We start from the raw sequence: 57,671 nt of genomic DNA, 5'->3' as shown, positions 1-57,671 counted from the left end.
TCCAGCGGATCCTCGAGGAGCCGGAGACCCGGGCCCTCTACATGTTCCCCACGAAGGCCCTCGCCCAGGACCAGATGCACGAAGTCCACGGCCTGATTACGGACCTCCGGGAGGACATCCGCACCTTCACCTATGACGGGGACACCCCCGACGACGCCCGGCAGGCCATCCGCCGACAGGGCCACGTGGTCGTGACGAATCCCGACATGCTCCATGCGGGCATCCTGCCGCACCACACGAAGTGGCAGAAACTCTTCATGAACCTCCGGTTCGTCGTGATCGACGAGCTTCACGTCTACCGGGGCATCTTCGGCTCCCACCTGGCCAACGTGATCCGCCGCCTCGTCCGCATCTGCCGGTTCTACGGCGCGGACCCGGTGTTCATCTTCTGCTCCGCCACGGTGGCCAACCCGCGGGAGCACGCCGAGGCGGTCCTGGAGCGGCCGGTGACGCTCCTCGATGAGAGCGGCGCCCCCGCCGCGGCCAAGACCTTCATCCTCTACAACCCGCCCATCGTGAACCGGGAGCTGGGCATCCGCCAGTCGGCCCTCACGCCGGCCCGGAACCTGGCGGGGAGCCTCGTGGAGGAGCGGATCCAGACGATCGTCTTCACCACCAGCCGCCTCAACGTGGAGGTCCTCACCCGCTACCTGAAGGACCGGTTCAAAAAGGGAAAACCCCTGCCGGACACCTTCGTCACGGGCTACCGGGGCGGCTACCTGCCGAACCTGCGGCGGCAGATCGAGGCGGGCCTCCGGAGCGGCGAGGTCATGGGGGTCGTCAGCACCAACGCCCTGGAACTGGGCATCGACATCGGGGACCTGGAGGCCTGCATCATGTCCGGCTACCCGGGCTCCGTCGCCAGCACCTGGCAGCAGGCGGGCCGCGCGGGCAGGCGGGCCGGCTGGAGCCTGGCGGTCCTGATCGCCCGAAGCGCCCCCATGGACCAGTTCATCGCCGAGAACCCGGACTACTTCTTTTCCCGCTCCCCGGAGCACTGCCGCATCAACCCGGACAACCTGCTGATTCTCCTCCACCACCTCAAGAGCGCCGCCTTCGAGCTGCCCTTCGAGCGGGGGGAGCACTTCGGCCGGGAGAACATCGAAGAGCTCCTGGACTACCTGACGGAGAAGGGGGTCCTCCACCAGGCGGGAGAGCGGTGGCACTGGTCCGCTGAGAGCTATCCAGCCGACGAGGTGAGCCTCCGGAGCATCAACCCGGAAAACGTGGTGGTGGTCGACGCCAGCGAGCAGGGAAACCCGCGGATCATCGCCGAAGTGGATTGGGACGGGGCCTTCACGGCCCTTCACGAGGGGGCCATCTACATGGTCGAGTCCCAGCCCTACCAGGTGGACCGCCTCGACCTGCCGGGCAAGAAGGCCTACGTGCGGAAGGTGGACGTGGACTATTTCACCGACGCCATGACCTACACGAACGTCCGGGTCATCGACCGGTTCGTGGAGAAGCGTGAGGGAAGCGCCATCGTCGAGCACGGGGAGGTCCAGGTGGTCCGGAAGGTCGTGGGCTACAAGAAGATCAAGTTCTACACCTCGGAAAACCTGGGATTCGGGGACGTCCACCTGCCCGAGCGGGACATGCACACCACGGGCTACTGGTTCACCATCCCCCGGGACCTCCTGGAGGCCCTGCCCTACTCGCGGGAGGAGATCATCGACGGCCTGACGGGGCTGGCCTACGGCCTCCACCACCTGGCGGCGATGCTCCTGATGGCGGACCTCCACGACATCGACCGCTGCATCGGCGACAAGAGCGGCGAGTGGTTCGTCCGGCACACCGGGGGCGGCCGCGTGATCACGTCGTCTCCCCCGGGGGCCGACGCGGTGGAGCCCGCCCGGGAGGACGCCTTCGACCCGACGGTCTTTCTCTTCGACGCCTATCCCGGCGGGATCGGCTTCTCGGACCTCCTCTACGCGGAGCACCGGCGGCTCCTGGGATCGGCGCAGGCCCTCCTTTCCTCCTGTCCCTGCCTCCACGGCTGCCCCTCCTGCGTGGGCCCCACCCTCGAGGTGGGCAATCGCGCCAAGGAGGTGGCCCTCACGGTCGTGAACCGGCTCCTGGAGATGGCATGAGCGTCCGCAACCGCCTCCAGCGCCTGACCGGCGAAACGCCCGCCCCTCCGCGGCCGGAGAAGCCCGAAATCTCGGAGCTGAGGCGCCGGATCGAGGAGATCATGGGCCGGCGCCGGGAACCGCAGCCGGTCCGAAAGGACCGGTTCCCGCCCCTCGGCGAGGTCGTCTCCGGTGAAGAGATCGAAACGCCCCACGGCACCTTCTTCGTGGTCCGCGAGGACGTCAGCGGCGGGGCCTGCCACGGCCACCGGCGCGTGGCGGACCTTTCGGGCCTCGACATGGCCCGGGCGGCTATCCTGGGCAACGTTCGGGATATGGCCGCCCTGGACATCGGAGACCTGCTGTTCCTCGACACGGAGACGACGGGACTCGCCGGGGGGACCGGCACGGTGGCCTTCCTGATCGGCCTGGGCTGGTTCGAGGGGTCACGCTTCGTCCTCCGGCAGATCTTCCTCCGGGACTACGCGGAGGAGCGGGCCGCCCTGGCCCACCTGGCGGATCTGGCGGCGTCGCGGAAGGCCCTGGTCACCTTCAACGGCAAGGCCTTCGACCTCAACCTCCTGGCGGCCCGGTTCGTCATGAACCGCCTCCCGAACCCCCTGGAAGGCTTTCCGCACCTGGACCTTCTCCACCCGAGCCGCCGTCTCGTGGGCCGGCGCCTGGAGAACTGCCGGCTCGGGACCCTGGAGGCGGCCCTGCTGGGACTCCTCCGGGAAGACGACCTCCCGGGCAGCGAGATCCCGGAGCGCTATTTCCGCTGGCTCCGGACGCGGGACGGCCGGCTCCTGGGCGACATCTTCCGGCACAACCGGCTGGATATCCTCTCCCTGGCGGCCCTGGCGGCCCACCTGTCGGAGCTGGTCCTGCCGGAGCCGCCCCCGGCGGCCGATCCGCGGGACCTCGTCTCGGCGGCACGACTCCTGATCGACCGGGGCGAGCTGGCGGGGGCGGAGGAGATCCTGTGCCGGCTGGCGGGCACCGGAACGGGCCTGCCCTCCCGGGAGGCCCGGATGGAGCTGTCGATCCTCTGCAAACGGGCCCGGCGACGAGTCGAGGCCACCAGCCTGTGGCGGGAGATGCTGCGGGACGACCCCGGCGACGCCTTCGCCGCGGAGGAGCTGGCCAAGGACCTTGAGCACAACGAAAAAGACGCCCCGGCGGCCCTCGCCGTGGTGGAGTGCTGGCTCGCCTGCGGCTCCGGCGCGGAGGGGGAGACGGCAGCCTTCCTCCACCGCCGGGCGCGCCTCCGGCGCCGCACCGGATTGCCCACCCCGTAATCTCCCGTTCCACCCAGGCAGACACAAGGCCAAGCCCTTCCCAATGGCCCTGTCTTCAAAAAACGAGTCAACCCAACCTCACGAATTTCATAACGATCATGTCATGATGCAAAAAAGGACGGCGTTTCTTCGGGGAACGGATGGGTGGCATTACAATTGCAAAATGAAGGAGTAGTCATGAAGTCCGCCGTTGCAACACAAAACACTTATGCTCGATATCGCTGGAGAAAATCATGACGCTGCTTTCTCCTGAACAACGAGGGAGTCATAATTTTGACGCCAATGAAGATTTCATAAGGGAGGCCGATGAACGATGGAAATAAAACCCACTGGCAATGTTGCAGAGAACCTCAATGGAATCAGGACGCAAGCGTCTGTACGGAAAGCGTCAAATTCTTTTTCGGCCGAGCTTACGACCGCCATGGCACAGGACTCGGCCAAAACCGCCCCGGCCGGAAACAAGCCGGTCGAATACATTGTCCAGAAGGGTGATAATCTTTGGAAGATCGGAAAGTTATACAAGATAAACCCTTACCAGATAGCCAGGGATAACCGTCTGTCCAATCCGGACATGATTCGGATCGGCCAGAAACTGATCGTCCATCCGCCTTCATCCCAGGCCGTCCAGGACATCCAAACTCTCAAGACTGCCCAGACCGCCCAGACCGCCCAGACCGCCCAGATTACCCAGGCTGCCCAGGCCGTCCGGACCGCCCAACCCGAAGCCGGCGGGGAAGTGACCGCCAGCTGGTATGGGGCGGAGCATCACAACAAGAAAACGGCTAGTGGACAGCGTTTCGACATGCATAAAAACACCCTGGCCCATAAAACACTGCCCATGGGAACGAAAGTGCGGCTGTCCAATCCTGACAACGGCAAGGTCGCCGAAGGAATGATCAACGACCGTGGACCCTACATCAAAGGCCGGGACGTCGATGTCTCCTATGCGATGGCCAAACAGCTCGGCTTCGTCCAGAAAGGCGTCACAAAACTCATCATGGAAAAGATATGATACAGGCAGAAAAAAATAGACTCTATTCTTGGTAGAGCGCGAAGAGATTTCATTCGATTCCTGTCTGCCGGTCCGGAAATGCAACAACCAGCACACCCGTTCTATTTATGACTGCCCACATCCACACTGGAATGCGACTGTTCATAGGCCGGCCTCCTTTTCGGACAACATCCGTCAAATCTGAATCCGGATACCGATTTCGATCACCCGTCCCGGCGGTATGCCGAAGTAGAGGGTTACCGGCAGGTCGTTTCGGGACATGAATGCGAACAAACGCTCTCGCCAATTGATCATGGTGGCCTATTCGTTGGCATGAGATTCTCCTTTCGGGATCATGGGCTTTCAGGTAATGGGAATCGCCATGGATCTGCTGCTTCAGTTTGTCGATTTGTTCCTGCACCTGGACAGGCATATCAGCTACGTCCTCCAGACGTTTGGTGTCTGGACGTATCTCATCGTGTTTCTGATTGTATTCTGCGAAACAGGCCTGGTCGTAACCCCCATCCTGCCGGGGGATTCGCTCCTGTTCGGCCTGGGCACTTTCGCCGCAAGGGGCGACCTGGACGTCACATGGCTTCTCTTGTCCCTGGCCGTGGCGGCCATAGGAGGCGATACGGTCAACTATGCGATTGGCCAGTATGTAGGGCCAAAAGTCTTCACCAGGAAAGACTCGCGTTTCTTCAAAAGGGAATATCTCGATCGAACGCACCGGTTCTATGAGAAATATGGAGGGGTAACGATTATCGCCGCGCGGTTCATGCCCATTATCCGCACCTTTGCCCCTTTCGTGGCCGGAATCGGCAGCATGTCCTACCTGCGTTTCCTCAGTTATAACGTCATCGGTGGAATTGCCTGGATCTTCATCTTCGTCATGGGGGGTTATTTTTTCGGCAATCTGGAGTTCGTGAAACGAAACTTCACGCTCGTAATCATAGCCATCATCATCATTTCGGTTATGCCTGGAATCGTTGAATATTTCCGCAACAGAAACGGGAAATAACCAGCCTGTTGTCCGAAACGATTCTAACCGGAACGGAATCCCGGCTTGTTGACAAACATGCATCGTTCATATAAAGGCGTCATCCATCAACAATAGACAGACTTGGATGACAATGGGCATGCGCCACTCTGAAATTCTTGATCCTTCCTGCTTAAGCCATTCCACCCGCCTCTATATCTATTGATGCCTGCAGCCGGTGCCGAGCCGGAACTGCAGGCTGATTCCCGAAAGACTTCCTCGGAACGTTTTCTTTTTCCTCATCATGAAGAGGTTTCCTATGTTGCATACGCGTGACACGATCGGAAATGCCATGACCCGGATCAACTACCTTGCCGGGGCGGCCGTGGTGGCAATGATGCTGTTGACCTGCGTCGATATCGTCATGAGGTTTTTCGGAAAGCCTCTTCCCGGAGTGTATGACCTCGTCGGATTTCTGGGCGTGGTCTCCGTTTCATTCGCCCTGGCCTACACGTCGGTCCAGAGAGGCCACGTGGCGGTCGACATCCTGATGGAAAGGCTGCCGCAAAGGGCTCAGTTCCGGTTGCTCTCCATAGGAAACATGGCAAGCGCCGCTTTCTTCCTTTTTCTAACCTGGCAATCCTTCCTCTACGCCATGGAACTCTTTGATTCAGGAGAGGTTTCGATGACGGTGGGGATGCCTATTCATCCCTTCGTGTTCGGCATGTCCGCCGGTTGCGGTCTCCTGAGCCTCGTGCTGATCGTGGATGCGGTTCTGTTCTTGAGAAGAGGGTTCGCAAAATGACACCGATCATGACGGGCATCCTTGCTTTCCTTGTTCTCATCGCCTTGCTGTTCATGCAGATCCCGGTCGGCTTCGTCATGGGCATTGTCGGCTTCGTCGGCTTTGCCTATCTTGTATCCTGGGATGCCTCGCTGAGCATCATCGCACGGGATTTCTTTGCAACGTTCAGTTCCTACAACCTGACGGTCATCCCTCTTTTTGTCCTGATGGGCCAAATTGCCTTTCACTCCGGCATGAGCACCCGGCTTTTCAATGCCGCGCACAAGTTCCTCGGGCACCTTCCAGGCGGCCTGGCCATCGCCACGATCGGGGCCTGTGCCGGATTCTCTGCGATCTGCGGATCCACCAGCGCCACGGCCGCGACGATGGCCTCCGTGGCCCTGCCGGAGATGAAAAAATACAAGTACGATCCAGCGCTCGCGACGGGTGTGGTCGCCGCCGGTGGAAGCCTGGGCATCCTGATTCCGCCGAGCACAATTTTCATCGTTTACGGGGTCATGACCGAGCAGTCCATCGGCAAGCTCTTTGCCGCAGGAGTTCTGCCGGGAGTCCTGTTGAGCCTCTTGTTCGTCGTCACCATCCTGATTTGGACACGCATCAATCCCGGCCTTTACGAAAAGGCTCCTCCATGCAGCATCCGGGAAAAACTGCGGTCCCTAGCCGGCGTCATCGAAACATTCATCCTGTTTGTCATGGTGATGGGCGGCCTCTTTGCGGGATTGTTCACGCCAACGGAGGCCGCGGCTGTCGGGGCGTTCGGAACCATCCTGATCGCCGTTGTCGGGAGAACCCTGTCGTGGAAAGGATTTCTGACGGCCTTGAACGAAACGACCCGAATCTCCTGCATGATTTTCGTGGTCGTCGCCGGTGCCACGGTGTTCGGCCACTTCCTGGCGGTGACCACCATCCCCTCAGAGGTGGGGGCCTGGGTATCCCAGCTTCCGATTCCGCCTTGGGCCGTAATCGGCTTGATCATCCTGACCTATCTGGTGCTTGGCTGCCTGATGGACAGCCTTGCCATGATCATGCTGACGATCCCTATCTTCTACCCGGTTGTCACCACTCTGGGGTTCGATCCGATCTGGTTCGGCGTGATTATCGTCCTCGTTACGGAAATGGGGGTCATCACACCTCCGGTCGGCATCAATGTCTACGTAGTAGGGGGGGTCGCCAGGGACGTGCCGCTCCATATCATCTTCCAAGGCGCACTCCGAATGCTGGCAGCCCAGATGATCACGGCACTCCTTCTCATCTTTATCCCCCAGATCGCTTTATTCTTGCCCTCCTGGATGCAATAAAGCTCCCGTCAATCCTTGTTTCTATTGCGATTCGACGGTTTTCGTGATTCCTCCGCGGCAGGCCGGGATCCATCTTTCTCCCGGTCTGAATCGCCGGTCTCTGTTTTGCTTTTTCTTCTCGAAGCGGGAACAATACAAATTGCAGCAATCACAAGACCAATGACAAGCAAAACGATCATCTCGGAAATTGTACCGCTCATGATATTCTTCCTCCGTGGAGTGTCTGCTTAATTTTTTTCGTACAATCCTTCCACGAAACACCCGGAAAGCCATCCAAGCGCATGGATCCTCTCCGGCCGTCACCGGGATTTGGACAAGAGACAACCGGCTCGGGTGAGCGTGGAACAGATCCATTCCATGAGAATCCCTGCCGGCACGAACTGCCCGCTCCCGGATGAGGCGCACACGGCAGAAACGGCCATGGAAGTCCCATGCCATCAAGGGTTGAATCGGCTGTCAGGAATTTATTTACGAAAGGGAAGATGCAGCAGGAGGTGAGCGACCCGGTTTGGCGGGATGGTGCTCCTTTTCTTTTCTCTCCAGCCTCACGAAAGGAAACGGAGAGCTCGTCGCCGTCGGATTGAAAAACTGCCAGCGATTTTCCGTGGCCTTATCAAGCACGCTGCCTTTACAGCGAAGGCTGCTATCCGCAAAATTACTCCCGGACAGGGCACAATAGGTGAACGTGTCGGCCGGTGAGAATGTGCCGGACGATCCGCTCAGGCATTCCGAATGGATCGCCAACAGGAACAGGACCGGAAGAAGAAGGAACCCGTGCTTTCTATTCATGTGTAAAACTCAGGGACCTCCCTGACAGTCAACTGCACTTCGGAGGGGCGGTTAAAGCAGCCTCCTTCAAGGTCGTTTGCTCTTTGATAAGGTTTCCGGCCTCGACGGTCTCAAACGGCCGCCGGCCCACGTTCCGACAGCCCCAGCAGCGGCAGGCTTCCGAAACGTTTCATAACCGTTCGGCCAGTTGTAGCAATGAAAGGCCGTGCTATGCAACCTTCTTCTCGGCAGCCATGTCTTCCTCCTGGGTCCTTGTTCTTCGGTAAGAAAACAATCTGAACCGGGGACTGGGCTGACTGCCGTTTCTGCCTTTCAACAACCGTTCGGGAGGTCCCCCACTTTAACCAACGGTGCTGCTGACGGTCTTTCCCGTCAACGAGGCTTTTCGCCGATATGACCGGATGTTACCCAGACTCCGCCGTCCCGGGAAATGCCTTTCCCAGTTGACAATCCCCTGCGGGGTGTTTAGGTTAGGCGATCTTTCCAAGCAAGGAGACCCCCCCGTGAAAAACATGTATCGCTGCAAGAAGAAAGGACATCTGATTTCCGAGCCTTGCACCGAAATGACCTGCGAGTGGCGCCTCTCGAACGAGAATTTCCTCAACTGCACCTGGGTCGCCTGCAACTATGGACCGTTTACCCTGGAGGAAGTCGGGGAGATGATGGGCGTTACCCGTGAGCGGATCCGCCAGATCGAGGCGAAGGCCCTCAAGAAGCTCCAGCACAAGAAGCGGCGGGACCAGTTGAAGGACTTCGCGTCCCCCGACAGCGACTGGGAGATGCCCTGACCGTTTTCAGACGCAACTCCCCGTGATCACCGGGCAATCGACAAGAATAAGCCGGCCGGGCATAAACCCCGGCCGGCTTTTTTGATTTCCTCGCGTTCCCCGGCAGCCCCCGAATGGCTCAGCGCCGCAGCCGCGGGTCCAGGGCGTCCCGGATCCCCTCCCCCAGCAGGTTGTACCCCAGGACCGTCACCAGGATGGCCAGCCCCGGATAGAGGGACAACCACCAGGCGATGTCGATGTTGTCCTTCCCGGCGGTGAGCATGTTCCCCCAGCTCGGCGTGGGCGGCTGGACACCGATCCCCAGGAAGCTGAGAGCCGATTCCGTCAGGATCGCCCCGGCCACCCCCAGCGTGGCCGCCACGAGGATGGAGGCCATGGCGTTCGGCAGCAGGTGGCGGAAGATGATCCGCAGGTCCGAGGCGCCGATGGCCCGGGCCGCCTGGACGAAGTCCCGCTCCTTCAGCGAGATGAAGTCCGCCCGGACGAGCCGGGTGATCCCCATCCAGCCCGTGGCGCCGATGATGATCATGATGTTCCAGATGGACGGCTCCAGGAAGGCGATCACCGCCAGGATCAGGAAGAACGTGGGGAAGCACAGCATGATGTCGACGAAGCGCATGATCAGGGCGTCCACCCAACGCCCGTAGTATCCCGCCAGGGCCCCGAGGATGGTTCCCAGCACGATGGCGATCCCCGTGGCCACGAAGCCCACCTTCAGGGAGATCCCGGCCCCCCAGATCATGCGGCTCAGGACGTCCCGGCCGAGGGGGTCCGTTCCGAAGGGATGCTTGCCCGACGGCGGCTGGAGGATGTTCTGGAGGTCGATGGCCCCCGCGTCGTACGGCGAGATCCAGGGCGCCAGGAAAGACACAACGAACAGGAGGACCACCACCGTGAGCCCCGCCACGGCCAGCCTGTTTTTCCGGAATCGCTGCCAGAAGTCTCCCGCCATGCCGATCCTCCTCAGGAGACCCGGATCCGGGGATCCGCCAGGGCGTAGGACACGTCCGCCAGCAGGTTCCCCAGGAGGGTCAGGACCGCCCCGATCAGGAGGATCCCCATCACGACGGGGTAATCCCGCGCCATCACAGACATATAGAAGAGCTGCCCCATGCCGGGGATCGCGAAGATGGTCTCGAAGATGACGCTCCCGCCGATCAGGCCCGGCACCGACAGTCCCAGGATCGTGATGACCGGGAGCAGGGCGTTCCGGAGGGCGTGCTTGTAGATTACCGTCCGCTCCCGGAGCCCCTTTGCCCGGGCCGTCAGGATGTAGTCCTGGCGGATGACCTCCAGCATGTTGGAGCGCATGTACCGGGAGAGCCCCGCCAGCCCGCCGAAGGCCGACAGCCCCACCGGCAGGATCAGGTGCTTCAGGAGATCCCAGACGGCCGCGCCGGGGGGCAGGTATTCATAGTTGAGGGAGCGGATCCCCGAGATGGGAAGCCAACCCAGCTCGACGCCGAAGAGGATCATCAGGAGCAGGGCCAGCCAGAAGGTGGGCACGGCGAACCCGATGAAGACGAAGACCCCGGCCAGGCGGTCGAACCAGGAGTCCTGGCGGACCGCCGAGAGAACCCCGAGGGGGATGGCCACGAGCAGGATCAGTCCCATGGACAGCAGGTTCAGGAGGATCGTGATGGGCAGGCGCTCGAGGATCTTCCGGTCCACGGGCCGGCGGTCCTGTGAGAAGGACGTCCCCAGGTCCAGGACGGCGATCTTCTTGAGCCAGAGCCAGTACTGGACGTGGAGGGGCTTGTCCAGGTCGTAGAGGGCCATCAGGCGGGCCTTCGCCTCCGCGGAGGCCCGGGGGTTCATCTGGGTTTCCAGGTCCGTCGGGGACCCCGGGGCCAGGTGCATCACGGTGAAGCAGATGACGGTGATCCCCAGGAGGAGCGGGAACATGAAGAGGAGCCTCTTGGCGATGTAGCGGATCACGGCGTCCCCTCCTCACCGTTCCCGGAAGCGCCGGTACGCCCAGCAGTGGAGGAAGAAAAAGACCGCCGCCGGGCCGCCCATCCCGACCAGTTTCCGGGCCATCCGCCGGACCCGCGCCTGCCGGTCCACCTTGCGGTCCGCCAGGTAGATCCCCAGGAGCCCCCGGATGATCATGCGGTGGAAGGGGGCCTCGGGGAGCCCGCGGACCGCTTCCTCCGCCCGTCCGAAGAGCCACGACAGGCGCTCCAGGAGATCCTCCTCGCCGGGATAATAGGTGCAGAAGTTCAGGTCGCCTCCCTGGCGGTCCTCCTCCTGGTCCACCAGGTAGTCCAGGAGGATGTGCAGGGCCTGGACCCACGGGAAAAGGGCCTTTTCCACCCGTCCGGCCTCCGCCTCCGGAAACCCTTCCCGGAAGGCCGACGAGACGAGGCAGAAGATCCCCAGGGTCGAGCCCGTGGCGGCGGCAAACTCGTACCAGCGCAGCTCCGGGACCCCGTTCCGGTGCGCCTCGAACCAGGCCAGGAGCCGCGGGAGCCGTTCGTCGAGGCGAACGTGCTTGTGGACCTGGAGGTCGCCGTACATCCCCGCCAGGCGAAGCAGAGACGGCGCAATGGCCCCGTAGGAGGGAACCCGCCGGAGCGCGTCCCGGCACGTCTCCACGAGGTCCGCCAGGTACCCGCCATCGTCCCGCTCCGCGTGGAGGCGGTACCAGTCGGTCCGGTCCGATTCCGGCGCGAGAGCCTGCGGCATGGATTCGTGGAGGGCCCGGAAGTCGTCCGGGTCCTGGGAGGTGCTGCGATCGCAGAGGTTGTCGAGATAGTCGCTGATCGTCTGGTAGGCCACGATGAACCGGACGGCCTCCTCGAAGGCATCCCCCGCCAGCAGGGCGTAGATGCCGCCCCCCTCGCAGTGGAACGACTTGGTCCCGATGCTGAGAAGCGCCTGCCGGCGCAGCTCCGGGTCCGGGATGGACCCGGCCCGGGCGGTCCAGGCCTGCAGGTGGTGGTGGACCCGGGGGCGGACGTCCAGGAAGATCCGCGTCGTCATGGCGGCCAGGTTGCCGGGGACGGTCATGGCCTGCCCCTACGCGCGCCCCCTTTCACAGGGGACCCCGCTTCTCCCGATGGATCTTCCGGGCGTTCTCGATGAGCCGCGAGATGATCATGGAGGGCAGCATCCCCGCGCTGGCGGCCTGCTCGAAGAAGAAGGACGAGGGCGCCATGCCCGAGGAGGAGTTGGGATCGGTAACGAGAATCCGGCCGTCGGCCGTGTAGAAGCCGTCGATCCGGCCGTAAGACCGGAAGCCCAGCGCCTGAAAGGCCTTGAGCACCTCCTCCAGGATCCTTGTCACGACCTCCGGGGGGATGGTCTTGGGCGGGGTGAACTTGCGGCAGCGCCCCGGCATGTACTTGTCGTCGTAGGTGTAGAACTCGCTCTGGGGGTGGATCTCCGTCAGCCCGAGGGGCTCGGCGACGCCGTCCTCCTCGAGGACGATGGAGGAGAACTCGACACCCTCCAGGAATTCCTCGACCAGGACTGCGTTGTCCCACCGCAGGGCCTCGGTCATGCCCACATCGAGGGAGGCCTCGTCCCGGACGATGGTGACACCGATGCTGGACCCCTCGCGGGTGGGCTTGGTGACGCAGGGCCACGGCACGGCATCCCGGAGGCGCCGGATAACGCCTTCCCGATCCTCCTCCCACTCGGCCCGGCGGATCACCAGGCTCCGCGGGACGTCCAGACCGGCCTCCCGGAGGACCATCTGCTGGATGTGCTTGTCCATGCCCAGGGCCGAGGCCAGCACGCCCGGCCCCGTGTAGGGGATCCGGAGCAGCTCCAGGAGACCCTGGATGCACCCGTCGTCACCGTACTTTCCGTGGAGGGAGATGAAGGCGAAGTCGATCTCTTTCCGGAGTTCCTCGTAGGTGACGGGACGGGCCTGCCGCTCGAGCTGCTCGGTGATGTCGACGGTGGTGTTCTGTGGGATGAGCTGCCAGGGGAGGACCCACAGACGGCCCCGCTCGTCCATGAACAGCGGAACCGCGTCATAGAACTCGGGGTCGAGGTTGTCGTGAACGTTTCGCCCGCTGTTGAGGGAGACCTCCTTCTCCGAGGAGAGTCCCCCCATGATGATGCCGATCTTCAATTTTTCCATTCGTCTTTCGGTTTCGCCGCCCCGGCCGGGGCCGGCCCTTTCTTTCAGGTATCCCAGATGAAGGTGACGCCGCTGTTGGGGAAGATCCACTCGTCGTCGGCGATGGTGAGGGTGGTGCATCGGCCCTGCTCGCGGGCGACCCTCGGGTATGGGTGCTTGCCCGCGAAATAGCTCACTTCCCGGACGCGGCGGAGGTTGGCCTTCTCGTATTTGAAGGAGATTTCCAGGCCCCGGGTGGGGTAGACCACATACACGGAAAACAGGTTGTTTTCCTTGGATTTCTTGGTGGCGATCTCGAAGGCGAAGCGGACCGGCCGGTTGAGCTTCTTCTTCAGGAGGTCGCCGCCGCACCAGACCTCGTAGCCCCGCTCCGTGTTCTCGGACCGGAGGATGGGGATGTCCTCCCCGTCGATGGTGACCCGCTCGACGCGGAAGTCGCGCTCCGTCACCGCCTCGTCTCCCAGGTTCAGGAGCCACCGGTACTCGCAGCGCTTCTCCTCGAAGAGGGCCTCGAGCTGCGCGTTCGTCATGGCGCAGCCGATCATGAAGACGGGCTCCCGGAGGGCCTTCGTGTACTCCACCCGGGTCAGGACCCGGAAGTACTCTCCCTTCTTCCGCTTCCCGTTCTGCGGGGAGGCTTCGGAGATCTCGATATCGTAGCGGAAGCGGTCCCGGAGCTCCAGTTGCCGGTCCTCCTTCCCGAAGAGGGTTTCGAACATCTCCGAGAAGATGGCGTCCCCCATCTCCTCGCTCCGGGCCCTCGTCTGGAAGCAGTGGCGGATGATGCTGTCGATGCGGGCGACGGACTTCTCCTCCCCGGGGATGTAGATCCTCCGGAGGCGCGGCTCCACCGCGTCGGCCCTCCCCTTCTGGACGAAGATCCGGGGAGCACGCTTGCCCAGGGCGCACAGGACGTCGTAGCTGATGGTGTTCGTCCGGGCGGCGATCTCGTTGGCGGAGATGCACCCGTCGCCCTGGCGACCCATGAGGACCACCTCGTCTCCGATCGCGCAGTCCGGGATGTGGCTGACGTCGATGGTGCACATGTCCATGGAGATGCGGCCGACAATGGGCGCCTTCCGGCCCCGGATCAGGACCTCGCCTGAGTTCGACAGCAGGATCCCGTACCCGTCGCCGTAGCCCACGGGGATCGTGGCGATGCGGGTGGGCCGGTAGGTGATGTAAGTGCGGTTGTAGCCGATGCTGTACCCCTCCGGGAACTCCTTCAGGAGGACGACCCGCGTCTTGAAACTCATGACGGGCGCCAGGTCCGCCCTGTCCCGCGTCTCCGGCCCCGGGTAGATTCCGTAGGTCATGATGCCCGGCCGGACCAGGTCGAGGTTGTACTCGGGGAAGTTCAGGACGGCCCCGCTGTTAGACATGTGCCTCAGGGGAATCCGGATCCGGTTTTCATCCAGCTTGGCCAGGAGGTTCCGGAAATGGGTCCACTGGCGGTTGTTGTAGTCCACCAGGACTTCGCTGGAGGATAGGTGGGTGAAGATTCCCTCCAGGTCGAGGTTCGGCATGTCCAGGACCGCCCGGATCAGGTCGAAGGCCTCGTAGTGGATCGTCCCGCCGCGGCCCATGCCCGTGTCCACCTCGATGTGGACGGGAACGCGGACGCCCGCCTTCCGGGCGCTCTTCTGAAGCTCCCTGGCGAATGACGCATCGGACACCGACGGCGTGAGGCCGTACTTGACGATCTGCCCGATCTCGGAGTCCGGGGACGGGCTGAGAATGACGATCGGGGCGGCGATCCCGCTGGCGCGGAGCTGGACGCCCTCGTCGGCGTTGGCCACCCCCAGGGCCCAGGCGCCGTTCCGGAGGGCGACGCTGGAGAGCTCCAGGGCCCCGTGGCCGTAAGCGTCGGCCTTGACGACCTGCATGATCCGGACGTCCGGGCCGACCAGCCGCTTCAGCTCCTCCCAGTTCCGGGAGAAGCTGTCGAGATCGACTTCGACCCAGCTTCTGTATTTCTGTTGTTCCATGACCGGCTACGATCCGTATTTCTGTTGAGGGGTTATCCGCTTTCTTCGACAACGGGAGGGACGGGACGGCTCCGCGCAGCGCCCCGCCGGGGGGACCGGAAGAAAAACCGCGCGGACGGTCGTCGCCCCGCCGCGCCGTTCACTTTCTCGTCATGGTGAAGACGCCGTCCCACTCGCCTTCCGGCGGGTGCTCCTTGAGGGACTTGCAGCGGGAGATGTAGAGCTCCGATGGTGCATCGCCGTATTTGGCCTTGAGGACCTTCTCGAACCGCTCGATCGCCTCGTCCCAGCGGCCTTCCTTGTACAGGGCCAGCCCTTCCTCGAAGATCGAGACCCAGGGCTCCCACTGTACCGCATCCTTGCTCTCCCCCAGGAGCTCGTAGATCCTGACGGGGAGCTTCTTGCCCTTCACCCGGACGGAGTCGAGCTCGCGGCAGAAGAACCGGTCCTTGACGATCTCGTGGGTGAACTCGCTGATGACGACGTTGGTCCCGTATTCCTTGTTGATCCCCTCCAGGCGGGAGCCCAGGTTCACGCTGTCTCCCATGACGGTGTAGTCGAAGCGCATCTGGGAGCCCATGTTGCCGACGACCATGTCCCCCGTGTTGATGCCCACGCCGATGTCCATCCGCGGCCGGCCTTCGGACTCCCACTTGTTCTGGAGCTTCCTGAGCTCGTCGAGCATCTCCAGGGCGGTCCGGCAGGCCCTCTCGGCATGGTCCGGCTGGTCCAGCGGGGCTCCCCAGACGGCCATGATCGCGTCGCCCATGTACTTGTCCAGGAGTCCGTCGTACTTGAACACCAGGTCCGTCATGGCGGTGAGGTACTCGTTCAGCAGATGGACCAGCTCTTCCGGCGAGAGCTTCTCGGAGATCGTGGTGAACCCGCGGATGTCCGAGAACAGGACGGTCAGGTTCCTCTTGTCCCCGCCGAGCTTCAGCTTGGTGGGGTCCTTCAGCATCTCGTTGATGACCGAGGCCGTCAGGTAATACTGGAAGGCACCGCGGATCTTCTGCTTCTCCCGCTCCTCCGTGATGTAGCGGTACACCGTGACGGCCACATAGACGGCCAGGATCACAATGACCGGGTAGACCATGTTGAGCCAGAGGTTCATCTGGGTGAACAGCAGGGTGTTCACGGCGACGAAGCCCGCCAGGATGACGACACTGAAGAGCAGGCCGCGGACGGCGCTGAATCGCGGCAGCACCAGGCCGATGAGGAATCCGAGGCCGAGTATGCTCAGGAAATCCAGCAGTGACGTCCAGGCGGTGCGCTGGAGGAAGTTCCGCTTCAGGATGTTGTCGATGACGGTGGCGTGAATCTCCACCCCCGGATAGACGGAGCTGAAGGGGGTCACCCGGAGATCATAGATGCCAATGGCCGTCGCCCCGACGACGACGATCTTGTCCTTGAACGTGTCGGGATCCAGCCGCCCGCCCAGGATGTCGGAGATCGAGTAGTGGGGAAATGTTTTCCCGGGTCCGAGGTAATTGATCATGACCCGCCCGGCCTCGTCGGTGGGAATCCGGATGTCGCCGATCTGGATGCCTTCCACGCCGAAGTCGGCGAGCCGGAGAACCAGGGGCTCCCAGTCGAAATACTGCTGCAGCAGGGCCAGGGAGAGGGGGTTGTAGAAGCTATCTCCGGCCTTGATCACCAGGGGGGACCAACGGATCACGCCGTCCGCGTCGGGAAAGGCGTTGAAATAACCGCTGTTCAGGCCGGCCTCCGAGACGGCCGGGAGATTCGGCTCCGCCGTGAAGGCGTGAATGAATGCATACTCGTCGGGCTTCCCCCCGGGCCGGACCTCCACCATCTGGTAGCGGGAATTGCCGATGACCTCCAGCCTCTCTTCCGCCGCCTGCTCCGTGAGATGGGCCACGTCCTTCTGGGCGAGGTGGAAGAAATACCCCAAGGATACGTTCTCGACCTTTTCGATGGCCTTCGCCAGGGCCTTGTCCGTATCGGCTCCGGACCGCTTGCGCTCCAGGATCTTCATGACGGCCGGACTCGCCGCCCCCTTCAGCTCCTTTTCCAGGGCGCCCAGGGCCCGGAGGCTGGAGTTTTCGTCGGGCTCGGCGAACACGATATCGAAGCCGACCGCCTTGGCTCCGTCCTTCTTGAGCTTTTCCACGAGGCGGGCCATGGTCGTCCGCGGCCAGGGCCAGCGCCCCAGCTCGCTCAGGCTCTTCTCGTCCACCGCGGCGATGACCACCGCGCCCGCGGGCTGGATCTTCCCCCGGGAGACCATGCGCAGGTCCATGGTCTTCAGTTCCATGAAATGGAGAAAGGGCGGGTTGAAGAAGAAAAGGACGACCACAAGGAAGGTCACGGCAATGGTGATGGTCAGGGGGGATACAGCGAGGAACTTACCGAGTTTACCCTTCATGGCCCTCCCTCCGGCAAAGATGCGGCGAGCATACCAGACCGCCTCCGAATGTCAAGGGAAAGGCTTGACAAGCCTCAATCCTTGGGGTAAAGACGGTCCTCTGTTTCAGGCCATCCGGACACGTCATGCCGATGTAGCTCAGCTGGTAGAGCAGGCGATTCGTAATCGCCAGGTCAGGAGTTCGAATCTCCTCATCGGCTCCAGGGACAAACAAGGGCTCAGCCGTTTGCGGTTGAGCCCTTTTCTTGTGAAATGCAGGCAGATCAAGGCCGGTTCGGCTTGTCAGGATCGGTCTTCAAGAAGCGAATCAGCGGTCCGCCTGCACGCCAGGTCCAGCAGGAGTCCACCAGCATCCTGGTCATGTCGGCGGCGAGCGACTGGGATTTGTGAAGCTTGTACGCTGCAAATCCCTGTATGGCGGCAGAGCCCATCGCCGTAAGAAGTGTAACCAGATGGCTGCATCCCTGCCCCTTACCAGCCATGCCTTTCACTTTCGACGTGAATCCGCCGATGATCCTCATTCCCTTGACAGGATCGAGGCTGGCTCGCGTCTCCAGGCACTCCGCGCGCGGAACGCCGGGCATTTCGACATGCAGATCATCGATCTCCAGACTGCTCTTGTTCAGGAGCAGATGGATGATCATCTGGTGCAGGATGCCGGGATCTCTCTTTTCACCGGTGGCCAGACGATATTCCTTCCATCGATGATCCGTCAGGGTTCCGGCAACGACCAATCTTTCTTCGTCATATTCGTAGGTATTCACCTCGATGGTTCTCGTATGATACTTGTCTCCTGCAGGTTTCCCGAAGAACGTCATTTGACGGTCCCTCCAATCACGGCTGATTCGAAAAAAAGTTGATGAGTAAGGATGGGCACGGAGGCATGAACGGGCAGGCTCCTTCATTGTTCATGTACCCTTTCTGAGGCGGCTTTCCTCAAGGCAACAGCCCCTGCTGCATCAGGCGCTCGATCCCGCGTTACTGAAATACTGGTAGAATGTGGCCTTGCTGATACCTGCCCGCTCGGCGACATCGGATATTTTCGTGACGCCGTAGCCCTTTTCACGGAACAGGCCGACGGCGGAGCAAATAATCCCCTCGCGCTTGCTTGTGGATATGGTCTCGGAGCCCGCCCGGACGTTAACGGATGCCGTGCTCCTCGCAATACCCTCACGAATCGATGCGAGCGGCAGGCCCGACTGCTTTCATTCTCTAATTTCCTTGAGTTTGGCCAGATGGTCCCCGGTGTAGTAGGACATCGTCTTTCCGGTTCGAATCGGCGCGTGCAGGAGTCCCTCCCGGATGACCTGCCCCCGAACCATGTACCACATCCAGAGTTAATTTTCTGCATCTGGATGCCCTTCAATGAAGCCATATCTCTGGAGCCATCGATAATATGTCTGCTCCGCGATCTCCATCTCCCGGCAGATCTGGAGCACGTTGATCCCCTGGGAAATCTTCACATCCGCTTCCCGAAGATGACCGATGATCTACTCTGCCATAAAACGCTTCCGACCCATTCCGACCTCCTCCTCGATCCAACTTTTATGCCCTTATCCTAACACAAAAACTGGATCCTTTTTGGGGGGCAGGTCGGATTTCCCCGGCAAACCCCTGAAAGCCGGAGGATCCCAGAGGAACGGCCGTTCACCAAAAAGCCCATCTTCTTCGATGGTTCGGAAACCATACCCGTTGCATCCTGAATCCTTTCATTTTTCGCTGCACGGTTGTAAGATGCGTTTTCCCGAAGCCCTTTAGGAAGGGACGGCGGACCCAATCCGGAGTCCTGCGGTCTGAAGGATCCGCTCAACGAGCAACCGGAGAACAGCTTCCGTGACCGAAAAACCCACCTGCGAAGACCTGGAACAAAAGATCAGGAAGCTCGAAGAGGAGGCCGCCGAGGGCAGGCGGGCCATTGCAGAGCTGAGCGAGAGCGAGGAGCGCTACCGCCTCCTGGTCGAAAACGCGAACGAAGCCATCCTGGTGATCCAGGACGCGGCGGTCAAATTCGTCAACAGCCGGGCGATCGTTTCGTTCGGGTACTCGGAAGAGGAATTCCGGTTGATCTCCATCCTGGATCTGGTCCACCCGGAAGACCGGGGCCTGGTCACGGAGCGCTACCTGCAGAAGATCGGCGGCGACCCGTCTCCCACCCGTTACATCTACCGGGCGATCCACAAGAACGGCGAGATCCAGTGGATCGAGAACAGCTCCGTCATGATCCGGTGGGAAGGGCGGCCCGCCACCCTCAACCTCGTCACGAACATCACCGACCGCAAGCGGATGGAGGAGTCCCTCATCGAGAGCGAGCGAAGATACCGGGAGCTCAGCATCATCGACGACCTCACGCAGCTTTACAATTCCAGGCACTTCCACAATCAGCTCAAGATGGAGATCGACCGCGCGGACCGCTACGGACAGCCCCTGGCCATGCTGTTTCTCGACCTTGACGATTTCAAGCGGTTCAACGACACGTACGGGCACGTCGAGGGCGACCGGGTGCTGTCTCTGCTGGGCCAGGTAATCACGGGGCAGCTTCGCCAGACCGACTCGGCCTATCGCTATGGCGGCGAGGAGTTCATCATCCTGCTGCCCCTGACCTCCGGCCGGGACGGAACCGTTACGGCGGAGAGAATCAGGGTCGGATTCAAGCAAAGGGCGATCACGTCGGCGACCGGCGAAGACGTGCACATGACGGTCAGCATCGGGGTCGCCCAATACCGGCCTGGAGAAGACATGAAGGCCTTGGTGAGCCGGGCCGACCGGCTCATGTACCAGGCAAAGAAAAGCGGCAAGGACCGGGTCTGCTCCGAGTCATAGCCCGGAAATCGAGCCGGGGGAATCCTCCCATGAACAAAGCCCTCCTGATCCCGTTCGCGCTGATCCTGTGCCTGATGCTCGAACCCGTTCCCTGCCATGGCTTCGACAGGATCGACGGTCCTGAAAAAGCGGAGCTGGCAAAGGCCTGGCAGACCTTTCTGAACGCGGTTTCAGCCAACGACATCCGGACCATCAGGAACCTCTCCGCCGAAAAGATCCGCTGCCTTGCCTGCGTGGACAACACCGATCGGGAAGACGAGGAAATGACGAGGTTCCGGGCGACGGACCCGGACTGGTACGAAACGCTCTACCGGGAAAAAATCTTCATTCCGGTCGAGGTCTTCTGCGAACAGGATTATCCGCTTGTCTTTTCGGAGCCATTGAAGAGGAGGATGCGGGAAAAGACGCCCGTGTTCGCGGTGGAAGACTTCGACGGCCGGAAACTTCACGTGGTGATCGTCCAGACGTCCGAACCGGGCGAGTTTTCGCCCCGGGACGAGGGCGTTGTGCATCTTTTTCAATTCGTGAAAACGGATCACGGCTACCGATTCTGGGGAATCGATACGATTCCGTGAATCGCACCGGCCGTTCGAAGCCTTGCGGGTGACAGGAAAGCCGGATGCATCGCCGACGACGCGGCGTATTCCTGCCATCCGGCTCCGGACTCGAATGCGCCCCGGCGGTCACAGGCACAACAGCCACGAATCCGTCCCGGACTGGTAGCGTAAAAGCCAGGTTTTACCGTCAGCGGTCTTCACCCTGAAATAGTCGACAATCTCCCGGCCGCTGTCCAAGCCGCCCTCGTACCAGCGGTCCGTGATTTCCAGGATCTCCCGGCGCTCCCCTTCGAAAGTGAACGCGACAGGGCGCTCGTTCGCCTTGAAGCCGCTGTAGCACTCCACCGAAATTTCCTTGAAGACCGGATTCGCCATTTTCTGCGTTCCTGCCCTCACCAGCCGGGAATAGCCGGACCGGTCCCTGCTCTCCCCGACGGTCAAGCCGCTTTTCGCGTCACTACATCATGGAACCGATCCGGCATCAAGCCCGTTTGGCCCGTTTGGCCGGCTCCGGCTGTTTGCCCTTGCACCCCCGCAAAAAAACGATAAAGTGGTCGGCATTCCCTGCCCGGCATTTGTCGAATCAGCCTGAAGGAGGCGCTGCGTGAGCGAGCCGATCCATGTGAACGCCCTGTTTCTGGGGCCGAAGTCGGAAAATTACCATTTCTTCAAGGAGATGCTGAACTTCCTCATGGACGACCACGCCGAGTGGCGCCGCTACTTCCATCCCGATGATCGCCCCCTGGTCACGGCGGAGGAGCAGAACAAAACGGATTTTCTCGCCACCCTGCAGAAAACCCGGGAGGCCCTGATCGAGCTGGCGGGCAACCTCCAGGTCTGCTCCATGCCCTGGTTCTCTCCGCGCTACCTGGGCCACATGACGGCCGACACGCTCCTGGCCGCCAACCTGGGATACATGCTGACCCTGCTGTACAACCCCAACAACTGTGCTTACGAAGGCTCGCCGGCCACGACGGCCCTGGAGATCGAGGTGGGCCGGCAACTGGCGGCGCTGATGGGCTACGAGCCGCAGAAGGCATGGGGGCACATCACGTCCGGCGGGACCGTGGCCAACTACGAAGGCCTGTGGATGGCGCGGAATCTCAAGTCGATCCCACTGGCCGTCCGGGACTGCCTGCCGGAACTGGTGGCGGGCCTGGAGGACTGGCAGCTCCTGAACCTCCCGACTGAAACGATCCTCGATCTCGTCGAACGGGCCAGGAACGCGGGGCACATGGAGAGCCTTCGCGGCCGCTCCGTCCGAGGCGCGGGCATGTCGGGCGGACGTTTCGGTAAAGTCCTGGTGCCGCAGTCGAAGCACTACTCCTGGACCAAGGCGGTGGACATACTCGGCATCGGCCAGGACAACCTGGTATCCGTGCCGGTCAGAGACAACTACCGCATGGACATTGCCGCCCTCCGGGCGATCATCGACGATCTCGCCGCCAGGCGGATCCCGATCCTGGCCGTCGTCGGCGTGGTGGGATCGACGGAGGAAGGGGCCATCGACGAGGTCCACGAGATCGCCCGCCTGCGGGATCGCTGTGAGGACCGGGGCATCAGCTTCTACTTCCACATCGATGCGGCCTACGGCGGATACGCCCGATCCCTCTTCCTCGACGGGGACGGCCGGTTTCTGGGCTATAACGAGGTCAGCCGCCGGCACGCTCAACAGGGCGTTCTCCACGGCGACACGGACTGGCTCACCGCGGACGTCTACGAAGCCTTCCGGGCGATGACGGAGGCGGACTCGATCACCGTGGATCCGCACAAGCTGGGCTACGTGCCTTACGCGGCGGGCGCCATCGTGGCCCGGGACCGGCGCATCGTGGACCTGATCTCCTATTTCGCCGCCTACGTCTTCGAGAAGACCGACGACAACCCGATGCTCCTGGGCAGCTACATCATGGAGGGATCCAAATCGGGGGCCGCGGCGGCGGCCGTCTGGATGGCGCACCGGGTGGTGCCGCTCAACATAACCGGCTACGGGCGGATCATCGGCGCCAGTATCGAAGGGGCATACCGCTTCTACCGGTCCCTGCTCGCGCACGAGCCCATCCTCATCGACGGCCGGCAGTTCGAGGTCATTCCCCTGGCGAGGCCCGACATGAACATCGTCGATTACGCCTTCCACGAGAAGGGCAACGGCAGCCTGAAGGCGATGAACAACCTGAACCAGGCGATCTACGAGCAGTGCTCCTACAAGAGCGGCCCGGTGTACACCAGCGACTTCATTGCATCGAAAACGGCGCTGACACGGGAAGAATACGGCGACACGCCGCAGACCTTCGTGCAGAAGTTCGGAATCGGGGACTCCGAGTGGGACCGCCTGGGAAGCGTTTTCGTGCTGCGCTCCTGCATTCTCACACCCTACCTGACGAGCAACACGACCTACCGGGAATACTGGCAACGCTTCATCGAGGCCATGGAGCGGGCGATCCGCCGGGTTTGCGGCAACATTCCGTGACGCCGTCAATCCATAAGCCCGGAACGGGAATCCGGCGGATTGTCCGTCATGCTGCGCGTACGGACAGCCATCATGAGCGGCGGACAGGAGAGGCATGGATCACGGAGCAGGGCCTGCCATCGAGGAGGAACAATTTTGTCCTTTTCGCCTTGAAACGTTGGGGCAAAAACACTATAAGGGAGCGCGCCATCAACAACGCCACCGTGGAGGGAATGGATCATGAAAACCAAGGAAATCAAAGCGGAAAAGCTGAACACAGACCAGTTCATCCAGGAACAGGTGAAGGAGATCCGCAAGGCCGTCGGGAAGGGCTATGCAGTGAACGCCCTGTCCGGCGGGGTCGATTCCTCCGTGGTCACGGCCCTGGCCCACCGGGCGCTGGGCGACCGGCTCAAGACGTACTTCATCGAGAACGGCCTCATGCGGCAGGGCGAGGCCAAGCGGGTGCAGGCCCTCTTTGCGGCACAGGGCATTCCCGTCGAGATCATCCCGGCCCAGAAGGCCTTCTTCAAGGCCCTGAAGGGGCTTACCGATCCCGAGGAGAAGCGGGAGGCCATCACCCAGACGTTCTACAAGGACATTTTCCGCGGGCTTGTCGACCAGAGCGGGGCCAAGGTCCTCCTGCAGGGGACGATCCTGACGGACGTCGACGAGACGGTGGCGGGGATCAAGCGGCAGCACAACGTCTTCGAGCAGCTCGGCATCGACCCGAAGAAGACCTTCGGCTACAAGATCCTGGAGCCGCTTGTTCAACTCCGCAAGGACGGCGTCCGCAAGCTCGGCCGCGCCCTCGGCCTCCCGGAGTCCCTCTTCAACCGGATTCCCTTCCCGGGGCCGGCCCTGGCGGCGCGGGTCATCGGCGAGGTGACGCCGGAGAAGATCCGTCTCGTCCGCAAGGCGACGGTCATCGTGGAAAAATTCCTGGCTGACACGGATGCCTTCCAGTACATGGCCATCCTTCACGACGACCGGGTGACGGGCATGCGCGACGGGAAGCGGGAGTTCGGGCGGCAGATCGAGATCCGCTGCTGGGACAGCCTGGACGCCAGGACGGCGAAGCCGACCCGGCTTTCCTATGAAACGCTGGAAAAGATGGCCGGCAAGATCATTCAGGACATCCCGGAGGTCGTCAGCATCACCTACAACATCGCCACGAAACCGCCCTCCACGATCGAGGCCATCTGACCGGTATCCCCGGGGGCTACTTCACGACTCCGGCAGGGGGACCACCCGGGCGACGATCACCCTGTTGCCGCCCTCCTGCCTTGCCTGAATGACCGCCTTGTCGGCCATCCGCAGGAGCTCGCCGGCTTCCTTCCCATGGTCCGGAAAGACCACGACCCCGAAGGACGCGGTGATTCCCTCCAGGGGCCGGTTCTTCCGGCCCGTCACGACGACGAGCGATCCGATGGCCTCGCGGATCCGCTCAGCACGCTGCTTCACCACGTCCAGGCCGGCCTCCGGCAGGATGATGACGAACGTGTCGCGCTCCCAGCGGCAGGGGATGTCTCCGCCGCGCACCTGACGCCGGATCACCTCGCCCAGTTCTCGAAGAAGGCTGTTTCCCTCCTCGTAGCCGTACACGTGGTTGAACTTCTCGAAATGATCGAGATCGGCCGCCACGAGCCCAACCGTCCCCTTCTTCCGCGTGGCGCGGTGGAGCTCCAGGCCGAGGGCCTCCTCCCCGTACACCCGGTTGAACAGCCCCGTCAGCGGATCGCGGATTGACTGGGCCCGGAGCTTCTCGCGCATGTTCAGGCTCGACACGGACAGGGCCATGCGCTCCGCCACCAGGGACGCCAGCTCGCGAACCGTCCGGTCCCGGGCGGGATCGCCGTTGAATTCGATGTGCAGCAGGTACGTCCCCTCCCCTTCCTCCACGACCGGGACATCGAGGTAGCGGGCCTCGCTGGCCTCCCTCATGTGCCGGCATCGCAGGGCCGAGGGGCCCGAATCGACCTGATGGAGCCGGCTGCTCCTGAGGGCCCAGCAGTCTTCCCGTGGAAAGACCGCCTCGCTCTGCAGGTCGAGCCCCCAGGCAACGGCGGCCTCCATGTCCCCGCGCTCCCCGCCGCGGATGTAAAACGCCCCCGCCGAGCCGGGAAACAGCCGCGGCCCGAAGAGCTGCAGCACCGCCAGCCCCTCGTGGACGATGCCGCAGGACCTCAGGAGTTTCCCCATTTCCCGCAGGAGATTCTCCCGGCCCTCCCAGTCCGCCTTCTCCTCCTGCCAGGCGGTCGATGCATCCGCTGCCCGCCGCCGCTCCTCATCAGCCAGGCGGCGGAGATCGGCCAACTCCCCGATGAGCTGCTTCTTCGTCTTCGCTTCGTCTTTCATGAGCGATCTCCTGACGGTTCACGTCTCCTGAAACGCCGGGTCCTTCCCGCGGGAAGCCTCCGACCGGTTCCCGAAGAAACAAACGAGACCATAAGCACGGACGATCGATTGATTCCGGATCGCGTCCGCCCGGAACCGGCGGGCGATTCCGCATCGACGGCTCCCGGCTGGAACGGGCATCCGGAAGGATATTTGCCTGTGTGGGAATGGTATCCCGATACCACAAAAAAAAGCCCGCCGCGATATGAATCGCGACGGGCCCGCATGTCCCGGTCAATCCTGCCCGCTACCCCGTCGGGGACGGGAGCGGCGGGGTTATGAATACGGGTACGCCCGCTTTCATGGTACCTCCCTGTCTTTGTCTTTTGACTTCCTATCCATTGAGACCTTCCGGCCATAGCCGATATGCCTGGAACCAGAGGATCTTCAAGGATTCCTGTGTCATAAGTATGAATTGGGTTGTGGTTCTATCGAAGAGGCTTTCCGGCCACTTCTCAAACCGTGTTGGGATGAAGGAAACGGCGTATTGTGCAGGATCGAAGACATCCCCGGCGATCATGCGAATGCGACGCATGTGGTAAGGGGAACTGACAAAAAGGGCCGAACGGAAGCCGTGCCGGTCCATGATGCGTTTGGCTTCCAGTACCTCGACGTGAGTGTTTTCGAAGAAACTCCGGTAGTGGGGACTTCTCGCCCGCATTTTTCGGACATCGTCTTCCAGTTTGTCGAGATCCACAACCGGGGCGGGTATTTTCTCCTGCCCGTTGCCGTTCCCGGCGGCCACTTCTTTCGTACCCAGGAGCCGGCCGTAGGCGGGGATGATCAGGCGATCCGCATAGCCTTCTGCTATGAGTGTCCTGGCCTCTTTCATGCGCGCCCGGTATTCGCGGCCGATGAAGAGGACCACGGCGTCGGCCTTGACGGGCTTGTCGGCATAGGCAAGGTAGCCCGGGAGGGCTTCCGCAAGGAGGGCCAGGGCGGCCAGGACCAGGGCAACGGCAATGATGACAAGCCTTCTGCGGGTAGAAGGATTCATGGTCACGTCCTGTCCGGCAATGCCTCGATGCCTCTATGCCTTGAAGAAGAGGTGGCTCTTCTCCCGGAGGACATTCCGGGTATCCACGATGGGGACGTTCAGGGCGGCGAAGTCGATGTCCCGGTATTCGGCATGGGCCGTAGCGATCAGGATGAGATCGTGGGTGCCGTCGATCGGCTGCGACCGGCGGCCAGCGAACTTCGCATACTCCCGGGAGGGACGTATGACGGGGATGCAGGGATCGTTGAAGCTTACTTCGGCGCCCAGTTCTTCCAGCTTCTCCATCAGGCGGTAGGATGGCGATTCCCGGTCGTCATCCACGTTCTCCTTGTAGGCCAACCCCAGGATCAGGACTCTGGATCCCTGGAGGTGCTTCCCCACGGCGTTGAGGGCCTTCATCACCTTCAGGACGACGTAGTCGGGCATTGCGGTGTTGATCTCTCCGGCCAACTCGATGAAGCGCGTGTGGAAGTCGAACTCCCTCGCCTTCCAGGTCAGGTAGAAGGGATCGATGGGGATGCAGTGGCCCCCCAGCCCCGGGCCGGGATGGAAGGCCTGGAAGCCGAAGGGCTTGGTCCTGGCGGCCTCGATCACCTCCCAGACGTCGATGCCCATCCGGTCGAAGAGCATCTTCAGCTCGTTCACCAGGGCGATGTTGACGGAGCGATAGATGTTCTCCAGGAGCTTGGCCGCCTCGGCGACGCGGGGCGAGGAGACGGGAACGGTCTTCTGCACGATGGCGCTGTACATGGCCGTGGCGGCATCGAGGCATGCCGGGGTGAGGCCGCCGACAACCTTGGGAATCGAGCCCAGGCCGAAGTCCTTGTTGTTCGGATCCTCCCGCTCCGGCGAGAAGGCCAGGTGGAAGTCCCGCCCGGCGGTGAGGCCGCCGGCTTCGAGGATCTCGCGGACGTCCTGGTCCGTCGTTCCGGGGTAGGTGGTGGATTCCAGGACGACAAGCTGCTCCCGGCGCAGGTATTTGGCGATGGTGCGGGCGGTATCGAAGACAAACCGCATGTCCGGCTCGCGGTTCTTGTTGAGCGGGGTGGGGACGCAGATGATGATGCAGTCCATGGCGGCGAGTTTCGAGAAATCCGCCGTGGCGTCGAATCGCCCTTCGATCTCCTGCCGGACGGAGGAGAGGTCGATGTGACGGATGTAGCTTTCCCATTGGCCGAGGGAGGCGATCTTCATCTCGTCGATGTCGAAGCCGGTGACATGGAACCCGGCCCGGCAGAACTCGATGACGAGGGGCAGGCCTACGTACCCCAGGCCGATAACACCGATGCGGGCGGTCCGGGAATGCATTTTTTCATGCAGGGTCATGGAAACCTCATGGTCGTGTTAAGCAATTCCGGCTCCCGTGGTGGAGCAGCCTTCGGGTTGCCGTTCGTTCATCATGGGAAGGGAATGATGCAGGACTTTGGGTACAGTTTCGCCCCATCGGTTGCATGGACGACGTCCGTGTTCAACATGCACACCCATGGACATCAAGTCCAAGCTCGTCATGAATCGTTAAAGCGGCATTATCTTCTGCGAAATGTCGCGCTATCATTGCATAAATGAGTTTCAAAAGCCAGCGAACGGCACTGGAAATACATGGAGACCAACATTCACAGCCGCCGCATGATCTGTGATTTCCGACGTCAGGAGGACGATTTCATTCCTTGACAGAAAAAACAGGACCCCGGAAAGAATCTTGTCTTTCTATAGTTGTCCATCGAGCAACAGATTTCGAACCGATTATGATACCACTGATAAAATCTGGTGAGATCGACTGGTTGTTATAATTAAAGATTGTCACAGAAAACAAACCATCCGCTTATCGCCAACCGGTAAGGCCGGTTTGAGAAGCAAATGATACGCTAACTTCTCCGGATACGGCTATCACCCCGGCCATGTGGTTTTGATCGATACGGCTTTGGAAAGAGGTCGTTCATGGAAAGCGATTATTCCCGCATAGCCATTACTACCTGAACCTTCCCTTATCCAATTGCTGTAATATTTCTCTATACTCCAAACACCGGACAAAAGATTGCCGCAGGAAATATTTGTTGGACTGGTGATTTTTTACAATCAGCATTCGACGGCAGATTGAGAGATACCGATGCATGGGCAAAGACCAAGAGCGTGAGGAGAAGCAGAGCTTTTGGCACGCCGACGATTGTTTTTTCGTTTTCTCTATTTATGCTCCCTCGTACGTATCGATTCGCGGATTCATTAAAAGGGAACATTATCAAACTATTCAATTGTGTACGAATCAATGGCTACCGCAACGCCCATCCTCGATCCGTTATCCTCAACCCTGAGGATCTTCCCCAGGCACTTCACGCGCACGGCATGGTCGGGATCGACGTGTTTCAGAAATATGGAAAATTCGATGGGCTGTCTGACGGAAAATGAACGGTTCGTTTCGAAGTAAATGCCAGAACTGCTGAAATTCCGCGTAATGCCCTTGCCAGACTCAAGTTCCAAGGGCAGTCTGCCCTTATGGCGTGACTCATGGCGCTGCTCAGATCTTTTCACCATTGCTTCTTCAGCTTTTGTGCCCTCCAGATACTGTCACCGAATGAAACACAACATGCAGAACGACATATTTTTCTCGACCTCAGATACCGATCGTGATGCTTTCTCTGCGGCCGAGACTTCGGCGGTGTGGCGGTCCCTCTTGGTGTCTGTGTATAGTCAAGAAAAACCGGGAACACCATATATCGGTGCGTATATTTTTCTATAATTTTGGATATAGCTCTGAGCAGAAGAGAGGGAAGATTAGAAAGTCGAAATATCTTCTTTGTGGGGACCAAGCTAAAATACACCCCCGGAAACTATCAAAGAAATTGGGGACGTACTTAAGTCCTCAATTATTCTCGCCAAATAAGGCGAGAGAATTAAATCAGTTCTTTTTCCTGGGCATACCGCAGAAGGGAAACACGGTTTTTGACATTCAGCTTTTTATAGATATTGTGCAGGTGAACCTTGATCGTACCCTCGCTGATGCAGAGATTTTCACTGATCTGCCTGTTTGACAGCCCCTTGGCCACCAGCTTAAGGATCCTGGTTTCCTGGGCCGTGAGCAAGGATGTCAACTCGATCGCGTCGGCCTCCCGCTTAAGCAGCTTCTCCAGGGAGAGCCAGGCCGTGCGCCGCTCGATCCATTGCTCGCCAGCATAGACCTTGCGGATGCACTGGATCAGGTGCTCGGGTTCCATCTCCTTGAGGACAATCCCCCCGACCCCCAGGCGGATAGCCTCCATAAACTGGTCCTCGCTGACCTCCGCCGTGTAGAGGACGATTTTGGGGGCGGGCTTCTCGTCCTGCATCTGGCGGGCGAGCGCCAGACCATCCTTTCCGGGAATGCGAACGTCCAAGACAACGACATCGGGCTTGTGGCTGCGCACGGCGTCCAGGGTCTCCTCGCCGTTGCTGCACATTGCCACCAGTTCGAAGTCCTCCTCCAACTGGAAGAGGCTCTCCAGTCCATTCAGGATGACGGGATGATCATCGGTTATGACAAGTCGAATGGCCATATCAGTGCAATTCTCCAGGTATCGGTAAGGTAATTTCCAGGTGGGCTCCGGTCGCGCCCGATTCGATGGCCAGGCTGCCCGCGAGTAACGTCACCCTTTCCCGCAGGATGACGGGGCCTAAGTTGTTCTCCACGAGATCCGAGTGATTGTATCGGCCGGCAAAGGGAAAGCCACAGCCATCGTCGGTAACGGCGATCTGGAGCTGGCGGCCCGTGGAGCTGATTTCGACTCGGACGGAAGAGGCCCTGGCGTGGCGCGCCACGTTGATGATCGCTTCGTGGATGATGAAATACACCCCCTGGGCGGTCTCCCAGGGAAGCCGTTTGTGCTCGTGCAGGCTTATGTCGATTTCCACGTGCAGGCCCCACTGGCGCTCGATCCGCTCGGCCAGCTCCATCAGCCGGGGGGCCAGGTCGACTTCCTCCTCGGGCACGCTGCGATAGGGCGGCTTCAGCTGCTTGATGTGGGAACGGAGGTTCTGCTGCTCCGAGGAGACCAGTTTCCGGACGTCCGCCAGCCTCTTCTGTGCGGCCTGCATCTCCTTGTCCATCATTTTCTGCACCACATCGAGCTGCAGGGTCACTCCGGTCAGCGACTGCAGGACCCCGTCATGCAGGTCGCGGGCCAGGCGGATGCGCTCTTCCACGGCGGCATCCAGGGCGATCCTCTTGCGAAGCTGCCTCAGCAGGTAAAACTGGTCCAGGCTGAAAGAGACGCCGGTGGCGGCGACCCGGCCGGGCATCAGGTCGTCGGAAGAGATATCGCTCTTGTCGAGGATGAAGAGGCGACCCCACGTGCTCTCGCTCCGGATGGCCATGGAAAGCATCGATTCGATGGCAAAGCGGTGCTGCAGATCCGGGTGGAGCGGAACTCCTTCCCATTGCCCGACACCGGCCCCCTTGCTGTAAAGGACGGACGGTCTTGCAGCCTGTGCATCCCGGCAGATAAAATGCTCGTCCTCCAGGGGCTCCGCAACCAGCGAGCCGAACGTGTCGGGTGATTCGACGCTGTACTCGAAGTGCCCCGAGGACCACGATGCCACGTGGAGCGGGGGGTTGTCCTTCTCCATCTCCTTCCAGAGGAGGATGGTGCGAGGGCAGTCGAACAGGCCCGAGACGTGCTGCAGGATAGCACTCACCAGCGTCTCGACCCCGTCCGGGATGGCTCTGGGCCACTCGGCCAGGCTGGAAATCCGGTCGCGGTACCGCAGCTCATAGGTGCGGAGAGACCCCAGCAGGACGGCTACGACCAGGAGGGTGCTGATGTTGAAAATGAACTGCCTGGTGTTGAATGCCGGGGGCATCGGCAATCCGATGGTGTGCAGGATCAGGCCGATCTCGATACCCAGAATGTAGGCCGTGGTGCAGATGATCCCGCGCCAGTGCCAGCGCAGCGCCGAGGTGACCAGGGCAAAAAGAAAGAAGGCGAAGAATGGACTGGCGGCCCCGCCTGTCAGGAACAGGAAGAAGGCAAAAATCAGCAGGTCGAACGCGTGAATGATGACGGGGGAGTGGGTCCAGACAAGATCCTTCCGAAACACCGCCAAGGCGAGTACGATGGAATAAACAAGATAGAAGCCGAGAAGGGAATCGATTAAGACCGTGTGCTCGGGCAAACGGGAGTTGTCGAGCGAGATAGCAAAGATGGAAAAAGCGGCGATGATCATCCGCCCCGCGGCAACGAGTCTCTCGGTTCTGTTAGGCTGGGTATAACTTATCCCCATCGTCTTTATTCTCACGAAACACTGCAGGAAACAGGCTATAAACCGATGTTTTGGAGTGCATTAACAGTATAGTGCTATAGCAAGAACCGCTAATTCATTATATGGCATAGGACATATAATGAAAACTCGATTGGTTGTCAAACGGTAACCGTATGACTTTTCATGAATTATTTCTCATTTGATGGAAACAGGTCAGATTTTTTCATGAAACGATCGAGATCGATGGCCACAAACCCAACCGCCCCCTTCTTTCGTCGGCTCGATGGAATTCCAGGCCAAACACCCCCTCTACATACACCCATCTGAACATCCGCCGTCAACGAATCGCAAACCCATAGGCCCGAGGCGCCTCAAGCATCTTCAGGTTCGAAACATACAACAACATGCGATCCTCCAGAAGGGCCGCCGGCACACGAACCGTCCAGTCTCGTGCGGGATCGCCGCGCGTTTCTCACCCGCCCTGTATCGCATAAGAAAGGGTCGGCCTGCATCGGGGATCCACAGTGCTCCTTGCAGAGCCCCACCCCATTTGACGAACAAGGAGCGCAACCGGCTGAATGCACAGGGAATTGCGGATCGTTCGGTGGCCGCAGGGGATGCCCTCCATTTTTCTGCCGTTCACCTCTGGCATTTGAAGTTCTTTTGTGCGATGGTAGCCCAGCATCCCCCAGAATTACAGATCACCCCTGCCATTAAAAAACACACCCATAACTTGGCGTTCATCTGCATGGTTACGAGTGCGAATGTCCTTCGTGTATCCAGCCAGCAGGGCTAAGCCATCTCTTCATCCCCTGAATGTCAAAAACTGCATCATCGACAGATACAAGGATAAAATGACAAGAAAACACTTCTTAAGCAAAAGGCTCACCGTTGTCACGGTCCTGGCCCTGGCTGTCTTGGCCATCCTTGCGGAGGCCCTCCCCGGCTACCTCGCCTATTCCGACAAACCATCCAAGGCCGACGTCGCAGTCCTCTTCATCGGGCGCGATTACCGCTCCCGCATAAAAAAAGCCCGCACTCTGATCTCTGAAGGTTATACGGACCGCCTGATCATTTCTGTCTACGACCTGTTCATTGGTACAATTGAAATGACAGGGAAAAACGGCAGCAGTTGGGAGAGAATGCCAGCCTCCATCGTCGACCCCGATAAATTGGAGCACGACATCAACGTAATGCGGGCACGAAATCCCCAATACCATCCCTATCTGGAGAACACACATGTGGAGACCCTGGAATCAAAGCGCATGATGGACCGGTACGGCTTCCGTTCGGCCCTCTTTGTTAGTTCCCCAGGTCACATGCGCAGGATCCGGATGATCGCGGGAGACGTATTCGATTCTGAACGCTACCGCATTGCCTTTGTTCCAACCCGTTTCGAACAGCCGCCGGAAGGCCTGCACCGATATCCTCCTGCACGGATGGCCGGTGCGGCCCTTGAATGTGTGAAAATTCTCTGGTTTCAGACGTACCGGTTAGGGGCGGGCAAGACAGAATCGAAATAAAATCTATCGATAAATGATGGCTTTATAAAGGACGTTTATGGAAGCCGCCGTCATCACGACATACCGCTGTCCCATGCGCTGCAGGATGTGCGGCATCTGGGAAAATCCGTCGGACCCCAAAGAAGAATTCAGCCCCGAACTCCTGAACAAGCTCCCGAAACTGGCTCTGGTGAACCTCACAGGCGGCGAGCCGTTTGTGAGGGAAGACCTGGAAGAGATCGTTCGTATCCTCTTCACGAAGACAAAGCGGGTTGTCATCAGCACCAGCGGCTGGTTTGAGGACCGGATCGTCCGGATGGCCGCGAAGTATCCTGATCTTGGATTCCGTATCAGCCTGGAGGGTCTGTCGCAGAAGAACGATGAGCTCAGGGGCCGGAAAGGGGGCTTTGATCGTGGCCTCAGAACCCTCCTGGAACTGCGCAGGATGGGCATGAAAGACATCGGTTTCGGCATTACCGTCTCAAACAGCAATTCCGCCGACATGCTCCATCTCTACGAACTTGCTCGAGCCCTGAAGATGGAATTCGCCACGGCAGCTTTTCATAATTCCTTTTACTTCCACAAGGACGACAACATTATCACCAATGTAGACGAAGTCATCGCCAACTTCGAAGAGCTCATTAATCGGCTTTTGAAAGAAAGCCACCCGAAGTCATGGTTCAGGGCCCTGTTCAACCTTGGCCTGATCCATTACATCAAGGGTTATCCGAGACTTCTGACCTGTGAGGCAGGCTCGGAAAACTTTTTCATCGATCCTTGTGGAGAGGTACTTCCCTGCAACGGCATGGAAGCCAGACACTGGTATGCCACCATGGGAAACCTTAACCATGCAAAGGACTTCAAGGAAATCTGGGAGAGCGATCGGGCAGGGAAAGTGAGGGAAGCAGTAAAAAAGTGTCCCAAGAACTGCTGGATGATGGGATCCGTTTCCCCGGTGATGAAGAAAAATGTTTTCAGTCTGATTCCTTGGATCGTCATCAATAAGCTCAGATCCATAACGGGAAAGCGGGTTTCTTCAAATCATATTCCGTATTGGGCTATATATCCAGTCAATAAATAATGCCTGCGAAAATAATTTGTATACGCAACTGTCTTAATTAAATATCCAAGATTTTATGTTTCCAACAATTGACGAATACATGAAACATATAATTCGTGGCCAGATAGAAACAATAACTTTTCATTCTTTTGGATCTCTTGCCGTTTTGCATGTCGCCCAATCAGTATTTGAACATCAACTCAATAAATGATCAGGTCAAGGACCTGTTAACTCTTTATAGAGCCAGCATAGAGAACGTATCTTTTCTGGTTTTTGTAAATATTACCATCGCCGCTGCGGGCTGGTTTACACAAATTAAAATTGCAAATGCAGTTGGTAAAGATGCATTCGGAGAATTAGCCTTTGCAGTTGTTATTGGCACGTTCCTCCAGGTATTCACTCGCTTTGGCCTGGATCGCACACTTGTTCGCGACCTTATTCATTATCCAGAGCGGTTTTCGGTATTGATACGGGCAAGCCTGTATTTACGCTATCTATTGACTTTTATAGTTATTTCCGCATTGCTGATGTGGAAATTCATATACCTTCAATCTTCCATCACATGGGGCGTTTTCTTCATTATTACGGCAACAGCAATATTATCACTTGATCTGCAACCAGTATACGATGTTCAACAAAGCATAAGGTTGCATGTCGTATTCTTTCTTCTTCAAAAGTTCGTTTACCTCACACTCATATGGATCGGTATTTTTTTATTAAAAGACAATTTTTCAATTTTGTTTATAGGCTCTTCGCTACTGATCAGTGTGGTTCTATACCTTACTATACAGCATAATTGGGTAATGAGACGTGTGAAAAGTAGAAAAGAAAGCTATTCCGAGCTGGCGAACAGCATTGTCTGGTTATTTCAGAACAACGTTTTAATTTGGTTTTCGGCAATCGCAGGCCTGGCAATTGCAATGATAAACCAGGTTATCTTAAAGGAATACTGCGGCTATGCAGAACTTGGCGGCTATGCAGCAGCCTGGCAGTTTGTAATCGTGGGGACCCTTCTCCTTGATCAGGTTTCACGAATCGGGCGTCCTGCAGCGGCGAGGATCACAAAATCAGGAATGTCAAAATCCGATCAGATACGATTCCTGACAAAGTATTTTTCCATAATGATTGGTGTGGTCACGCCGTTGGTACTTGTCATGTCTTTTTTCCCGGAAGTCGTTCTGAAGTTACTATTCAGGCCTGAATATCATGCCGCAGCGGACACGCTTCATGTTATGGGGGTTTATTTGTTTATTTTTGCCATTGGAATCGTTTCTTCGCAATATGCATTGTCGGCCAGACTGGAAAAAATGTATTTCTATGCCGTATTGTCCGGTGGCGTACTTAGCATATTTCTTTGTTATGTACTAATCCCATCAAATGGCTCAGTCGGTGCAGCCTGGGCATTACTTATATCCCATGGAACTACAATGATAATTTACATCCTTGGAATATCAAGGCACGTATTAAAATGGTGAAATCTCTCGATAGAAAATATTCAACCACATAATATTGAATTATTGTTTCAACAACTGCGAAAAAAATGACTTTGATCTCTGGATACTATGGAATGGAAAACACAGGGGATGACTGCCTTCTGGCGGTTGCCAGCTGGGGGACCAGGACATTCATGAAACCCCGCAAGCTTCTGGCTTCTGCTGCCAAGGTTCCAAGTATTGTGAATTGCCAGCTGGCCACTCCAATATTTGGATATGAACAATTTTTACCGGGACAACACAGGCTGATGGAGTTCATTGCTGCACTCGGGGTAAAAACAATTATATTTGGCGGAGGATCAATTTTTCATACGGCACGGGACATGAAGCGCAAGATTGATTTACTGAAGTTATCAGGAAGGGGGCCTCATTATGCTGTCGGTGTCTCCCTCGGTCCTTTTCGCGACAAGGCATCCGAATCGTGTTGTGAAGAATTATTGAAGCGGCTGTCTTTTGTAGGCTTAAGAGATCAGGAAAGCGTTGACATTGCCCAGTCCATGTCAATAAATATTAATTATAAAAAGACCTTTGACTTGGCGCCATTGCTGCCATGGTCATGCAATACGGTCATTGAACAATTCACGCAAAGGAGAAGTGAGCGCAAAGGTATCGGAATTGCGCTATGCGATTATGAAAGATTCACGGGAGGTGACAGAGCCAATGAAATGGCAAGGCGAAAGAACACCATAAATATAATTAAAAAAATGTCGGATTCAATTACTGATGAGGTTGTTTTTATAGACTTTAATGGTCACCAATACTTCGGAGATGCATCCATTCATCGAGACATAGAGCAAGAAATTTCACGGGATGTTAAAGTCAGACACATTCCATACCTTGCGGATCCTCTTCAGACTCTAAAAGAAATTGGCAACCTTCGTTTCCTCTTTGCGATGAGGCTGCATGCGGCCATCTTCGGTTTCATTACCAATACCCCTACCGTGATGATTACCTATCACCCCAAATGCCGGGGCTGGGCGTCGCAGATCGGATTGGCGGAGCGGTACATGGTTGACAGTACTGCCTGGGACGTCGACTCCCTGAAAGGTCTCTTTCTTGAGATTTTAGATGGGCATTACAACTTCCCCCGATTGAGCTACGCGGAAGCGGAAAAGCTTTCTATGCTAAATTTTTCATTCACTTGAGACATATGAAACGGATCATTCTGGTCATAAAGATGCGTACGATAAAAACAGATATTGATTTCTGATGACAGATACGAATAAATGTTGTCAACAGCATATGATTGAATTTTCCGTTGTAATACCTCTCTATAATAAAGCACCCTATATATTACGCGCCATCCATTCTGTTTCTATTCAGGCGACAAAAAACATTGAACTGATTGTTGTCGATGACGGATCGACGGACCATGGTCCAGACATCGTAAGGAGTATTCATGATTTTCGATTGCGACTGATGAAGCAGGAGAACAAAGGCGTGTCTGAAGCCCGCAATGCGGGGATAAGGAATTCAAGGGGCAGGATCATCGCGTTTCTGGACGCCGACGACGAATGGAAACCGGGTTTTCTGAAGAGAATGAAAGTGCTTGTCAATAAATACCCGCAAGCTGGTCTTTATGCATCAGCATATGAAAGGAAGCACTCAAATGGAAAAGTAGAAGCTGCAAAATACAAATTCATACCTCCACCACCTTGGGAAGGTATCATGCCAAATTACTTTAAGGCAGCTGCCTTCGGAATCCCGCCGGTATGTTCATCTGCAGTCTGCATACCAAGAAGCGTTCTTGATCATGTCGGTATGTTCCGCGCTGGAAGTAGGATGGGTGAAGACCTGGACCTGTGGGCCAGGATTGCATTGTGCTACCCAATCGCTTTCTCAACAATAACCGGGGCTATATATCACGAGGAAACAGATAATAGAGCATGTAATGCCATTTTTACGGAGGCAGATGAACATCCATTTGTTAAATCATATGAAAAATTCTGCAACAAACAGCAGATCGTTCTCAATGAAAATGATATTAGTTTATATATAGGACGATTGAAGCTGGAAAATGCCAGACAGCACGTACTCAGCGGCAATTACAAAAGAGCCCGTCAAATACTGTCTTGCGGCGTTTGTACGCCCTCCAGGATGCGCAAATTCTTATGGGGTTCACGTATGAACAGGCTTTCTCATTATGCTTGGGGCTTGAAGGAGAAACTATATTGACATACTCTTTCCGGATAGCCTGTTTCAATTTGAGTCGCAATAATTATTTAATTATTTTCTCTATAATCATTCCTTTAATACATGCCATTTTATTTACACCAGTCATTGTTCATGCAGGTGAAGCAAAAACAAAATTAAATTTAACCAAGCTGACAAAACATGTAAATGGGCAACACATTATCCACTTGCCGCCCGGACTTTATCAGATATCCGAAACAATTATATTGCCATCGGACACAATGCTGGAAGGAGCCGGACCGGACACGATTCTAAAAGCAACATCCCCTTTCTTTGGACAGCAGTTCATAACCAGTTCAAATGGAGGAAACGATTGCAGGAACATTCGTCTCCGTTCCTTCAAAGTTGTTTTCGATATTCCAATTCAAAGAGGTGATTTGTCAGGCATTATACGTTTTGAAAATGTTGACCATCTTGAAATTAACAACATATCGATGACATTGGATACAAATTATTATGGAATCGATCTGTCCGCAAATATACAAAACGCTATCATAGAGAACAATGTGATCGAGAACAGGGGACAGGGCGGCTCCATTATGGTCCGCAACAAAAATCAAAAACCGAATATGGAATCCAGGAATATAACAATTAGAAACAACACGCTGAAATCGAACAATGATGAACCATTGGCCGTATTCGGCTGGATGGGATCCGTCGAAAACATCACAATAAAAGGAAATAACATTCAATGTGAAGGATCATCGTTCGGTATCAGCGCTTTTGGAATAGACGCCTCTGGTCATACCGGAAAATTGAGGGACGTTACCATTCACAATAATATGATCGACGGTGGTACGCACGGCGCTATCGGCATCAAGGGTGGCGCCATAAACATTATGGTAGCTGACAACAAAATCATTCATGCCACTGGAGACGGAATCTTTATTCATACAGGAGGATTCGGACTGCCAAAGGCCAGGGGCGTTTTGGTTAAAAACAACGAAATTCGTAAGATCGGACGACATGGAATTTTTGCTGCCGGATCTGAAATAAGAATAACAAAAAACAGGATATCAAATACAAAGTGCAGCGGCGTATATGTCCATGGCACTGTTGTTGTAACCGACAACGAGATTATTGATACAAAGCCGTGCATATTAGCAGACGGTAATCACAAAAAGATTATTAAACGTAATAAATGCTTCAATTCACCCATACGTATTCTCAATAAAAAAGGCTCAGAAATATAGGACAATATTTTCAACAGGATATCAAAAGTTTTCCCATATCATGAATCCATGAAAACAGATTCTACCAAGAAAGAAGTACTACGAAAGCCAAGTCAGATATCAGCTGAAGATTTCAAATGGGATTCGATTCTTTATTATTATACCATTTACATTTGCATAATTTTTTTAGGAGGCATTACAAACACACAAACAACAATATATGGAGCCTCCCTGTTCCTACTGCTCTTCTCTGTCCGATATTGGCGATACCTTTTGAGGACAAGGTTAACCCTTTTGACATACTGCATATTTCTCTGTCTCGTTATACCTCTCATACCGATGATGTCTTATGACAGTAAAACCATGACCTCTTCCGTACAAGAGCTAATTAAATACATAGCATTGCACATCGTCATTCTATTTGGTATCTCATTGCCCCTCCCCCCCCTCAACTGTTCAAAAAAAGCATGGATTCTTTATACAACGATCCTGATGTTTCTTGTAATTGGGTGTTTCTGGAGTATTAACCATGGATACAAAGATCCCCGGATGAAAGGATTCTTACCAAATCCGAATACATTCGCTTTCACTGCCATGATGCTTTTTTTTCTGACCAATAGCGAATCCTCTCGCTCTTCGGTAGTACGCGCCAGCCATTTTGTCGTCATAACACTTTTATTTCTCTCTCGAACAAGTGGTGCGTTAATAGGATCTTTTGTTGGTTTTATTCATTTGAACCTCTATACCCAAAAAGGAACTCTTATAAATAGAAGTATCATCCTTTCTGTCTCCATATCCCTGGTCATCGTATTATTCATTGTCCTTCCGAATGGCAGGCTTGAGGTTATTGATACGACAAAGGAAAAGATCACGGTTGTAGAAAAGAACTACAGCAGTGTTCTTTCAGGCAAAGAAATCAATTTCTATTCCATTGTCGAGAGGCAAGGCGTTGACAACACATCGGGCATTTGGCGGCTTTATCAATGGCATCGCATTCTTACATTCTTTTTCCATTCTTCTTTGGACAAGATCATGTTTGGATACGGTATCGGGACGACGGACATTCTATTCAAGCAGAAGCCACATAATGATTATATAAGGATCCTCTTCGAGACTGGCATCATCGGCCTGATCCTCAATCTAATCATCTGGGGCGTTCTATATAGCCGCATGGCTATAAAAGATCGTTGGATCGTTATTGCGATAGCCGTCTTCTGTTTCACAGAAAACAACTATGACCATTTCCCGGCAATGAGTCTTCTGGCACTTTATATGATCAGCGCGGGGAAACCGAAACTTGTCGATACTGCGAAACAGAAAACATATGAGAAGAATCTTCCGCAGGTTATCAGGGATGCTTCCACCTCTGTGGCTTGCTTCCATCAAAGCCATAACCATAAGAAGATATTTCATGAAAGTTCTATTTCTTAATAACTACTATTATATTCGAGGTGGGTCGGAAAGAGTATTTTTCGGCGAGATGGACATGATGAAGAGACATAGCCATTCAGTTGCCGGATTTGCACGTAAGCATTCCCTGGACATACCATCGGAATATGGTCACTTTTTCCCGCCGGATATTACAACAGAAAAGATCAGCCTGTCATGGGAGGCGGTCCGGACTGCCAAAGAGATATTCTACTCCTTCAGCGCAAAAGACGGGTTGAAGAAACTAATTTGTGAATTTCAGCCCGATATTGCACACATTCACAACATGTATGGACGTTTGACTTCTTCTGTGCTCGATCTTCTTTGGGATCGAAAAATACCCGCGGTAATGACACTCCACGACTATAAACTGGCATGCCCAAACTATAAACTTTTGTTTAATAATCGCATATGTGAGGATTGCAAAGGGGCGCTGTATTACAAAGCCGTCAAGAACCGCTGTCATAAGGAAAGCCATTGGGCATCGGCCGTTATTGCCATAGAATCTTACATGAACGAGTGGTTTAAAAAATATAGAAAAACAATTAGATATTTTATATCTCCAAGCCACTTTTTAAGACATAAATTAATCGACTTCGGCTGGCCCGAAAATCAAATTAAAACAGTCCCAAATTTCTTGAATTTATCTGGATTTAAACCAAATTATTCGCCCGGAAAATACTTTCTTTATCTTGGTAGACTATCCGAAGAAAAAGGAATCAGAACACTCATTAAAGCCTTCTCGGAACTGAAGCACAGGCATTTGGAACTGCTTGTTGTCGGCGATGGCCCGATGCGAAACAAGTTGGAAGATCTCGCAAAAAAAGATCGGAGAATTTGTTTTGCAGGGTATTTGTCAGGCAATACCCTTTTGGATGTAATCCGTCATTCTCTCGCTGTCGTGGCCCCCTCGGAATGGTATGAAAACGCCCCTCTTTCCGTTCTGGAGGCATTGGCATGCGGCAAACCGGTTATCGGGGCGGCAATTGGTGGAATACCGGAGATGATCGAGGATGCGGTGAACGGCTTTCTCTTCGAATCCGGAAATCGGGATGCACTGTGGATAGCCATGGAGCGTCTTGCAGAGATGGACAGAGCGGAGATTGAAAACATGGGCAGGGCAGCCCGAAATACAGTGGAGAGAGAGTACGGCACGGAATCGCATTACCGGAGCCTGATGGAGATCTATCAGAAAGCGTGGAAGGAATAAGGCGTCAAATGCACATTGTCTATGTCGCCGTTAAAGGCCTGCCCGTCGGCGGAGGCATCGAAAAAGTCACGGAAGAGATCGGGACACGGCTGGTCAGGAAGGGTCACGAGGTGACCGTCTATTCCAGCCGGGATTATGGAACAAAAGATGGTACGTATCGCGGCATTCAAATCATTACGGTACCATCCGTCGACACAAAGTCGCTGCACAAGCTTTCAATCTGTTACCGGGCAATTCGGGATATTCTGAGGAAAGGCAATGCCGACATCGTCCATATCCATGCCGTCGGCCCATCCGTGTTCTCCATCTTCCCCCGGATGACGGGCATTCCAACGGTCGTACAGATCCACGGCCTGGAATGGAAACGGGATAAATGGGGGATGATCGGCAGGACCTTCTTCAGGCTATCCGATTATTCCGTCGTCTATTTCGCCGACAAGGCCACGGCGGTCTCCAAGGTTCAGAAAAAGTACTATGAGGACCGATTCAACCGCGAAGTGGTTTACATCCCCAACGGCGTTTCCCCTGTGGAAAAACGGCCGGCGAAGTGGATCCTGGGGCAGGGTCTTGAGCCCAACAGATATATTCTCTTTGCTGCCCGGCTGGTGGAAGAAAAGGGCGCCCATTTTCTGATCGAGGCCTATCGGAAACTGGATACAAACATGAAGCTCGTCATCGCGGGGGATGCCGCCCACATGGAAACGTATAAGGCTGAACTCCGGAACCTGGCCGGAAACGATCCGCGCATTCTTTTTCCCGGATTCGTCACCGGCGAACCGATGCAGGAGCTTTTCAGCAACGCCTACCTGTTCTGCCTGCCGTCCACGTTGGAAGGGCTGCCCATTGCCCTTCTCGATGCAATGAATTACGGAAATTGTTGTGTGTCCAGCGACATCCCGGAAAACCTGGAAGCGATCGAGGATCACGGTTATGCCTTCCGTAACCGCAGTATCGAGGATCTCCACCGGGTACTTGCTGATCTACTGGCACACCCGGAGAAAGTGGACGACAAGAAATCCGCGGCAATGGCCCACGTCCGGAAGAACTATTCCTGGGACCGCGTGACCTGCCAGATGGAAGCGCTCTATTTTGACCTGGTGAGGAATCGGCGGCCGGACAAGGCTTGCAAATGAATCCATCGATGCGATTCTTCAATGTGCATATGGATTCGGTGGGGAAAGAACCATTCCGGCTGAAACGATAACACCCGCTCTTGACGAGTGCGTATCGTTACAGCAGGAAATACCACGCCGCCGAAAGGACCCCGGCCGTTGCCAGCATGACGGCCGCCGGCCCCAGGAGGTATCGGTAGGCACCGTAGATGGGCGTGTGGAAGTATTCCGCCGTGACGACGAAGCAGGCGTGCATCGGCGAGAGCATCATGCCCATGTAGCCGAAGGTGTAGGCGAAGCTGGTGGTCGCCGCCGCCACGGCCAGGGAGGGATCGGGCCCCAGGAGGGCGAAGACGATGGGGAAGCTGGCCCCGACGAACCCGAAGGCCACACCGGTAACCGCCCCGGAGATGAAGGGGATCACCATGATGATCGTGATGAGGGGGATGCCCGTCCGGACCAGTTCGTCCCTCATGCCCGTGACGAGGGTTCCCCCCGCGGCGTCCAGCGGGCAGAGGAGCGCCGCCGAGAAGGCCTGGATGCCCAGGACGAGGACGAACATCAGCCACGTCTCCTTTTTCCCGAAGATGGAGAGGGCCGGCCGGAACGCGTCAGTCTTGCCGGCGAACGACGCGACAAGAGCCAGGATCAGTCCCGCGAGCATGGCCGTGAGGTTGGCCAGCGTCCCCTTCACCCCGAGCGGCGGCAGGAGCGCCGAGCCTAAGATCGAGACCACCACCAGGATCCCGATGGGCTGGATCGCCGAGAACACGGCCCCGGGGTCCCAGACGCCATTATCCCGCCCGTTCCCGTTCCTCTCCCCCTCCCCTTTCCCGATCCCGCGCAGGATGAAGAGGGACCCTCCCAGGACCGCCGCGGCGGTGAAGGGCACCTGGATGAGGAAATACGTCAAAACCGGCAGGCCCGCGTACTGCATGGCCAGGATGACACCGGGATACAGGGGCCACCAGTACTCCCAGATGTGGCGGAACCAGTAGTTGATCGCCACCTTGCGGGGCGGCACCAGCTCCTTCTCCTCGTCCATGGCGGCCACGAAGGGCGCCGAGAAAAGGGCCCCCGCCGGCATGGGCAGCAGACCCACCAGCGCCGGCAGGCCCGCGATGATGATGTGCTTTTTTTGGAGCCAGTCCTTGAGGCCGGCGATGGTCCTGTCCATCCGCCCCGTCCGCTTGAGGGAGTCGCTGAAGAACAAAAGGAGCAGGATGATCGGGGGAAGAAGGGCGTTCTGGGGCTGGATGAACGTCTCGGCCTGGTAGAGGAAGCCCTCCCAGCCCGTTCCCGTCCAGGCCGTGAGCAGAAGCGCGAACGTGAGGATCGCGACGCCCAAGGGCGCCCCGAAGCGGTTCAGGAGCAGGATCCCCAGGAAGGAGCCCAGGATCTTGGCATAGGCGGGCAGCGCGAAAAGCCAGTCCATAAAGACGGTCACGCCCCTTCTTTCAGGAAGGGGAGCGGTGTTCCTTTCCGGTAGACCAGGGCCTGGCAGGACGCCAGGAGGCGTCCCCCGCCGTCGGTGACCTTGATGTCGTAGACGGCGGTCCGGCTGGTCCGGTTGATCTCGCTGGCCTCCGCGGTGATCGCGGCACCCGGCTCGGGCGTGGACAGGTAGCTGAGGCTCATGTTGAGGGCCACGGCCATTGTCCCGTGGGAGTTGGACGCCGTCTCGAAGGCCTCGTCGATGAGCGCAAAGATTGCGCCGCCGTGGGCCATGCCGAAGATGTTCTCCATGTCCGGGGTGAACGTCATTCCGACTTTCGAGTAGCCCTCCCCCAGATCCAGGAGCTTCATGTCGAATTTCCGGGCGAAGGGTTCCTTCTCCACCCGCCGGAAGATCGCAGCTCTCACTTTTTCATCCATGTTTCGCACCTCGCGCGGGATGGCGCGGATCGTACCATCAAAGCAAAAAAATGGTCAGGTTTTTTTGGGGGAACTTTTCGCGGCCGGCCATTGTCTTACCCTTAGCAGCGTGAAATGACTTGACAAGAACCGGCGCATCCGCTGCCATGGGACCGCAATTTCAAAGGAGAGATGTTTCCCGGTTCCAATGGCTGATCCCGCGGATGTCCCTGCAAACCGACCGGTCGACGATCCGGACGCCGAGGCTGTCGCCCGCTGCCTGGCCGGCCGCACGGACGCCTTCGAGGCGCTCGTGGAGCGGCACCAGAAGCGGATGCTGAACCTGGCGTACCGGATGCTCGGCGACTACGACGAGGCCTGCGACGTCGTCCAGGAATCGTTCCTGTCGGCGTGGCGGGGGCTGCCGAAGTTCCGGCGGGAGGCGCGGTTTTCCACCTGGCTGCACGAGATCGTCCTGAACGTGACGAGGAATCGCCTGAAGCAGGTGCAGGCCCGGTCCCGGCACGAGGCGCCCGCGGCGGACAACACGCGCGGAGAGGACGGGGAATGCCTCCCCTGCCGGGCCGTCTCCCCACTGGAGCTGCCGAGCGAGCGGCTGGAGCGGAAGGAGCGGGAGGCCAAGGTCCAGGAATGCATCGGCACACTGGAGGGAGAATACCGGGAAGTCCTGGTCCTGCGGGACATCCAGGGCTTCTCCTACGAGGAGATCGGCGACATGCTCAAGGTTCCCGGCGGGACGGTCCGCTCCCGGCTCTTCCGGGCACGGAGCGCCATGAAAGACTGTCTCTCCCGGCTGTTGGGTAAAGAACGATGACGTGCAGGGAAATCGAAGAACGCCTGTCGGCACTTCTGGACGACGCCCTCCCCGCGGAGGAGCGGCGGAAGGTCGAGGAGCACCTTGCCTCGTGCCCGTCGTGCGCTCGCGCCCTGGCGGACCTGCGCAAGACCGTCGGCCTCGTCCGGGAACTCGGGGAGGTCGAGCCGCCGCCGTGGCTCCGGCAGAAGATCATGACCCGGGTCCGTGAAGAGGCGGCGCCGAGGAAGAAGGGAATCCTCCGGGCCCTGTTCTTCCCGCTCTACATCAAGGTGCCCGTCCAGGCCTTTGCCATGGTCCTCATCGCGGTCCTGGCCTTCCAGATCTACCGGACGAGCGAGCCGGAGCGCCAGGCCCTGGACCTGCCGCTTCCCCCCGCCCGGGTCGAGCAGAAGGCGGCCGCTCCCGGCGCGGCGCCGGGGATCCCGGAGCCCGCCCCCGCTCCGGATCTGAGGAAGGAGGAGCGTACAATGCGCGGCGCGGCCCCGTCCACGGCGGAGCCGGCATCGGTCCGTCCTCAGACGGAACCGCCCCGGTCGCGCCCGCAGGCAACGGAAGGAAAGGGGCTCGGCTTCGCGCCCCCGCCGGACCGGGCGAAATCGGCCGTCCCGCCGGAAGCGGAGCGCCGGCTGGAGCCGGAAACCGGCGGTGCCCCCGCCCCTGTCGGCAGAAGCGCCGTCCGGGCCCCGGCGGCGGAATCCTCCCGTGACACCGGATTCGCACCCATGCGGGAAGCCGGGAAGGCCCGATCAGGCGCCGCTTACGAATCCAAGCGGAAGGATCAATCGGAATCCGCCGTCATGGCGGCGAAGGAAGACCGGACCGATGCGGCAACCATGCGGAAACAAGCCCTGGCGCCGAAACCCTCCTGGGATCTCTCGCTCCGCGTACAGGACGTCCTCTCCGCAGCCTCCGCCGTCGAGCGGGAGCTGCGCGCACTGAGCGCCGGGAATATACGCCGCAGGGCCCGGCAGGGGGCGGTCACGATCACGGCGGACCTCCCCGCGGCCGCCCTGCCCGGTCTGTCCGAGCGCCTCCGGGCTTTGGGAGAGCTGCAGACGGCCGGATCGTCCGGTGACACCCGCACCGGCACGGTGACCGTCCGTGTCCGGATCGTGGAAGAGGAATACTGAGCCTGCCGAATGGATCAGAAGAGAAAGAGGTTCTTCGTGGCGAAGTTGGGCTCGCTTGTCAGGTTGACGCCGATCCGCCGCAGGCCCGCCTCGTCGCCTGGCGTGGGCATGTGGGTCATGTGGACCTCGCAGTTCCGGAGCTCCCGGAGCTTCTCCACGGCAAGCTGGGCCGCCGGGTTGGTGGCGGCGCTGATTCCCAGGGCCACCAGCGTCTCCTGCAGGTCCATGCTGACGGATTTCTCCCCCAGGGCCTCCGTCCGGAGGTTGTGCACCGCGTCGGTGATGTAGGGCGGCAGCAGCTTGATCTTGGCGGGAATCGCCGCCAGGTGCTTGACGGCGTGAATGACGAGGCTGGAGGCGGCGTGCATCAGGGGCGAGTTGTTTCCCTTCACGATCGTCCCGTCCACCAGCTCGATCGCCGCACCGCAGTAGATCCCCTCGTTGCCCTTCTCCTGTTCCTGCGCCTCCCGGGCGGCCTCCCAGGACGGCGCCACGACCCGCCGATCCTCCGGCTGCAGGCGGAAATCCTTCATGAACAGCTCCACCCGCTGCACCGTCTCCCGGTCGGCGAACCCCATGGCGTACTCGCAGCGGTACCGGTAATAGCGCCGCAGGATCTCCTGCTTCGCCGCCTCCCGGGTCACGGCGTCGTCGATGATGGCGAAGCCGGCGCGGTTCACGCCCATGTCGGTGGGGGACTGGTAGAAAGACTCCGTCCCGGTGATCTTCTCCAGGATCCTCCTGAGGACGGGGAACACCGCCACGTCGCGGTTGTAGTTGACGGAGCTCTTCCCGTAGGCCTCCAGGTGGAAGGGGTCGATGAGGTTGAAGTCCCGGATGTCCGCCGTGGCCGCCTCGTAGGCCACGTTGACCGGGTGCTTCAGGGGAATGCTCCAGATGGGGAAGGTCTCGAACTTGGCGTAGCCCGCCTTCACGCCGCGCCGGTACTCGTGGTAGAGCTGGGACAGGCAGGTGGCGAGCTTGCCGCTCCCCGGCCCCGGCCCCGTGACGATGACGAGGGGCTTCTCCGTGGGGATGTACTCGTTGGCCCCGTATCCCTCGTCGCTCACGATGGACTCGACGTCCGTCGGGTAGCCTTTCGTGAACCGGTGGGTGAAGACCCGGACGCCGCGCCGCTCCAGCTTGTTCTTGAAGAGCGCCGCCGCCGGCTGGCCCTCGTAGCGGGTGATGACCACGCCGAGGACCTCGATGCCCCAGCCCCTCAGGTCGTCGATCAGCTTCATCGCGTCGGAGTCGTAGGTGATGCCGAAGTCGGCCCGGATCTTCTTCCGCTCGATGTCGCCGGCGTAGATGCACAGGAGGATGTCGGCGCTGCCCTTCAGCTCCTGGATCAGGCGCATCTTGACGTTGGCGTCGTACCCGGGCAGGACGCGCGCGGCGTGGTAGTCATAGAGAAGCTTCCCGCCGAACTCCAGGTACAGTTTGTTGTCGAAGCGCTTGACCCGCTCGAGAATCTCCTCCGTCTGTTCCCGGATGTACTGCTCGTTGTCGAACCCGTTCCTCTCCCGCCCCGTCATCCCTTCCCCCCTCAGAACATTGGTCGCCTTTGTTCCTGCTGTACACAGGCATGCCCGGCATCATGATAGCCCGTGGAACAAATTCGGGCCGCAAATGGCACAAATCTGTTCCGTCGGGCCGACACGAGATACCCTATTTTCGCGGGAAATGGAAGGGTAGAGAGGCGGGATGAAGGTTTTACGAACCCATCCGCCGGATGAGCGTCTCCAGGTAGCGGGACTTCATCTGCCGGGACGCCATGGCCTGCTGCACCGGCGGCAGGCGGAGGATCGCCCCCAGGATCGCCGCCATGGCCCGGTGGCTGAAGAGCGCCCGGTTGTCGAAGATCAGGTTCTGGAGCTTTCCGCGCTCGACGGCCATGACGACGGCCAGGTGCGCGGTGTTTAGGGGGGTGATGACCCGTTCGGGCCGGCTCGTGAGGCGGATCAGGCCCTCCCGGCAGGCGCGGACACAGACGCCGCAGCCCAGGCAGATTTCCTCCCGGAGCCGCGCCGTCCGTTTCTTCGGCTTTGCGGGGTCGTTCGCCGAGACCAGGGTCATGGCCTCCACGGGGCAGACGTCGGCGCAACGCCCGCAGCCGGTGCAACCCTCCTCCGAGACGACCGGCAGGAAGTTCGTCGTGTGGACCGGCTGAAGGAGGGAGAAGCGGCGGGCCGCGTGCATGGCCTCGCAGCAGCAGCCACAGCAGTTGCAGATGAAGTTGACCTCCTCCCGCACGTTGGATCCGAACTGGACGAGGCTCCGCTCCCAGGCTTCCCGGAGGAGGTCCAGCCCCTCCTGTACGTCCACGGCCCGGGCATGGCCGTGCTTCACCAGGGACTCCGCCGAGCCGTTGAAGGTCATGCAGATCTCGAGCGGCGCGTCGCAGGCGCGGCCCAGGTGCCCCATCTTGTGGCGGCAGTAGCAGGTGCTGACGCCCCGGACCGAGGCGGTCCGGATGACCTCCGTGGCCCGCTCGTAGTCGAGGATCAGGAGGCCCGGCTCCTCCGGCAGGGCCGGCTCCTGGACGAAGGCCCGGCCGAGCCGCGTCTCCCCGTCCGCGAAGAGCTCCCGGACGAAGTCCTCCTCCACGTTGAGGTACTGGTAGAAGAGCTCGCTGAGCACCTTCTGGTCGATGTCCCCGCGGGTCCGCATGAGGGAGAACTCGAAGAAGCCGGCCATGGGCGGCGGGAGCACCCAGGTCTGCACGCCCTTCTCGTTCTCCGTGTCGAGGAGGATCGCCCGCCCCGCCAGTTCGTCCAGGATCTTTCTCGTCTCCGCTACACTCATCTTCCAGCGGCGGGCCGCCTGCTCCGCCGTGAAGGGGCGGATCGGGAGGAGCGAGACCAGGGCCGCCTCCTTCTCCCGGAACAGGATGCTGAGGATCTTGTAGAGCAGCTCCGACGGCGGCGCCCCCTGGGGGAAGCGGTTCAGCCGGTCCACCAGGGCCGTGTATCCCGATTTCTGATGGTGGTGGCTCATGGCACGTTCCTGCCGGTATGGTCCGGCCTCTCCCGGACGAAGAGGAAGAGCGCGAGCGCGGCGACGGCCATTCCCGCGTCCAGCATGAAGGCGGCGTCGTAGGTTCCTTGGCTGTCCCGCAGCATTCCCCCGACCCAGTGGGAAAGGATCGCCCCGCCACCGTACAGGGGTGTCCAGGCTCCGATGACGGTCCCGATCATCCGCCGGGGGAAGTAGTCCCCGGCGCAGGCGCCGTAGATGGGAAACGTAACGCCGTAGAAGACGGCGAAGACGGCCACCAGCGCCGACAGGGCCGCCTGCCCGGAGCCTGCCGCGACGATCCCCAGAACGGCCAGGGCGATACAAAGGTTCGACAGCAGGATGGTCTTCCGACGCCCCAGCCGGTCCGACAGGGGCAGCAGCGTCAGGACCCCCAGGACCTGGAAAGAGCCGTGGATCGTCGCCAGAAAGCTCGCCGCCCCGAGGGAGAGCCCCGCCTGGTCCCGGGCGTAGTCTACCATGAACGTGGTGATTCCGTAGAGGGAATAGGAGATGCAGAAGTAGGAAAGGCCGATCCACCAGAACGTCGGATTCCGAAGGATCTCCTCCCGCAGTCCGCCCGTCGGCTCCGTCTCCGCACCACCCGCCGAAGCGCCTCGCTCTCTCTTCCCGCCCCAGGGATCAACGCCGCAGGACTCCGGGTCGTTGCGGAGGAGAAGGCCGTTGACCGCCACGAGGACCAGGGCGACCGCTCCCAGGATGGTCCAGGTGTGGCGCCAGCCGAACTGGCCCGCCACGAGGGGAAAGAAGGCGCCGACGGCCGCAAAGCCGAGGCCGTATCCCGTGGAGAGGATGCCAAGGGCGAGGCCGCGGCGCCGCGGGGCGAACCAGCGCTGGACGACCGCCAGGACGGGCGTCCAGATCCCCGTGGCTCCCACCCCCACGATCGCGTAGGCCAGGCAGGCGCTCTCGAGGCTCGCCGCCCCAGCCATGAGGAGCACGCCGAGACCCAGGACGGCGAGGCAGACCGGGATGACCCGCCGGGCACCGACCCGGTCGGTGAGCCAGCCCGTCAGGGGCGTCAGGGCGATGTACGTGACCAGGTAGGCGTTGTAGATGGTCCCGCCGGCAGTGCGGCTGAGGTCCAGGTCCCGGATCATCTCGGGGAGGACCACGCCGTAGCCGAGGCGGACGGAGTAGTTGACGAAGAGGTCCAGGAAGCCGGCGGCGAGGATGAACCAGGCCCAGTGCGGCAGGCTTCCCGGACGGCGGCCGGCCGGGATCATGAAAAGCTGATCTTGACCGGCTGTTTCTCGGCCTCCGGCGCCTCGAGCTCGAAGAAGTCCGCCTTCTTGAACTCGAACCACGTGGCGACGACGTTGGAGGGAAAGGCCTCGATCCGGATGTTGAACTCCCGGACGACGGCGTTGTAGGTCCTCCGGGCACCCTCGATGGCGTCCTCCAGCTCCCGGAGCTGCTGCTGCAGCTGCATGAACTCCTCGCTGGCCTTCAGGTCCGGGTAGGCCTCGGCCACGGCGAAGAGGCCGCGGACGGCATCGGTCAGGGCGTTCTCGGCCTTCGTCTTCGCCGCCGGGGTCGGCGCGCCGGCGGCGGCGGCCCGGGCCTCCGACAGCTTGTCGAAGAGGCCCCGCTCATGGGCCGCATAGGCGCGGACCGCCTCGGCCAGGTTCGGCACCAGGTCGTAGCGTTTTTTCAGGAGGACGTCGACGTCCGCCCAGGTGGATTCCACGGTGTTCCGGCCCCGGACCAGTGCATTGTAAAGGACAATGCCGATGACGACGATGGCAACCGCCCCGACGAAAACGACGAACATGAACATGGCTTCCTCCTGAAATGGTTTGATTTCCTGTCCTGCCTCACTCGCCGATGATCTTGACGAGAACCCGCTTCCTCCTGCGCCCGTCGAACTCGCCGTAGAAGATCTGCTCCCAGGGGCCGAAATCCAGCTTCCCGGCGGTGACGGCCACGACCACCTCCCGGCCCATGACCTGCCGCTTCAGGTGGGCGTCCCCGTTGTCTTCCCCCGTCCGGTTGTGGCGGTAGCGGGACACTGGCTCGTGGGGGGCCAGCTTCTCCAGCCACTCCTCGTAGTCCTGGTGCAGCCCCGGCTCGTCGTCGTTGATGAAGACCGACGCGGTGATGTGCATGGCGTTGACCAGGGCCATCCCCTCCCGGACGCCGCTTTTCCGCAGGCACTCCTCCACCGCGGGGGTGATGTTGATGAAGCCCCGCCGCGCGGGGACGTTGAACCAGAGCTCTTCGCGGTATGATTTCATGGATTGCGGGTTCCTCCGGTGATTTGCGGGCTCCGCCGGTTGATACGGACTGCCTGCCATGACCGACGCCCGACCTTATTCCACTTTCCCCTTCAAGCCAACGGCTTTCTTTCCGGGCGTGACGGTTGCGCGCCGCCGGCAATCCGCCCTATCCGATCCGGCCACTGTTATTCCCGTCCAGGATGGATCGCACGCCCCGGGCCAGCCGCTCCATCTGAAAGGGTTTCTGGAGAAAGCCGTTGCAGCCCCGGTCGAGGATCTCCCGGGCCGCGCCATCGATGCTATAGCCGCTGGAAAGCAGGACCGGGACCTGCGCATCGATCTCCCGCAGGCGATCGAAGGTTTCCCCGCCCGACATGCCCGGCATGATCATGTCCAGGATCACCATGTCGATCCCGTCCTTTTTCTCACGGTAGACGGCGACCGCCTCCTGGCCGCTTCCCGCGCACAGAACCCGATACCCCAAGACCTCCAGCATTTCCCTTGCGACATTCAGGATCATAGTCTCGTCGTCCACCAGGAGGATCGTCTCGGTTCCCCCCGCGGCCGACGCCTGCGGGTCCACCTCCCGGTCGACGGCCTTGTTGGACGCCGGCAGATGGATTTCGAAGGTCGTCCCCCGGCCGGGCCGGCTCGCCACGTCGATCGCGCCTCCGTGCCCCTTGATGATCCCGTACACCGTGGCCAGTCCCAGGCCGGTTCCCCGTCCCATCCCCTTGGTCGTGAAAAACGGGTCGAAGATCCGTTCCCGGGTCTGGTCGTCCATGCCGATGCCCGTGTCGCTGACGGAGATCTTCACGTACCGCCCGGGAGCGAGGGAAAGCGCTCTCCCGTCCGCCAGGACGACATTGTCCGTCCCGAGGCGGAGCTCGCCGCCCCCCGGCATGGCGTGCCCGGCATTCACGTAGAGATTCATGAAGACCTGCTCCATCTGGGAGCGGTCCACTTCCGCGGTCCAGAGGTCCGGACGGAACGATCTGTGGATGATAATCTCCTTCTTGGTCCTCCCGAACATGTCGGCGGTTTTCCCGACGATGTCGTTCATGTCCGTGGGCTTGACCTCGTAGCGTCCTCCGCGGGCAAATCCCAGGAGCTGGCCGGCCAGGCTGGAGGCGCTGACGACCTGCTCCTGGATGTACTGCAGCCGGACGCGATGGGGATGGCTTTCCGGGAGATCGAGCATCATCAGCGAGGCATGGCCCTGGATTCCCATCAACAGGTTGTTGAAATCGTGGGCGATGCCGCCGGCAAGGGTGCCGACGGACTCCAGTTTCCGGGAGCGGTTGAGCTCCTCCTTCAGCCTCTCCTGCTCCTCCTCCACCCGCTTTCGCTCGGTGATGTCCCGGGTAAAGCCCAGGATTCCCATTGCCCGTCCGGCCTGATCGCGCAGGAAGGTCACCTTGATTTCGCCCCAGACCAGGCCGCCGTTTTTATGAACGTGCTCCACCTCGATGATCCTGGAGCGCTGTGGATTCCCGCTTCCGCCCTCCTCGGCGGCCCGCTCCTCCGCAAAGATCTGCAGGCACTTCTCCAGGGAGGCCGGGGTCAGCACACCGCCCGGCGGCATGCCCAGGAACTCTTCCGCGGTATAACCGAGCATCTCCTCAATGTAGGGGCTTACATAGGTGAACCGGAGATCCAGGTCTGTCGTCCAGATGCCGTCCCGCGCGTTCTCCGCCAGCCGGCGAAACCGCTCCTCACTGTCCCGAAGGGCGTTCTCCGCCTCCTTTCGCGCCGTGATGTCGTGAATGATGGAGTGAAGCAGGTCCTTCCCCTTCACCCGGATCCTGCTGCTGAACCCCTCGACGTCCCGGATCGAGCCGTCCGCGCGGCGGTGGCGGAACTCGAACCGGAACTGCCGGCCGGTCTTGGCCCGCTCCATGGCCGCGTTCACTTCCTCCGGACTGAGCGTGTTGATCTCGCTCATCTTCATCCGCCGGAGCCGCTCCAGCGGCCAGCCGTAGTACTCCACGGCCGCCCGGTTTGCATCGACGATTCCGGCCGTTTCCGGATCGATCAGCAGCTTGACGGCGGTGTGGTTGTCGAACAGGTTCCGGTACAGCTCTTCGCTCTCCCGCAGCCCCTCCTCGGTCTTTTTTCGCACCTGGATCTCCTGCTGGAGCTTGAGGTTGGCTTCCTCTGCCTCCTTCTTCTGTTCCTCAAGGACGTCCAGGGATTCCTCGATGCGATTCCGAAGCATCTCCGGCGCGATCACCATGACGGCGACCAGCATGGTAAAGATGAACAGGCCGGTAATCCAGGCCATGGCCGACCGGGAGGTCAGCATGTGTTCCGGGTGGATCGGGATGAAGCCCGTTGTCATCCCGACGGCCACAAAGATGATCGCGGCAATGCAGGCGAGAAGGACGAGGATCCCCGTCCGCATCCCGTAGAGCAAGGCCGACAGGAAGCAGACGCCAAGCAGGAGCTGCATGCCGACGCCGCTCATGCCGATGCGCAGGAGGATTGAAAAGGAAACCAGGAACAGCGCGGAGACCAGGATCAGTGCCCGGACCCGGTAGGACAGCCTCCGGGAGGCGAAGGTCCCCGCCAGGAAGATCCCGTACAAGCCCAGGTAGAGCACGGAGAACACCCACCGGCCCTGCATCCAGGACTGGACGGCGCCGATGACGGCGGCGGGCAGGCCGAGGAGCGAAATGACGAAGAGGATCCTGTTCAGGATGGTCCGGCGAAACTCCGCGACTTCCGGCCTGTCGCTGTCCGGACGGAAGAAAATAAGCCTGGATCCTGGTAACTTCCCCATGTCCGTCTCTCGCCGGTCCTTCTCTCACCCGGGGACCTTCACGGACCCGGAGCGCTCAAATGGACGCCCGCGGGCAGGTAGACGCGGACCATGGTCCCTTTCCCTTCCTGCGACTCCACGATCATGCAGCCGTTGTGCCTGCCGACCACGGAATGGCAGACCGACAGGCCAAGTCCCATCCCCTTTTCCGCGCCCCGCTGCTTGGTGGAATAGTAGGGATCGAAGATGAGCGGCAGTTCGTCCTTTGGGATTCCCTTTCCCGTATCCTCCATGGAAATCCGGACATAAGGACCTTCCGGAACGGGCAGTCCGTCCGCGGCCGCAACCCGGATGTTCTCAATCCGGACCTTGAGGCTCCCCCCTTCGGGCATCGCCTCCACGGCATTGACGGCCAGGTTCCGGACGACCTGGCTGAGCTGCCTCTCATCCGCTTCCAGGGCCCACAGATCGGCGTCCATGAAGAACTCCGTCTCCACCGGCCATTCCTCGACGCTCCGCAGGACGGTGTTTTTTACCAAATCGGCAATTTCTATGATTTCTTTAAACGGTTCCCCTCCCTTGGAGAAAGTGATCAGGAGGCCCGTCAGCTCCATCGCCTGGTTGACGGCATTCCGGGCCGCCGAGATCCGGGCATGAGACGTACCCCCCTCGGGAGCGTCCGTCATCAGCAGTTCGAGGTAACCCTGGACGACGGCCAGGAGATTGTTGAAATCATGGGCAATCCCTCCCGCCAGCGTGCCGATCGACTCCAGCTTGTGGATCCTGATCTGCTCTTCCTCGGCCCGTTTGCGCTCCGTTATATCCCGGTTCAGGATGATCAGCCTCGCAGGCTCGCCTTCATCATCCAGCAAGACAATCCCGTTGGCCTGGATATGCCGGATCGCCTCGTCGGAACGGACGATGCGGTACTCGGTGTGGAATCCCTTTTCCCCGATCGTCCGGGGGATGTAATCCCTCAGCGCCCGGTCGCGGTCTTCCGGGTGTACGCGGTTCAGCCAGTCGTCCCGGGTGACGCAGGAGTCCCTGGAAACGCCGAACATCTCGAACATCCTGTCGTTGCTGGTCACGGTGTGCTTCCGGATGTCCCAATCCCAGACGCCAAAGGAACCCGACTCCAGGGCCAGGGCGAGGCGCTGTTCGTTCTCTTCCAGATCCCTGTAAGCTTTCCGGACAGTCCGCAGCGGGAATCGCTGGAAGAGAAGGAAAATCAAGATCCCCATCATGATGGAGCTGACGCCGACGATGACCGTCTGCACAACAAGATGGTTTATGGAACGGGTGATCTCGACGTTCGCCACCACCGTGCCCGCCTCATGCACGGGAGCGCGGAACGTGACCAGCGGCTCCGTCAGGGATTCCTCGGTCCGGGCAATGACCTGTCCCCTCAGGTCCTTGACGGCCCTCGACTGTCCGATATCGTAATCGAGCCTGTTTTCCAGGATCTCCCGGAGCCGGAGCTCTTCGAACTGCCAGGTTTTCGGATTCCGGACGACGAGCTCTTCCACGGTCCGTGCTGAAAATGCAAGTTCCGCGTTCACGCCTCCCTGCATGTTTTCGTACGCGACGAGGAAATAGCCCACGGGCACGCAGACGGCCACGACAAGGCTGATGACGATCACCAGGATCGATGAGATGCGGGTTATGGACGGGACAGGCTTTTTCATTTTCCGGAACCGGTAACGAGGACTCCGTATTTCCCGGCAAGGGCGCGTCCTCTCTTCGAGTATACAAATTCCAGGAACTGCGAGGCGGCGGCGGGAAGCTTCCCGGTCGTTGCAAAGAGGATCTCCCTGGCGAACGGGTAGCTTCCGTCGGCAAGGGTTTTGCGGCTCGGCCTGACGCCGTTGAGCGCGACGACATTCAGCGGCAGCCCGGAGACCAGGACGCCGGCGAGGGCGGCGGTGCCGATCCCCCCGGGCGTCCTGGAAACGGCCTCGTTCGACTCCGGGTCGGTCAGGGCGACCATCATCCCCTGCCGCTGGTGCGCTGTGACCACGGCCGCGGCCATACCCGGCGAAAGGCTTTTCAGGATCTTCGTATCCGTGTCTTCCCGGGGTCGCAGGATGACCCGGACGGTCTCCCCGCCGGGCCAGTTCTTCGTCCGTCCTGCATAGATGTCCTCCAGCTCACGGGTCGATATGCTTTTCAGGCGGACGTCCCGGTGGGTCACAACGGCCAGGGGGGTCTCTCCGAAAGGTCTCGACATCCCCCCCCGGGCGATCTCCTCCGGCCGAAGAGGACGGCTTATGACGGCGATATCGATCGCCCCGGCGAGAAGCGCCTTGATCGCGCCCGAACTGCCAAGCGGCTTCACGATTTCAAATGAGACGTCCCGCTTCGTCTTGCTATAGGCCTCTATGAAGGGATTCATCATCTCCAGGGGGGCTCCGGAGCCGTTGATCCGGATCGTCTCCCCCGCCCCGGCGTCCCGTACACCCGTACAGAAGAGAAAAGCCGCCAGTACAAGATAAAGGGGAAAGAGAAAAAGGCCTCGGCAATGGACGTTCATGATCTCCTCCTCAACCGTTTGCCCGGGTCGTTCGAAACCTTTCCCGTCCGGATCGCATGGCCATGAACGGCATCCGGGGCATGGGATCCGTATTGGGTGCCGTTGCGAATCCCTTATTTTTTCAATAGGCTGGAGAGATCCGCCTCCGGCAGATAGCGCCGGTATATGCTTTCGAAGGTTCCGTCCGCTTTCATGGC

General features: G+C 59.1%; 48 protein-coding genes, 1 tRNA gene and 1 pseudogene (2 of these 50 only partly in view). 23 read left to right on the top strand and 27 right to left on the bottom strand.

Going from position 1 to position 57,671, the window contains the following annotated elements; translation table 11 throughout:
- The 6 genes from PLO63_06525 to PLO63_06500 form a co-directional block, all read left to right on the top strand.
- Positions 1-2,090, top strand: partial view of a DEAD/DEAH box helicase gene (locus PLO63_06525; GenBank protein ID HOI73788.1) — the 3' portion only. 283 nt of this gene lie to the left of the window's left edge; only the last 2,090 of its 2,373 coding nucleotides appear in the window; the start codon falls outside the window, past its left edge; the stop codon is at positions 2,088-2,090.
- Entirely contained in the window at positions 2,087-3,367 is a 1,281-nt protein-coding gene (locus PLO63_06520) for a ribonuclease H-like domain-containing protein (GenBank protein ID HOI73787.1), read from the top strand. The genes PLO63_06525 and PLO63_06520 overlap by 4 nt, the downstream gene beginning before the upstream one ends.
- Before the next feature lie 313 nt (positions 3,368-3,680).
- Positions 3,681-4,379: a septal ring lytic transglycosylase RlpA family protein gene (locus PLO63_06515; protein HOI73786.1), complete on the top strand. Its 699-nt coding sequence runs from the start codon at positions 3,681-3,683 to the stop codon at positions 4,377-4,379.
- Between the two features lie 361 nt (positions 4,380-4,740).
- Positions 4,741-5,379 (top strand): DedA family protein, encoded by a 639-nt coding sequence (locus tag PLO63_06510; GenBank protein HOI73785.1) that lies wholly within the window; start codon positions 4,741-4,743, stop codon positions 5,377-5,379.
- Between the two features lie 196 nt (positions 5,380-5,575).
- On the top strand, positions 5,576-6,142 hold the full coding sequence (locus tag PLO63_06505) for a TRAP transporter small permease (protein ID HOI73784.1): 567 nt from the start codon (positions 5,576-5,578) through the stop codon (positions 6,140-6,142).
- On the top strand, positions 6,139-7,440 hold the full coding sequence (locus tag PLO63_06500; protein ID HOI73783.1) for a TRAP transporter large permease: 1,302 nt from the start codon (positions 6,139-6,141) through the stop codon (positions 7,438-7,440). The genes PLO63_06505 and PLO63_06500 overlap by 4 nt, the downstream gene beginning before the upstream one ends.
- A gap of 8 nt (positions 7,441-7,448) precedes the next feature.
- Here the strand turns inward: PLO63_06500 and PLO63_06495 are convergent, their stop codons facing one another.
- A complete protein-coding gene (locus PLO63_06495) occupies positions 7,449-7,640 on the bottom strand; it encodes a hypothetical protein (GenBank protein HOI73782.1) in 192 nt (63 codons plus the stop codon).
- A 1,227-nt stretch (positions 7,641-8,867) separates the two neighbouring features.
- On the opposite strand from PLO63_06495, the pseudogene PLO63_06490 reads away from it, so the two are divergent.
- A pseudogene (locus tag PLO63_06490) lies at positions 8,868-9,017 on the top strand (sigma factor-like helix-turn-helix DNA-binding protein).
- Positions 9,018-9,135: 118 nt separating this feature from the next.
- On the opposite strand, the gene PLO63_06485 reads toward PLO63_06490, so the two are convergent.
- From PLO63_06485 to PLO63_06460, 6 genes are all read right to left on the bottom strand, one after another.
- Positions 9,136-9,969: an ABC transporter permease gene (locus tag PLO63_06485; protein HOI73781.1), complete on the bottom strand. Its 834-nt coding sequence runs from the start codon at positions 9,967-9,969 to the stop codon at positions 9,136-9,138.
- A gap of 11 nt (positions 9,970-9,980) precedes the next feature.
- The gene (locus PLO63_06480; protein HOI73780.1) at positions 9,981-10,955 is read right to left on the bottom strand and encodes an ABC transporter permease; all 975 of its coding nucleotides are present in this window, start codon (positions 10,953-10,955) and stop codon (positions 9,981-9,983) included.
- Positions 10,956-10,967: 12 nt separating this feature from the next.
- A complete protein-coding gene (locus PLO63_06475; GenBank protein ID HOI73779.1) occupies positions 10,968-12,029 on the bottom strand; it encodes a tetraprenyl-beta-curcumene synthase family protein in 1,062 nt (353 codons plus the stop codon).
- A gap of 25 nt (positions 12,030-12,054) precedes the next feature.
- Positions 12,055-13,110, bottom strand: a complete 1,056-nt coding sequence (locus PLO63_06470; protein HOI73778.1) for a D-alanine--D-alanine ligase — start codon at positions 13,108-13,110, stop codon at positions 12,055-12,057.
- Positions 13,111-13,154: 44 nt separating this feature from the next.
- A complete protein-coding gene (gene alr, locus PLO63_06465; protein ID HOI73777.1) occupies positions 13,155-15,098 on the bottom strand; it encodes an alanine racemase in 1,944 nt (647 codons plus the stop codon).
- 139 nt (positions 15,099-15,237) lie between these two features.
- On the bottom strand, positions 15,238-17,487 hold the full coding sequence (locus PLO63_06460) for a CHASE2 domain-containing protein (protein ID HOI73776.1): 2,250 nt from the start codon (positions 17,485-17,487) through the stop codon (positions 15,238-15,240).
- Between the two features lie 127 nt (positions 17,488-17,614).
- Here PLO63_06460 and PLO63_06455 point away from each other — a divergent pair.
- A tRNA-Thr gene (locus tag PLO63_06455) sits at positions 17,615-17,690 on the top strand.
- A gap of 60 nt (positions 17,691-17,750) precedes the next feature.
- On the opposite strand, the gene PLO63_06450 is transcribed toward PLO63_06455, so the two are convergent.
- From PLO63_06450 to PLO63_06440, 3 genes are all read right to left on the bottom strand, one after another.
- Positions 17,751-18,305 carry a DUF2889 domain-containing protein gene (locus PLO63_06450; protein HOI73775.1) on the bottom strand — a complete coding sequence of 185 codons (555 nt, stop codon included), beginning with the start codon at positions 18,303-18,305 and terminating at the stop codon, positions 17,751-17,753.
- A 387-nt stretch (positions 18,306-18,692) separates the two neighbouring features.
- The gene (locus PLO63_06445) at positions 18,693-18,809 is read right to left on the bottom strand and encodes a MerR family transcriptional regulator (GenBank protein HOI73774.1); all 117 of its coding nucleotides are present in this window, start codon (positions 18,807-18,809) and stop codon (positions 18,693-18,695) included.
- Positions 18,810-18,824: 15 nt separating this feature from the next.
- Positions 18,825-18,950, bottom strand: coding sequence for a helix-turn-helix domain-containing protein (locus PLO63_06440; GenBank protein ID HOI73773.1), 126 nt, complete (start codon positions 18,948-18,950; stop codon positions 18,825-18,827).
- A 370-nt stretch (positions 18,951-19,320) separates the two neighbouring features.
- Here PLO63_06440 and PLO63_06435 point away from each other — a divergent pair, with 370 nt between their 5' ends.
- Positions 19,321-20,307 (top strand): diguanylate cyclase, encoded by a 987-nt coding sequence (locus PLO63_06435; GenBank protein HOI73772.1) that lies wholly within the window; start codon positions 19,321-19,323, stop codon positions 20,305-20,307.
- A 29-nt stretch (positions 20,308-20,336) separates the two neighbouring features.
- Complete coding sequence (locus PLO63_06430) at positions 20,337-20,882, top strand: hypothetical protein (protein ID HOI73771.1); 546 nt, start codon at positions 20,337-20,339, stop codon at positions 20,880-20,882.
- A gap of 108 nt (positions 20,883-20,990) precedes the next feature.
- Here PLO63_06430 and PLO63_06425 read toward each other — a convergent pair whose 3' ends face one another.
- Positions 20,991-21,239 (bottom strand): hypothetical protein, encoded by a 249-nt coding sequence (locus PLO63_06425; protein HOI73770.1) that lies wholly within the window; start codon positions 21,237-21,239, stop codon positions 20,991-20,993.
- Positions 21,240-21,468: 229 nt separating this feature from the next.
- On the opposite strand from PLO63_06425, the gene PLO63_06420 reads away from it, so the two are divergent.
- Positions 21,469-23,331, top strand: a complete 1,863-nt coding sequence (locus tag PLO63_06420) for a pyridoxal-dependent decarboxylase (GenBank protein ID HOI73769.1) — start codon at positions 21,469-21,471, stop codon at positions 23,329-23,331.
- Between the two features lie 219 nt (positions 23,332-23,550).
- Positions 23,551-24,516: an asparagine synthase-related protein gene (locus tag PLO63_06415; protein ID HOI73768.1), complete on the top strand. Its 966-nt coding sequence runs from the start codon at positions 23,551-23,553 to the stop codon at positions 24,514-24,516.
- A 21-nt stretch (positions 24,517-24,537) separates the two neighbouring features.
- Here the strand turns inward: PLO63_06415 and PLO63_06410 are convergent, their stop codons facing one another.
- The 5 genes from PLO63_06410 to PLO63_06390 all read right to left on the bottom strand — a co-directional run bounded on the left by PLO63_06410 (position 24,538) and on the right by PLO63_06390 (position 31,897).
- Complete coding sequence (locus PLO63_06410) at positions 24,538-25,668, bottom strand: GGDEF domain-containing protein (GenBank protein HOI73767.1); 1,131 nt, start codon at positions 25,666-25,668, stop codon at positions 24,538-24,540.
- A gap of 373 nt (positions 25,669-26,041) precedes the next feature.
- Positions 26,042-26,704: an ElyC/SanA/YdcF family protein gene (locus PLO63_06405; GenBank protein HOI73766.1), complete on the bottom strand. Its 663-nt coding sequence runs from the start codon at positions 26,702-26,704 to the stop codon at positions 26,042-26,044.
- A gap of 33 nt (positions 26,705-26,737) precedes the next feature.
- The gene (locus PLO63_06400; GenBank protein ID HOI73765.1) at positions 26,738-28,030 is read right to left on the bottom strand and encodes a nucleotide sugar dehydrogenase; all 1,293 of its coding nucleotides are present in this window, start codon (positions 28,028-28,030) and stop codon (positions 26,738-26,740) included.
- Between the two features lie 1,562 nt (positions 28,031-29,592).
- Positions 29,593-30,231: a response regulator transcription factor gene (locus PLO63_06395; GenBank protein ID HOI73764.1), complete on the bottom strand. Its 639-nt coding sequence runs from the start codon at positions 30,229-30,231 to the stop codon at positions 29,593-29,595.
- Between the two features lies 1 nt (position 30,232).
- Positions 30,233-31,897: a sensor histidine kinase gene (locus PLO63_06390; GenBank protein HOI73763.1), complete on the bottom strand. Its 1,665-nt coding sequence runs from the start codon at positions 31,895-31,897 to the stop codon at positions 30,233-30,235.
- 800 nt (positions 31,898-32,697) lie between these two features.
- On the opposite strand from PLO63_06390, the gene PLO63_06385 reads away from it, so the two are divergent.
- The 9 genes from PLO63_06385 to PLO63_06345 all read left to right on the top strand — a co-directional run bounded on the left by PLO63_06385 (position 32,698) and on the right by PLO63_06345 (position 43,124).
- On the top strand, positions 32,698-33,456 hold the full coding sequence (locus PLO63_06385) for a hypothetical protein (GenBank protein ID HOI73762.1): 759 nt from the start codon (positions 32,698-32,700) through the stop codon (positions 33,454-33,456).
- Between the two features lie 37 nt (positions 33,457-33,493).
- Positions 33,494-34,516, top strand: a complete 1,023-nt coding sequence (locus tag PLO63_06380; GenBank protein HOI73761.1) for a radical SAM protein — start codon at positions 33,494-33,496, stop codon at positions 34,514-34,516.
- A gap of 149 nt (positions 34,517-34,665) precedes the next feature.
- Positions 34,666-35,970, top strand: a complete 1,305-nt coding sequence (locus tag PLO63_06375; protein HOI73760.1) for an oligosaccharide flippase family protein — start codon at positions 34,666-34,668, stop codon at positions 35,968-35,970.
- A 152-nt stretch (positions 35,971-36,122) separates the two neighbouring features.
- Positions 36,123-37,133 carry a polysaccharide pyruvyl transferase family protein gene (locus PLO63_06370; GenBank protein HOI73759.1) on the top strand — a complete coding sequence of 337 codons (1,011 nt, stop codon included), beginning with the start codon at positions 36,123-36,125 and terminating at the stop codon, positions 37,131-37,133.
- Positions 37,134-37,230: 97 nt separating this feature from the next.
- The gene (locus tag PLO63_06365) at positions 37,231-38,163 is read left to right on the top strand and encodes a glycosyltransferase family A protein (GenBank protein HOI73758.1); all 933 of its coding nucleotides are present in this window, start codon (positions 37,231-37,233) and stop codon (positions 38,161-38,163) included.
- Complete coding sequence (locus PLO63_06360) at positions 38,160-39,374, top strand: right-handed parallel beta-helix repeat-containing protein (GenBank protein HOI73757.1); 1,215 nt, start codon at positions 38,160-38,162, stop codon at positions 39,372-39,374. The genes PLO63_06365 and PLO63_06360 overlap by 4 nt, the downstream gene beginning before the upstream one ends.
- A gap of 342 nt (positions 39,375-39,716) precedes the next feature.
- Positions 39,717-40,784, top strand: coding sequence for an O-antigen ligase family protein (locus PLO63_06355; GenBank protein HOI73756.1), 1,068 nt, complete (start codon positions 39,717-39,719; stop codon positions 40,782-40,784).
- Complete coding sequence (locus tag PLO63_06350) at positions 40,765-41,991, top strand: glycosyltransferase (GenBank protein ID HOI73755.1); 1,227 nt, start codon at positions 40,765-40,767, stop codon at positions 41,989-41,991. The genes PLO63_06355 and PLO63_06350 overlap by 20 nt, the downstream gene beginning before the upstream one ends.
- A gap of 8 nt (positions 41,992-41,999) precedes the next feature.
- A complete protein-coding gene (locus PLO63_06345) occupies positions 42,000-43,124 on the top strand; it encodes a glycosyltransferase family 4 protein (protein ID HOI73754.1) in 1,125 nt (374 codons plus the stop codon).
- A 97-nt stretch (positions 43,125-43,221) separates the two neighbouring features.
- On the opposite strand, the gene PLO63_06340 is transcribed toward PLO63_06345, so the two are convergent.
- Both PLO63_06340 and PLO63_06335 read right to left on the bottom strand, forming a co-directional pair.
- Positions 43,222-44,538, bottom strand: a complete 1,317-nt coding sequence (locus PLO63_06340; GenBank protein ID HOI73753.1) for a DUF401 family protein — start codon at positions 44,536-44,538, stop codon at positions 43,222-43,224.
- Positions 44,539-44,546: 8 nt separating this feature from the next.
- Positions 44,547-44,978, bottom strand: a complete 432-nt coding sequence (locus PLO63_06335; protein ID HOI73752.1) for a hotdog fold thioesterase — start codon at positions 44,976-44,978, stop codon at positions 44,547-44,549.
- A 187-nt stretch (positions 44,979-45,165) separates the two neighbouring features.
- Here PLO63_06335 and PLO63_06330 point away from each other — a divergent pair, with 187 nt between their 5' ends.
- Together PLO63_06330 and PLO63_06325 are read left to right on the top strand one after the other, a co-directional pair.
- On the top strand, positions 45,166-45,792 hold the full coding sequence (locus PLO63_06330; GenBank protein ID HOI73751.1) for a sigma-70 family RNA polymerase sigma factor: 627 nt from the start codon (positions 45,166-45,168) through the stop codon (positions 45,790-45,792).
- Positions 45,789-46,925, top strand: coding sequence for a DUF2275 domain-containing protein (locus tag PLO63_06325; protein HOI73750.1), 1,137 nt, complete (start codon positions 45,789-45,791; stop codon positions 46,923-46,925). The genes PLO63_06330 and PLO63_06325 overlap by 4 nt, the downstream gene beginning before the upstream one ends.
- 14 nt (positions 46,926-46,939) lie before the next feature.
- Here PLO63_06325 and PLO63_06320 read toward each other — a convergent pair whose 3' ends face one another.
- The 9 genes from PLO63_06320 to PLO63_06280 form a co-directional block, all read right to left on the bottom strand.
- Positions 46,940-48,463: a DUF1846 domain-containing protein gene (locus PLO63_06320; GenBank protein ID HOI73749.1), complete on the bottom strand. Its 1,524-nt coding sequence runs from the start codon at positions 48,461-48,463 to the stop codon at positions 46,940-46,942.
- Positions 48,464-48,641: 178 nt separating this feature from the next.
- Positions 48,642-49,925, bottom strand: a complete 1,284-nt coding sequence (locus PLO63_06315; protein HOI73748.1) for a 4Fe-4S dicluster domain-containing protein — start codon at positions 49,923-49,925, stop codon at positions 48,642-48,644.
- The gene (locus PLO63_06310; protein HOI73747.1) at positions 49,922-51,190 is read right to left on the bottom strand and encodes an MFS transporter; all 1,269 of its coding nucleotides are present in this window, start codon (positions 51,188-51,190) and stop codon (positions 49,922-49,924) included. Before PLO63_06310 ends, PLO63_06315 begins: the two co-directional genes overlap by 4 nt.
- Positions 51,187-51,744, bottom strand: a complete 558-nt coding sequence (locus tag PLO63_06305; GenBank protein ID HOI73746.1) for a LemA family protein — start codon at positions 51,742-51,744, stop codon at positions 51,187-51,189. The genes PLO63_06310 and PLO63_06305 overlap by 4 nt, the downstream gene beginning before the upstream one ends.
- A gap of 37 nt (positions 51,745-51,781) precedes the next feature.
- Positions 51,782-52,201, bottom strand: coding sequence for a secondary thiamine-phosphate synthase enzyme YjbQ (locus PLO63_06300; GenBank protein ID HOI73745.1), 420 nt, complete (start codon positions 52,199-52,201; stop codon positions 51,782-51,784).
- 148 nt (positions 52,202-52,349) lie between these two features.
- Complete coding sequence (locus PLO63_06295; GenBank protein ID HOI73744.1) at positions 52,350-54,965, bottom strand: PAS domain S-box protein; 2,616 nt, start codon at positions 54,963-54,965, stop codon at positions 52,350-52,352.
- Between the two features lie 38 nt (positions 54,966-55,003).
- Positions 55,004-56,629, bottom strand: a complete 1,626-nt coding sequence (locus PLO63_06290) for an ATP-binding protein (protein HOI73743.1) — start codon at positions 56,627-56,629, stop codon at positions 55,004-55,006.
- A complete protein-coding gene (locus tag PLO63_06285; protein ID HOI73742.1) occupies positions 56,626-57,474 on the bottom strand; it encodes a substrate-binding domain-containing protein in 849 nt (282 codons plus the stop codon). Before PLO63_06285 ends, PLO63_06290 begins: the two co-directional genes overlap by 4 nt.
- Positions 57,475-57,587: 113 nt before the next feature.
- Positions 57,588-57,671 carry the 3' portion of a transporter substrate-binding domain-containing protein gene (locus PLO63_06280; GenBank protein ID HOI73741.1) on the bottom strand. It continues 702 nt past the right edge of the window, so only the last 84 of its 786 coding nucleotides appear in the window; its start codon lies off the right edge, out of view; it ends in the stop codon at positions 57,588-57,590.

It is taken from the genome of Syntrophales bacterium (genome assembly GCA_035363115.1).
Taxonomy (GTDB): Bacteria; Desulfobacterota; Syntrophia; order Syntrophales; family PHBD01; genus PHBD01.
Note: the sequence above shows the minus strand (reverse complement) of the source record. Positions and strands in the feature narration are given on the sequence as shown.

Excerpts from the sequence above, each read along its gene's own strand:
- PLO63_06520 (HOI73787.1), top strand. The coding sequence starts at position 2,087 with ATGAGCGTCCGCAACCGCCTCCAGCGCCTGACCGGCGAAACGCCCGCC.
- PLO63_06515 (HOI73786.1), top strand. The coding sequence starts at position 3,681 with ATGGAAATAAAACCCACTGGCAATGTTGCAGAGAACCTCAATGGAATC.
- PLO63_06510 (HOI73785.1), top strand. The coding sequence starts at position 4,741 with ATGGATCTGCTGCTTCAGTTTGTCGATTTGTTCCTGCACCTGGACAGG.
- PLO63_06500 (HOI73783.1), top strand. The coding sequence starts at position 6,139 with ATGACACCGATCATGACGGGCATCCTTGCTTTCCTTGTTCTCATCGCC.
- PLO63_06495 (HOI73782.1), bottom strand. The coding sequence starts at position 7,640 with ATGAGCGGTACAATTTCCGAGATGATCGTTTTGCTTGTCATTGGTCTT.
- PLO63_06485 (HOI73781.1), bottom strand. The coding sequence starts at position 9,969 with ATGGCGGGAGACTTCTGGCAGCGATTCCGGAAAAACAGGCTGGCCGTG.
- PLO63_06475 (HOI73779.1), bottom strand. The coding sequence starts at position 12,029 with ATGACCGTCCCCGGCAACCTGGCCGCCATGACGACGCGGATCTTCCTG.
- PLO63_06470 (HOI73778.1), bottom strand. The coding sequence starts at position 13,110 with ATGGAAAAATTGAAGATCGGCATCATCATGGGGGGACTCTCCTCGGAG.
- alr (HOI73777.1), bottom strand. The coding sequence starts at position 15,098 with ATGGAACAACAGAAATACAGAAGCTGGGTCGAAGTCGATCTCGACAGC.
- PLO63_06460 (HOI73776.1), bottom strand. The coding sequence starts at position 17,487 with ATGAAGGGTAAACTCGGTAAGTTCCTCGCTGTATCCCCCCTGACCATC.
- PLO63_06450 (HOI73775.1), bottom strand. The coding sequence starts at position 18,305 with ATGACGTTCTTCGGGAAACCTGCAGGAGACAAGTATCATACGAGAACC.
- PLO63_06445 (HOI73774.1), bottom strand. The coding sequence starts at position 18,809 with ATGGTTCGGGGGCAGGTCATCCGGGAGGGACTCCTGCACGCGCCGATT.
- PLO63_06430 (HOI73771.1), top strand. The coding sequence starts at position 20,337 with ATGAACAAAGCCCTCCTGATCCCGTTCGCGCTGATCCTGTGCCTGATG.
- PLO63_06425 (HOI73770.1), bottom strand. The coding sequence starts at position 21,239 with ATGGCGAATCCGGTCTTCAAGGAAATTTCGGTGGAGTGCTACAGCGGC.
- PLO63_06415 (HOI73768.1), top strand. The coding sequence starts at position 23,551 with ATGAAAACCAAGGAAATCAAAGCGGAAAAGCTGAACACAGACCAGTTC.
- PLO63_06410 (HOI73767.1), bottom strand. The coding sequence starts at position 25,668 with ATGAAAGACGAAGCGAAGACGAAGAAGCAGCTCATCGGGGAGTTGGCC.
- PLO63_06405 (HOI73766.1), bottom strand. The coding sequence starts at position 26,704 with ATGAATCCTTCTACCCGCAGAAGGCTTGTCATCATTGCCGTTGCCCTG.
- PLO63_06400 (HOI73765.1), bottom strand. The coding sequence starts at position 28,030 with ATGACCCTGCATGAAAAAATGCATTCCCGGACCGCCCGCATCGGTGTT.
- PLO63_06395 (HOI73764.1), bottom strand. The coding sequence starts at position 30,231 with ATGGCCATTCGACTTGTCATAACCGATGATCATCCCGTCATCCTGAAT.
- PLO63_06390 (HOI73763.1), bottom strand. The coding sequence starts at position 31,897 with ATGATCATCGCCGCTTTTTCCATCTTTGCTATCTCGCTCGACAACTCC.
- PLO63_06385 (HOI73762.1), top strand. The coding sequence starts at position 32,698 with ATGTCCTTCGTGTATCCAGCCAGCAGGGCTAAGCCATCTCTTCATCCC.
- PLO63_06380 (HOI73761.1), top strand. The coding sequence starts at position 33,494 with ATGGAAGCCGCCGTCATCACGACATACCGCTGTCCCATGCGCTGCAGG.
- PLO63_06375 (HOI73760.1), top strand. The coding sequence starts at position 34,666 with ATGTCGCCCAATCAGTATTTGAACATCAACTCAATAAATGATCAGGTC.
- PLO63_06370 (HOI73759.1), top strand. The coding sequence starts at position 36,123 with ATGAAACCCCGCAAGCTTCTGGCTTCTGCTGCCAAGGTTCCAAGTATT.
- PLO63_06365 (HOI73758.1), top strand. The coding sequence starts at position 37,231 with ATGATTGAATTTTCCGTTGTAATACCTCTCTATAATAAAGCACCCTAT.
- PLO63_06355 (HOI73756.1), top strand. The coding sequence starts at position 39,717 with ATGACCTCTTCCGTACAAGAGCTAATTAAATACATAGCATTGCACATC.
- PLO63_06350 (HOI73755.1), top strand. The coding sequence starts at position 40,765 with ATGAAAGTTCTATTTCTTAATAACTACTATTATATTCGAGGTGGGTCG.
- PLO63_06345 (HOI73754.1), top strand. The coding sequence starts at position 42,000 with ATGCACATTGTCTATGTCGCCGTTAAAGGCCTGCCCGTCGGCGGAGGC.
- PLO63_06340 (HOI73753.1), bottom strand. The coding sequence starts at position 44,538 with ATGGACTGGCTTTTCGCGCTGCCCGCCTATGCCAAGATCCTGGGCTCC.
- PLO63_06335 (HOI73752.1), bottom strand. The coding sequence starts at position 44,978 with ATGGATGAAAAAGTGAGAGCTGCGATCTTCCGGCGGGTGGAGAAGGAA.
- PLO63_06330 (HOI73751.1), top strand. The coding sequence starts at position 45,166 with ATGGCTGATCCCGCGGATGTCCCTGCAAACCGACCGGTCGACGATCCG.
- PLO63_06325 (HOI73750.1), top strand. The coding sequence starts at position 45,789 with ATGACGTGCAGGGAAATCGAAGAACGCCTGTCGGCACTTCTGGACGAC.
- PLO63_06320 (HOI73749.1), bottom strand. The coding sequence starts at position 48,463 with ATGACGGGGCGGGAGAGGAACGGGTTCGACAACGAGCAGTACATCCGG.
- PLO63_06315 (HOI73748.1), bottom strand. The coding sequence starts at position 49,925 with ATGAGCCACCACCATCAGAAATCGGGATACACGGCCCTGGTGGACCGG.
- PLO63_06310 (HOI73747.1), bottom strand. The coding sequence starts at position 51,190 with ATGATCCCGGCCGGCCGCCGTCCGGGAAGCCTGCCGCACTGGGCCTGG.
- PLO63_06305 (HOI73746.1), bottom strand. The coding sequence starts at position 51,744 with ATGTTCATGTTCGTCGTTTTCGTCGGGGCGGTTGCCATCGTCGTCATC.
- PLO63_06300 (HOI73745.1), bottom strand. The coding sequence starts at position 52,201 with ATGAAATCATACCGCGAAGAGCTCTGGTTCAACGTCCCCGCGCGGCGG.
- PLO63_06295 (HOI73744.1), bottom strand. The coding sequence starts at position 54,965 with ATGGGGAAGTTACCAGGATCCAGGCTTATTTTCTTCCGTCCGGACAGC.
- PLO63_06290 (HOI73743.1), bottom strand. The coding sequence starts at position 56,629 with ATGAAAAAGCCTGTCCCGTCCATAACCCGCATCTCATCGATCCTGGTG.
- PLO63_06285 (HOI73742.1), bottom strand. The coding sequence starts at position 57,474 with ATGAACGTCCATTGCCGAGGCCTTTTTCTCTTTCCCCTTTATCTTGTA.